General features: G+C 59.4%; 51 protein-coding genes and 1 tRNA gene (2 of these 52 cut by a window edge). 22 read left to right on the top strand and 30 right to left on the bottom strand.

The annotated features are described in order from the left end of the window. The 4 genes from FRF71_RS05530 to pdeM form a co-directional block, all read right to left on the bottom strand. Positions 1-1,280: the 5' portion of a cystathionine gamma-synthase family protein gene (locus tag FRF71_RS05530; protein WP_147089616.1), read on the bottom strand. It extends 7 nt beyond the left edge of the window; 1,280 of the gene's 1,287 nt are visible here — the first part of the coding sequence; its start codon is at positions 1,278-1,280; the stop codon falls past the left edge of the window. Between the two features lie 176 nt (positions 1,281-1,456). Then, a complete protein-coding gene (locus FRF71_RS05525) occupies positions 1,457-2,860 on the bottom strand; it encodes an SLC13 family permease (RefSeq protein WP_147089615.1) in 1,404 nt (467 codons plus the stop codon). Between the two features lie 34 nt (positions 2,861-2,894). Further along, positions 2,895-3,416, bottom strand: coding sequence for a translation initiation factor IF-3 (gene infC, locus FRF71_RS05520; RefSeq protein WP_147089614.1), 522 nt, complete (start codon positions 3,414-3,416; stop codon positions 2,895-2,897). Between the two features lie 94 nt (positions 3,417-3,510). After that, positions 3,511-4,179 carry a ligase-associated DNA damage response endonuclease PdeM gene (gene pdeM, locus FRF71_RS05515; RefSeq protein WP_147089613.1) on the bottom strand — a complete coding sequence of 223 codons (669 nt, stop codon included), beginning with the start codon at positions 4,177-4,179 and terminating at the stop codon, positions 3,511-3,513. A gap of 44 nt (positions 4,180-4,223) precedes the next feature. On the opposite strand from pdeM, the gene hemF reads away from it, so the two are divergent. Together hemF and FRF71_RS05505 are read left to right on the top strand one after the other, a co-directional pair. Beyond that, complete coding sequence (gene hemF, locus FRF71_RS05510; RefSeq protein WP_147089612.1) at positions 4,224-5,081, top strand: oxygen-dependent coproporphyrinogen oxidase; 858 nt, start codon at positions 4,224-4,226, stop codon at positions 5,079-5,081. A gap of 53 nt (positions 5,082-5,134) precedes the next feature. Next, positions 5,135-7,225 carry a RelA/SpoT family protein gene (locus tag FRF71_RS05505; protein ID WP_147089611.1) on the top strand — a complete coding sequence of 697 codons (2,091 nt, stop codon included), beginning with the start codon at positions 5,135-5,137 and terminating at the stop codon, positions 7,223-7,225. On the opposite strand, the gene FRF71_RS05500 is transcribed toward FRF71_RS05505, so the two are convergent. From FRF71_RS05500 to FRF71_RS05490, 3 genes are read right to left on the bottom strand one after another with little or no spacing between them, the layout of a single operon-like run. Then, positions 7,222-7,533 carry a DUF1905 domain-containing protein gene (locus FRF71_RS05500; protein ID WP_147089610.1) on the bottom strand — a complete coding sequence of 104 codons (312 nt, stop codon included), beginning with the start codon at positions 7,531-7,533 and terminating at the stop codon, positions 7,222-7,224. The two genes, FRF71_RS05505 and FRF71_RS05500, sit on opposite strands and share 4 nt — an antisense overlap. Then, complete coding sequence (locus tag FRF71_RS05495) at positions 7,530-8,579, bottom strand: peptidylprolyl isomerase (RefSeq protein WP_147089609.1); 1,050 nt, start codon at positions 8,577-8,579, stop codon at positions 7,530-7,532. The genes FRF71_RS05500 and FRF71_RS05495 overlap by 4 nt, the downstream gene beginning before the upstream one ends. Before the next feature lie 39 nt (positions 8,580-8,618). Continuing rightward, complete coding sequence (locus FRF71_RS05490; protein ID WP_147089608.1) at positions 8,619-9,023, bottom strand: metallopeptidase family protein; 405 nt, start codon at positions 9,021-9,023, stop codon at positions 8,619-8,621. 87 nt (positions 9,024-9,110) lie between these two features. Between FRF71_RS05490 and FRF71_RS05485 the strand changes: the two genes are divergently transcribed. The 3 genes from FRF71_RS05485 (at position 9,111) to FRF71_RS05475 (ending at position 11,809) form a co-directional block, all read left to right on the top strand. Beyond that, a tRNA-Ser gene (locus FRF71_RS05485) sits at positions 9,111-9,201 on the top strand. A gap of 510 nt (positions 9,202-9,711) precedes the next feature. Then, positions 9,712-11,040 carry a DNA modification methylase gene (locus FRF71_RS05480; protein WP_147089607.1) on the top strand — a complete coding sequence of 443 codons (1,329 nt, stop codon included), beginning with the start codon at positions 9,712-9,714 and terminating at the stop codon, positions 11,038-11,040. Beyond that, positions 11,033-11,809, top strand: coding sequence for a hypothetical protein (locus tag FRF71_RS05475; RefSeq protein ID WP_147089606.1), 777 nt, complete (start codon positions 11,033-11,035; stop codon positions 11,807-11,809). The genes FRF71_RS05480 and FRF71_RS05475 overlap by 8 nt, the downstream gene beginning before the upstream one ends. A gap of 29 nt (positions 11,810-11,838) precedes the next feature. On the opposite strand, the gene FRF71_RS05470 is transcribed toward FRF71_RS05475, so the two are convergent. After that, positions 11,839-12,318 carry a hypothetical protein gene (locus FRF71_RS05470; RefSeq protein WP_147089605.1) on the bottom strand — a complete coding sequence of 160 codons (480 nt, stop codon included), beginning with the start codon at positions 12,316-12,318 and terminating at the stop codon, positions 11,839-11,841. A 617-nt stretch (positions 12,319-12,935) separates the two neighbouring features. Beyond that, complete coding sequence (locus tag FRF71_RS05465) at positions 12,936-18,356, bottom strand: autotransporter-associated beta strand repeat-containing protein (RefSeq protein ID WP_147089604.1); 5,421 nt, start codon at positions 18,354-18,356, stop codon at positions 12,936-12,938. Positions 18,357-19,019: 663 nt separating this feature from the next. Between FRF71_RS05465 and FRF71_RS05460 the strand changes: the two genes are divergently transcribed. Continuing rightward, complete coding sequence (locus tag FRF71_RS05460; protein ID WP_147089603.1) at positions 19,020-19,373, top strand: PilZ domain-containing protein; 354 nt, start codon at positions 19,020-19,022, stop codon at positions 19,371-19,373. Between the two features lie 410 nt (positions 19,374-19,783). Here the strand turns inward: FRF71_RS05460 and FRF71_RS05455 are convergent, their stop codons facing one another. Both FRF71_RS05455 and FRF71_RS05450 read right to left on the bottom strand, forming a co-directional pair. Beyond that, positions 19,784-20,365 (bottom strand): group I truncated hemoglobin, encoded by a 582-nt coding sequence (locus FRF71_RS05455; protein WP_147089602.1) that lies wholly within the window; start codon positions 20,363-20,365, stop codon positions 19,784-19,786. 1 nt (position 20,366) lies between these two features. Continuing rightward, on the bottom strand, positions 20,367-21,215 hold the full coding sequence (locus FRF71_RS05450) for a DUF3034 family protein (protein ID WP_238339452.1): 849 nt from the start codon (positions 21,213-21,215) through the stop codon (positions 20,367-20,369). A 137-nt stretch (positions 21,216-21,352) separates the two neighbouring features. Between FRF71_RS05450 and FRF71_RS05445 the strand changes: the two genes are divergently transcribed. The 3 genes from FRF71_RS05445 (at position 21,353) to FRF71_RS05435 (ending at position 25,135) form a co-directional block, all read left to right on the top strand. After that, on the top strand, positions 21,353-21,973 hold the full coding sequence (locus FRF71_RS05445; protein ID WP_147089600.1) for a carboxypeptidase regulatory-like domain-containing protein: 621 nt from the start codon (positions 21,353-21,355) through the stop codon (positions 21,971-21,973). A 106-nt stretch (positions 21,974-22,079) separates the two neighbouring features. Further along, complete coding sequence (locus FRF71_RS05440) at positions 22,080-24,314, top strand: putative bifunctional diguanylate cyclase/phosphodiesterase (RefSeq protein WP_161597892.1); 2,235 nt, start codon at positions 22,080-22,082, stop codon at positions 24,312-24,314. A gap of 188 nt (positions 24,315-24,502) precedes the next feature. Beyond that, positions 24,503-25,135, top strand: coding sequence for a tyrosine-type recombinase/integrase (locus tag FRF71_RS05435; RefSeq protein WP_147089598.1), 633 nt, complete (start codon positions 24,503-24,505; stop codon positions 25,133-25,135). Positions 25,136-25,379: 244 nt separating this feature from the next. On the opposite strand, the gene FRF71_RS05430 is transcribed toward FRF71_RS05435, so the two are convergent. The 3 genes from FRF71_RS05430 to FRF71_RS05420 are packed head-to-tail and all read right to left on the bottom strand — an operon-like array spanning position 25,380 to position 27,238. Further along, a complete protein-coding gene (locus tag FRF71_RS05430; protein ID WP_147089597.1) occupies positions 25,380-26,306 on the bottom strand; it encodes an alpha/beta hydrolase family protein in 927 nt (308 codons plus the stop codon). Beyond that, a complete protein-coding gene (locus tag FRF71_RS05425) occupies positions 26,303-26,770 on the bottom strand; it encodes a hypothetical protein (protein WP_192900034.1) in 468 nt (155 codons plus the stop codon). Before FRF71_RS05425 ends, FRF71_RS05430 begins: the two co-directional genes overlap by 4 nt. Positions 26,771-26,788: 18 nt before the next feature. Continuing rightward, positions 26,789-27,238 carry a hypothetical protein gene (locus tag FRF71_RS05420; RefSeq protein ID WP_147089596.1) on the bottom strand — a complete coding sequence of 150 codons (450 nt, stop codon included), beginning with the start codon at positions 27,236-27,238 and terminating at the stop codon, positions 26,789-26,791. A 53-nt stretch (positions 27,239-27,291) separates the two neighbouring features. Here FRF71_RS05420 and FRF71_RS05415 point away from each other — a divergent pair, with 53 nt between their 5' ends. The 4 genes from FRF71_RS05415 (at position 27,292) to FRF71_RS05400 (ending at position 32,808) form a co-directional block, all read left to right on the top strand. After that, the gene (locus FRF71_RS05415) at positions 27,292-28,176 is read left to right on the top strand and encodes a helix-turn-helix transcriptional regulator (RefSeq protein WP_147089595.1); all 885 of its coding nucleotides are present in this window, start codon (positions 27,292-27,294) and stop codon (positions 28,174-28,176) included. 157 nt (positions 28,177-28,333) lie between these two features. After that, positions 28,334-30,121 carry a serine hydrolase gene (locus tag FRF71_RS05410; protein ID WP_161597890.1) on the top strand — a complete coding sequence of 596 codons (1,788 nt, stop codon included), beginning with the start codon at positions 28,334-28,336 and terminating at the stop codon, positions 30,119-30,121. A 750-nt stretch (positions 30,122-30,871) separates the two neighbouring features. Continuing rightward, on the top strand, positions 30,872-31,963 hold the full coding sequence (locus tag FRF71_RS05405) for a DUF5694 domain-containing protein (protein ID WP_147089593.1): 1,092 nt from the start codon (positions 30,872-30,874) through the stop codon (positions 31,961-31,963). A gap of 119 nt (positions 31,964-32,082) precedes the next feature. Beyond that, a complete protein-coding gene (locus FRF71_RS05400) occupies positions 32,083-32,808 on the top strand; it encodes a hypothetical protein (protein WP_147089592.1) in 726 nt (241 codons plus the stop codon). A gap of 266 nt (positions 32,809-33,074) precedes the next feature. Here FRF71_RS05400 and FRF71_RS05395 read toward each other — a convergent pair whose 3' ends face one another. Both FRF71_RS05395 and FRF71_RS05390 read right to left on the bottom strand, forming a co-directional pair. Beyond that, the gene (locus FRF71_RS05395; RefSeq protein WP_147089591.1) at positions 33,075-34,730 is read right to left on the bottom strand and encodes a recombinase family protein; all 1,656 of its coding nucleotides are present in this window, start codon (positions 34,728-34,730) and stop codon (positions 33,075-33,077) included. After that, positions 34,727-35,164: a DUF2924 domain-containing protein gene (locus tag FRF71_RS05390; RefSeq protein ID WP_238339450.1), complete on the bottom strand. Its 438-nt coding sequence runs from the start codon at positions 35,162-35,164 to the stop codon at positions 34,727-34,729. The genes FRF71_RS05395 and FRF71_RS05390 overlap by 4 nt, the downstream gene beginning before the upstream one ends. A 453-nt stretch (positions 35,165-35,617) precedes the next feature. Between FRF71_RS05390 and FRF71_RS05385 the strand changes: the two genes are divergently transcribed. The 3 genes from FRF71_RS05385 to FRF71_RS15600 all read left to right on the top strand — a co-directional run bounded on the left by FRF71_RS05385 (position 35,618) and on the right by FRF71_RS15600 (position 37,632). Next, on the top strand, positions 35,618-35,809 hold the full coding sequence (locus FRF71_RS05385; protein ID WP_147089590.1) for a Thivi_2564 family membrane protein: 192 nt from the start codon (positions 35,618-35,620) through the stop codon (positions 35,807-35,809). Between the two features lie 107 nt (positions 35,810-35,916). Then, positions 35,917-36,099 carry a CsbD family protein gene (locus FRF71_RS05380; protein ID WP_147089589.1) on the top strand — a complete coding sequence of 61 codons (183 nt, stop codon included), beginning with the start codon at positions 35,917-35,919 and terminating at the stop codon, positions 36,097-36,099. Between the two features lie 207 nt (positions 36,100-36,306). After that, positions 36,307-37,632 (top strand): glycine zipper 2TM domain-containing protein, encoded by a 1,326-nt coding sequence (locus tag FRF71_RS15600; protein WP_238339448.1) that lies wholly within the window; start codon positions 36,307-36,309, stop codon positions 37,630-37,632. A gap of 254 nt (positions 37,633-37,886) precedes the next feature. Here the strand turns inward: FRF71_RS15600 and FRF71_RS05370 are convergent, their stop codons facing one another. Further along, the gene (locus FRF71_RS05370) at positions 37,887-39,077 is read right to left on the bottom strand and encodes a glycosyltransferase family 87 protein (protein ID WP_147089588.1); all 1,191 of its coding nucleotides are present in this window, start codon (positions 39,075-39,077) and stop codon (positions 37,887-37,889) included. 354 nt (positions 39,078-39,431) lie between these two features. Here FRF71_RS05370 and FRF71_RS05365 point away from each other — a divergent pair, with 354 nt between their 5' ends. Continuing rightward, on the top strand, positions 39,432-40,022 hold the full coding sequence (locus FRF71_RS05365) for a methyltransferase family protein (protein WP_161597889.1): 591 nt from the start codon (positions 39,432-39,434) through the stop codon (positions 40,020-40,022). 1,641 nt (positions 40,023-41,663) lie between these two features. Here FRF71_RS05365 and FRF71_RS05355 read toward each other — a convergent pair. The 12 genes from FRF71_RS05355 to FRF71_RS05300 all read right to left on the bottom strand — a co-directional run bounded on the left by FRF71_RS05355 (position 41,664) and on the right by FRF71_RS05300 (position 52,826). Further along, the gene (locus FRF71_RS05355; protein ID WP_161597888.1) at positions 41,664-42,713 is read right to left on the bottom strand and encodes a glycosyltransferase family 87 protein; all 1,050 of its coding nucleotides are present in this window, start codon (positions 42,711-42,713) and stop codon (positions 41,664-41,666) included. A 230-nt stretch (positions 42,714-42,943) separates the two neighbouring features. Continuing rightward, a complete protein-coding gene (locus FRF71_RS05350; RefSeq protein WP_147089585.1) occupies positions 42,944-43,744 on the bottom strand; it encodes a hypothetical protein in 801 nt (266 codons plus the stop codon). 169 nt (positions 43,745-43,913) lie between these two features. Next, on the bottom strand, positions 43,914-44,489 hold the full coding sequence (locus tag FRF71_RS05345) for a J domain-containing protein (protein ID WP_161597887.1): 576 nt from the start codon (positions 44,487-44,489) through the stop codon (positions 43,914-43,916). A gap of 131 nt (positions 44,490-44,620) precedes the next feature. After that, complete coding sequence (locus FRF71_RS05340) at positions 44,621-45,385, bottom strand: tetratricopeptide repeat protein (RefSeq protein WP_147089583.1); 765 nt, start codon at positions 45,383-45,385, stop codon at positions 44,621-44,623. Between the two features lies 1 nt (position 45,386). Beyond that, a complete protein-coding gene (locus FRF71_RS05335) occupies positions 45,387-46,355 on the bottom strand; it encodes a type II secretion system F family protein (RefSeq protein ID WP_147089582.1) in 969 nt (322 codons plus the stop codon). A 1-nt stretch (position 46,356) separates the two neighbouring features. Further along, on the bottom strand, positions 46,357-47,358 hold the full coding sequence (locus tag FRF71_RS05330; RefSeq protein ID WP_147089581.1) for a type II secretion system F family protein: 1,002 nt from the start codon (positions 47,356-47,358) through the stop codon (positions 46,357-46,359). Next, complete coding sequence (locus FRF71_RS05325) at positions 47,358-48,737, bottom strand: TadA family conjugal transfer-associated ATPase (RefSeq protein WP_147089580.1); 1,380 nt, start codon at positions 48,735-48,737, stop codon at positions 47,358-47,360. The genes FRF71_RS05330 and FRF71_RS05325 overlap by 1 nt, the downstream gene beginning before the upstream one ends. Further along, positions 48,734-49,936 (bottom strand): CpaE/TadZ family protein, encoded by a 1,203-nt coding sequence (locus FRF71_RS05320; protein ID WP_147089579.1) that lies wholly within the window; start codon positions 49,934-49,936, stop codon positions 48,734-48,736. Before FRF71_RS05320 ends, FRF71_RS05325 begins: the two co-directional genes overlap by 4 nt. A gap of 9 nt (positions 49,937-49,945) precedes the next feature. Then, complete coding sequence (locus FRF71_RS05315; RefSeq protein ID WP_238339447.1) at positions 49,946-50,248, bottom strand: hypothetical protein; 303 nt, start codon at positions 50,246-50,248, stop codon at positions 49,946-49,948. After that, a complete protein-coding gene (locus FRF71_RS05310; protein WP_238339445.1) occupies positions 50,238-51,680 on the bottom strand; it encodes a type II and III secretion system protein family protein in 1,443 nt (480 codons plus the stop codon). The genes FRF71_RS05315 and FRF71_RS05310 overlap by 11 nt, the downstream gene beginning before the upstream one ends. After that, positions 51,670-52,572 carry a Flp pilus assembly protein CpaB gene (cpaB, locus tag FRF71_RS05305; RefSeq protein ID WP_147089578.1) on the bottom strand — a complete coding sequence of 301 codons (903 nt, stop codon included), beginning with the start codon at positions 52,570-52,572 and terminating at the stop codon, positions 51,670-51,672. The genes FRF71_RS05310 and cpaB overlap by 11 nt, the downstream gene beginning before the upstream one ends. A 65-nt stretch (positions 52,573-52,637) precedes the next feature. Beyond that, the gene (locus FRF71_RS05300; protein ID WP_147089577.1) at positions 52,638-52,826 is read right to left on the bottom strand and encodes a Flp family type IVb pilin; all 189 of its coding nucleotides are present in this window, start codon (positions 52,824-52,826) and stop codon (positions 52,638-52,640) included. 589 nt (positions 52,827-53,415) lie between these two features. On the opposite strand from FRF71_RS05300, the gene FRF71_RS05295 reads away from it, so the two are divergent. From FRF71_RS05295 to FRF71_RS05275, 5 genes are all read left to right on the top strand, one after another. Then, the gene (locus FRF71_RS05295) at positions 53,416-54,816 is read left to right on the top strand and encodes a TadE/TadG family type IV pilus assembly protein (RefSeq protein ID WP_147089576.1); all 1,401 of its coding nucleotides are present in this window, start codon (positions 53,416-53,418) and stop codon (positions 54,814-54,816) included. Beyond that, entirely contained in the window at positions 54,816-55,337 is a 522-nt protein-coding gene (locus FRF71_RS05290) for a TadE/TadG family type IV pilus assembly protein (protein WP_345335128.1), read from the top strand. Before FRF71_RS05295 ends, FRF71_RS05290 begins: the two co-directional genes overlap by 1 nt. Continuing rightward, on the top strand, positions 55,334-55,714 hold the full coding sequence (locus tag FRF71_RS05285) for a TadE/TadG family type IV pilus assembly protein (protein WP_161597885.1): 381 nt from the start codon (positions 55,334-55,336) through the stop codon (positions 55,712-55,714). Before FRF71_RS05290 ends, FRF71_RS05285 begins: the two co-directional genes overlap by 4 nt. Positions 55,715-56,002: 288 nt before the next feature. Then, positions 56,003-56,632 carry a DUF2569 domain-containing protein gene (locus FRF71_RS05280; protein ID WP_238339442.1) on the top strand — a complete coding sequence of 210 codons (630 nt, stop codon included), beginning with the start codon at positions 56,003-56,005 and terminating at the stop codon, positions 56,630-56,632. Between the two features lie 63 nt (positions 56,633-56,695). Beyond that, positions 56,696-57,181, top strand: a complete 486-nt coding sequence (locus FRF71_RS05275) for an A24 family peptidase (RefSeq protein ID WP_161597884.1) — start codon at positions 56,696-56,698, stop codon at positions 57,179-57,181. A gap of 25 nt (positions 57,182-57,206) precedes the next feature. Here FRF71_RS05275 and FRF71_RS05270 read toward each other — a convergent pair whose 3' ends face one another. Next, positions 57,207-57,330, bottom strand: the end of a protein-coding gene (locus FRF71_RS05270) for a peptidoglycan DD-metalloendopeptidase family protein (RefSeq protein WP_192900050.1). Its footprint extends 509 nt past the window's final position; 124 of the gene's 633 nt are visible here — the last part of the coding sequence; the start codon falls outside the window, past its right edge; the stop codon is at positions 57,207-57,209.

Raw genomic sequence — 57,330 nt, 5'->3', positions numbered from 1 at the left:
GCCGCCAGCGCCTGTTCGAAATCGGCGATCAGGTCATCGGCGGCCTCGATCCCGATCGAGATCCGCACCAGGTTGTCGGTGATGCCCAGCGCGGCCTTGCGCTCGTCCGGCACCGAGAGGTGCGTCATGCTGGCCGGGTGACTGGCCAGCGTCTCGGTCCCGCCCAGGCTGACCGCCAGCTTGGCGATCCTGAGGGCATCGAGGAAGCGGAAGCATTCCGCCTCGCCGCCCTTGAGCAGCAGGGAAAAGGTGCTGCCTGCACCGCTGCAGTGGCGGCCATAGATATCCTGCTGGCGCGGATCGTCGATCATGCCGAGATAGCCAAGGCCCTCGACTTTCGGATGGTCCTTGAGCCAGGCGCAGACCTTGGCGGCATTCTCACCAGCGCGGGCCATGCGCAGTTCGACCGTCTCTAGGCTGCGCAGCAGCATCCAGGCGGTGTTGGGATCGGCGATCCCGCCCATGGTGTTGCGCAGCATCCGGATCGGGGTGAGCCACTTCTTCGCGCCAGAGACCGATCCGGCGACAAGGTCGGAATGACCGCCGACGTACTTGGTTAGCGAGTAGACCACCAGGTCCGCGCCCTGGTCGATCGGGCGGGCCCAGAGCGGGCCGAGGAAGGTGTTGTCGATCGCGATCGGGCATTCGGCACCCAGCGCGGCGTTGCGGGCATCTCGCACCGCCTCGACATCGACCAGGGCATTGGTCGGGTTGGCCGGGCTTTCCAGATAGATCATCGCAACCTTGCCGCCCTGCTTGGCGGCCAGGGCCTTGGCGTCTTCAATCACGGCCTCGATCTCGGCGCGGGTCGCCCCGGCCGGGAAGTCGCGGTAGGTCACGCCGAACCGGCTCATGTGCTTGGCGACGAAGCCTTCGCTGGCCGCATAAAGCGGGCCGGAGTGGACGATCACGTCCCCGGCATTGCACAGCGCCAGCATCAGCACGGTGATCGCGGTCATCCCGCTGGAAAAGCATAGCGCCTCTTCAGCGCCGTCCCACAGCGCGAGGCGGCCTTCGAGGATCTGCTGGTTGGGGCCATTGAAGCGCGAATAGACCAGGCCATCGGTGCCGCCGGGAACCTTACCGGTAATCCCTTCGAAGAAGCGCTTGCCATCGGCGGCGCTGGGGAAGGCAAAGGTGCTGGTCAGGAAGATCGGGGCCTTCAGGCTGCCTTCGGACAGCACTGGATCATAGCCGTGGCTCATCATCAGCGTGGCGGGCGAGAGTTCGTGATTGCCGATATGGGTGATCGCGGCTTTGGGTTTACGCGTGTCGGCCATGGCTGGCGTCCTTCCTGCTGCGCCTTTGGAATGGGCGCGGACGCTCCCAGGAAGGCGGGAGCTGAAGCGGTGCCGGGGGCCCTGGCGCGCCTAACCTCCGCAGGTGCGCATCTCCGCCCGGTCCGGGATGACACCAGACTAACGGGCCGCAAAACTGATTTCAACTGCAACCGGAATCAGGTTAGCGCAGCAACCGCCCAGACGACCCCGACCATCAGCGGCACACCCGCGAGATCAAGCATTAAGCCAGCCTTGAGCACGCGCGGCAGGGCGATATGGCCGGTTGCCCAGGCCAGCGCATTGGGCCCGGTCCCGGCCGGCAGCATGAAGCCCCACGAGGCCGCGAGCGCGGCGGGCAGGGCGAGCAGGATCGGGTCTGCCCCAAGCGCTACCACCAGTGCGCCGACCACCGGCATGATCCCGCTGGCCGCAGCGATGTTGCTGGCGAACTCGGTGACAAGCACGACGAAGCCGACCAGCACCAGCGCCACGATCGGCAGTGGCACAGCCTTCAGCGGCAGCAGCATCTGGCCCATCCAGTCGGCAAGGCCACTTTCGGTCATGCCCATGGCGAGCGCGAGGCCGCCGCCAAACATCAGGATCACGCCCCAGGGCGCGCGGTTGGCCTCGTCCCACTTCAGCAGGGGACGGCCCGTGCCGTCGGGGATGAAGAACAGCGTCAGCCCGGCTAGCGCGGCGATGGTCCCGTCATCGAGCCCGCCCGGCGGGAACAGCGGCTTCAGCAGCGGCATGGTCACCCAGGCCAGCACGGTCACGGCAAAGATCGGGGCCAGGCGCTTTTCCGGTGTGGTCCAAGCCGGCGGCAAGTGGATCGCGGCGCGAGCGGCGGCGGGATCAAAGCTGCTCTCGCCGATCCGCTGGACCTTGGCGATGATCAGTGCGGCCAGCGGGACCGATAGGGCAACCAGCGGCAGCCCGTACATCGACCATTCGACAAAGCTGATCTCCACCCCCAGGCTTTTCTGGAGCAGGGCGACGGCAATCGCGTTGGTCGGCGTGCCGACGATCGTGCCATAGCCGCCCAGCGTCGCGGCAAAGGCCACGCCCATCGGCAGGGCGCCGGCCATGCCCAGCGTCTCACCCTCGCGCACGCCGCCAGAAGCGAGCATGGCCAGTGCCATCGGCATCATGATCAGTGCGGTCGAGGTGTTCGAAATGAACATGCTGATCAGCGCCGTGGCGCACATCACCGCCAGCAGCAGCCGCAGCGGCGAATGGCCGGCGCGGGACAGGATCGCCAGCGCCAGCCGCCGATGCAGCCCGGTCCGCTCAATCGCGAGGGCCAGGAAGGCCCCGCCGAGGAACAGGAACATGACCGGCGAATAATAGGTCGAGGCGGTCTTGTTGGCATCAGCCACGCCGACCAGCGGCAAGACGATGAACGGCAGCAGCGCGGTGACCGACAGCGGCAGCGCTTCAGTCATCCACCAGGCCGCCATCCACCAGACCAGCCCGGCAGTAGGCCAGGCAGGGTCCGGCATGCCCGCCGGGGCCTGGGTCAGCAGGGTCAGGAGGAAGCCGAGCGGGCCCAGCCAGAAGGCGATGCGCCTGGCGGTCATGCTTCCTCCCCCTGTGTTCCGACCGGAGCCGGGCTTACTTCGGTGACAGCACCATCAGCATCTGGCGGCCTTCCATGCGGGGATAGGCCTCGATCTTGGCGTCTTCGGCGGTGTCTTCCTGCACCCGCTTGAGGAGGTTCATCCCCAGCTGCTGGTGCGAGAGCTCACGACCGCGGAAACGCAGGGTGACCTTCACCTTATCGCCCTCGCCGATGAACTTGTGGATCGCGCGCATCTTCACGTCATAGTCGTGATCGTCGATGTTCGGACGCATCTTGATCTCCTTGATCTCCTGCGTCTTCTGATTCTTGCGCGCGGCATTGGCCTTTTTCTGGGCCTCATACCGGAACTTGCCGACATCAAGGAACTTCGCCACCGGCGGATCGGCGTTGGGAGAGATCTCCACAAGGTCCAGCCCTACTTCGGCTGCCTGCTCGATCGCTTCGCGGGTATACATGACGCCAAGGTTCTCACCGTTTTCGTCAATGACGCGGACCTTGTCCGAGGTGATCATCTGGTTGTAGCGCGGCCCGCTCTTCACGGGGGGGGCCAGCATGCGCCGGGGTGGGGGTGCTATAGTTCCTGCTCCTTAGGCAATGTCTCAGTGGCGCGTCCTTAATCCGAATCCTCGCGCGGTGGAAGCCGCGAATTTACGCCGCTTCGCGCCACACTGGAACCTGGACCAGTTTGCCGCGTACCGGCAGCACCGCGTGGACCATGCGGGCGGGCTGCATCGCGGCGATGATCGCCGGGTCGGCCACGTCCATCCCGCCGGTCAGCGCGCCGAAGGCCGGCAGAATCAGCTTGCGCTCGCTGGCCGCCCAACACGGCCGCGCGACCGAGCGTCCGCGCGCCGCAATCCGCAGCTTGGGATGAAAATGGCCCGACAGTTCGGCGCGTAGTTCCCCGGCGCGCGCTTCATGCCGCAGCACCAGCGGGCCCACGGCAAGTTCCTCCAGCATGGTTCCGGGCGCCGCGCCAGCATCATGATTCCCGCCGATCCAGACCCAGTCGACCACCCGGGTCAGCGCGGCCAGCATCCCGGCGGCGTGCGGCTCAAGCCGGTTGGCCCCATCGCCATCGTGGAAATTGTCGCCTAGGGTGAAGACCCGCCTCGCGCCGCTAAGGCGGATCGCGCGGGCGACCCGCTCCAGCGTTTCGCGGCTGTCATAGGGCGGCAGCATCTGTCCGAACCGCGCAAAGAAGCTGGCCTTTTCCAGGTGCAGGTCCGCCACCAGCAGCGCCTGCTCCCGCGCCCAGTAAAGCGCGCCGCCTTCCAGCAGCGCCATATCCTCACCTGCGAACGAAAAGGGAACCATGGCTTTTCCTTGCCGTAAGGCCAATCGCTTGGCAAGTGTCAGGAATGACTGACTGGACCCCCCATACCGCCCGCGCCAAGACCTGGTTTGAAAGCCTGCGCGACCGGATCTGCGCCGAATTTGAAGCGATCGAAGCTGAAGCCGGCAGCGCCGCCCGGTTCGATTACAAGTCATGGAGCCGTGAGGAGGAAGGAAATCCTGACCCCGGCGGCGGCACCCAGGGGTTGATGAAGGGTAAGGTGTTCGAAAAGGTCGGCGTCAATGTCTCGACCGTCCACGGCACCTTTGCGCCGCAATTCGCACCATCGGTCAACGGGGCGAGTGCCGATCAGCCCGGGTTTACCGCCACAGGCATCAGCCTGGTGGCGCACATGGCCAACCCGCATGTGCCGGCCGTGCACATGAACACCCGCTTCCTGACGACAACCAAGGCCTGGTTCGGCGGGGGCGGCGATCTCAACCCGCCGATCCCGTACGAAGAGGATACGGCGGACTTTCATGCCGCTTACCAGGCGGCCTGCGATGCCCACGATCCGGAATACTATCCCAAGTTCAAGGCCTGGGCCGACGAGTACTTCTACATCCCTCACCGCGGCGTCCATCGCGGCGTGGGTGGGATCTTCTACGATCACCTTGAATGCGCCGACGATGCCGGGTTTGAGGCCAATTTCGCCTTCACCCGCGATGTCGGGGAAGCCTTCCTGGCATCCTTCCCGATGCTGGTACGCCGCCGGATGGGCATGCCCTTCACCCCGGCCGACAAGGCCCAGCAGCTCGAATGGCGCGGCCGCTATGCCGAATTCAACCTGGTCTATGACCGCGGCACGCTGTTCGGCCTCAAGACCGGCGGCAACATCGATGCCATCCTGATGAGCCTGCCGCCAGAGGCGACCTGGTCCTGACCGACGGCAAAACCGCTTGCGGGTTTGGGGGCTGTTCCCCCACATAGGCGTTAATGCTGCGCCAGTATGAACTTGTCGAGCGGGTGCTCGCCTATGACCCGGACGCCGATGAGGCGATGCTGAACCGGGCCTATGTCTATACCGTGCAGAAACACGGCACGCAGAAGCGCGCCAGCGGCGATCCCTATTTCAGCCACCCGGTCGAGGTGGCCGGCCTGATGACCGAGCTGAAGCTCGACCAGGACACGATCATCACCGCTCTGCTCCACGATACGGTCGAGGATACCCTGGCGACCACGGCCGAGATCGAGCGCCTGTTCGGCGGCGATGTCGCGCGGCTGGTCGATGGCGTCACCAAGCTCTCCAAGATCGAGGTGATGAGCGAGAACGAGCGCGCGGCCGAAAACCTGCGCAAGTTCCTGCTGGCGATGAGCGAGGATATCCGCGTCCTGCTGGTCAAGCTGGCCGACCGGCTCCACAACATGCGCACGCTTCACTTCATCAAGAGCGCCGACAAGCGCCGCCGGATCGCGCGCGAGACGATGGATATCTATGCCCCGCTGGCCGAGCGGGTCGGCATGTACGAATACATGCGCGAGATGCAGTTGCTCGCCTTTGAGCAGCTGGAGCCTGAAGGCTATGCCACCATCACCGGGCGACTGGCCCAGATCCGCGAGACCGATGGGGGCCAGGTTGATGCCATTGCTCTTGCGATCAAGCAGGCGCTGGCTGAGACCGGGCTGAAGGTGGAGGTCTCCGGACGCGAAAAGCACCCCTATTCGATCTGGAAGAAGATGGCCGAACGGCATGTTTCGTTCGAGCAGATCACCGATATCATGGCCTTCCGCGTGCTGACCGACAGCACCGAGGACTGCTACCGCGCGCTGGGCGTGCTCCACACCACCTGGCAGATGATCCCGGGCCGGTTCAAGGACTACCTCTCAACCCCCAAGTCGAACGGCTACCGCTCGCTCCACACCAGCCTGATCTTCGAAAACTCGATGCGGATGGAGGTGCAGATCCGCACCCATGACATGCACCGGACCAACGAGTTCGGGCTGGCCGCGCACTGGGCCTACAAACAGGGTGACCGGCCCGACGGCCAGGTCGGCTGGCTGCGCGATCTGATCGAGATCGTCGATGCCAGCCACGATGCCGAGGAACTGCTCGAACACACGCGCCTGGCGATCTACCAGGACCGGATCTTTGCCTTCACCCCCAAGGGCGCGCTGCACCAGCTGCCCAAGGGCTCAACCCCGGTCGACTTCGCCTATGCGGTCCACTCCGACCTTGGCAACTTCGCGGTCGGAGCCAAGATCAATGGCCGCCACATGCCGCTGCGCACGCCGCTGAACAATGGCGACGTGGTGGAGATCATCAAGAACCGCACCGCCTCCCCGCAGCTGTCCTGGCTGGGCTTTGTCGTTACCGGCAAGGCCCGCGCCGCGATCCGCCGCGCGGTGCGCGCGAAAGAGCGCGAGGAAGTCGCCGCGATCGGGCGGAAGCTGCTTGAGGGGATTGCCGATCGCCTTCCCAGCAAGATCGGCAAGAAGGCCGTGCGCGAAGCGGTCAAGCGTCTGGGCCTCGGCACCGAGGAAGATCTGCTGGTCGCAATCGGCACGGCCAAGCTGGCTGACCGGCAGGTGATGGAAGCCCTGGTCCCCGGCAGCACCAGCGGGATGGATGATCCCGACCACTGGCCCAAGCAGGAACGCGCGATCTCGATCCGCGGCCTCACCGCCGGTGTCGCCTTCCACCTTGCCGAATGCTGCCATCCGGTGCCGGGTGACCGGATCGTTGGCGTGCGCGTGCCGGGCAAGGGGGTGGAAGTCCACGCGATCGACTGCTTGACGCTCGCCAGCGGGGTTGATGCCGACTGGCTTGACCTCTCCTGGGGTGAGCGGACCACCGGCGCGGTCGCCCGCATTCGGATGGTGCTGCATAACCGCCCCGGCACCCTGGCCGAAGCGGCCGGCATTTTCGCCAGCAACCGCGCCAACATCGCCGCGCTGGAAAACTCGAGCCGCGATGAGCTGTTCAGTACTTACGACGTCGATCTCGACGTGACGGACCTGGCGCACCTCACCCGCATCGTCTCGGCCCTGCGCGCCAGCGATGCCGTGGCCGAGGCAGAGCGGCTCTAGACCTCCAGCAAGACTTCAACTGCATCCCCTTCATCGATCCCTTCGGCCTTGCGCACGCTGGCCTTGACCGGCAGCAGCCAGCCCAGTTCCTTGCTGGGAAATAGCGAGGTTCGGAATTGGCTGTCGCCAATGGTGGCAGTGACTTTCAGCGAGCCAAAGCCGCCCAGGGTCTTTTCCATCCGCCGCATCAGCGCCGTGCCGGACAAAGCCTCGCCGGCCTCGCCATCAATCGTCAGGAAATGCCACGAGCCGCCGGAGTTTCCGTTCCAGCGCCAGAGCGTGCCGGTGTGCGCAATCCGCTCGATCACTTCACCCGCCGCACCGGCACCGGAATGTTGCAGATGTCGGCCCCGCCGGCGGGCCGGATGAAAAAGGTGTCGCGGCGGTTGGCGCGGGCATCGGCATAGCGGGCAAAGCTGTCGCTCTCGGTGGAGAGGTATTCATAGGCCGGCAGCCCGCTCACCTCGCTGCCGATCCGGACCGAGACGATCCCGGTGCGTTCTTCCGGCGTTTCATAGAACCCCAGCGCCCCGGTCCCGCGCGGCAGGCTAGACAGGTGCTCGATCCCTTCGATCACCCGGCCGACCAGCGCGATATTGCGATCGAGATGGCGCGGGGCATGGCCGATCACGGTATAGAGCTCGGCCCCGGTGCCCGTGTTGGGCGGCATATCGCGACCGACGCCGACCATGCCGTAGCAGTGGACGGGCCAGCCACTAAGCTCGATCCTCTTGCCCTTTGCCGCCGGCGAGCGCGCAACTGCGATTGGCCAACCGGCCAAGATGGCAGTGCCTTCAGCATATGCATCCTTGGTCGCACGGATCGGATACCAGCGGATTCTTGAACCGGTACCGTCAGTTATGAAGTCCTGAACCCGCAGTGTCGCGGAGTTCGGGCTATAGACAATTTCTTGTTGGCCCAGCCTGGTCGAATAGTCAGTTTGCGGCACCACCGCCAATTCCCCCGGCAGCGACTTCGCCTTGGCCTTGTCCTCCGCATTTCCATCGCCCCACTGCACGACATAGTTGTCCTGCACCCGATTGATGCTTGTGCCGTCCCAGAACCGCGCCGCCGCCAGCTTGCGGATATTGCCGACCCAGCCCTGGCTGAACGGGGCGGGCATCAGTTGGATCACAACGCGGCGCGGCTTGCCCTTGCCGTCGGAGGCCAGGTCCATCACCAAGAGGTCGGACGGTGCGATCGCCGCCCAATCGGCCTTGGGGGCGGCATTGACGATCTCGGCCGGGGCGAGCGGCGAGGGCTGCGCGCGGCCGGCGGCCACATTGGCCGAGGCCTGGGGCATGGCCGGCGTAGTGGCAAGCAGGGCGGCGAACGGGATCAGGTGTTTGCGCATGGCGCAGACTTTGCCAGCAAATCACAGCGCTGCAAGCGGTCAGTCCGCCGCGTCCTCCAGTGCCTCGATATCCGCATCACTCAGCCCGAAGTGATGACCGACCTCGTGGATCACTACGTGCGCCACCAGATGCTCCAGCGTCTCGTTCCCGCGGGCGATCCATTCGTCGAGGATGGCTGCGCGGAACAGGCGGATCCGGTCGGGCAGGGTGCCGCTCGGCGCGGAATGCTTGTCGCCTACCGGCACGCCTTCGTAGAGCCCGGTCAGTTCGAACGGGTCTTCGATCCCCAGCAGCGCCAGGGTCTCCGCATCGGCAAATTCTTCGACCTGCAGCACCACGCCCTCAAGGTGCGCGGCAAAGGGTTCGGGCAGACGGGCCAGGGCTGCATCGGCCAGCGCCTCAATCTCGGCGGCGTCGGGCGCCAGGCCAAAGGTTCGTTCCATGGGCTGAGAGATAGGAACGCACCGCCCTGCCGCCAATGCTTGCGCCGCCCGCCTGCCGCCGCTAGGGCGCAAGCTTCCAGTGCATGCGGAGCGGTGGCCGAGTGGTCGAAGGCGCTCGCCTGGAAAGTGAGTATACGTCAAAAGCGTATCGAGGGTTCGAATCCCTCCCGCTCCGCCAAGCAGTCTTCTCTCTTCCCTGTACCCACCTAGCCCAGCCACTCAATCCCGCAATTATGCGGGCTTTCGGTGTTGTCAGGTAGCGGAGAGAACCGTGACAGCGTCAAGATGCGGCAGGTTTGCGCTGGCTTTCTCTGCGCCTTTGCTCGGCAGTACGGTTTGGCCGATTTTCCCTGTTTTCGCTGCTAATGGGCCGCCCCAATGGACTGAACCACATCCATCGTATCGCAGGAAATTAGCTGAGATTCAGTGTTATACGGTCCCATCGCGACCTGATTTGCACTCCGCCAATTGCCGAGAAACAGCCGATTGGTCGCGATAACACGCGATAATTCGGGGTCGCAGAACGACAATAGCAAGCAAAACGCAGGAAATTGGCCGACAACTCGCGTTAACCCGCAAAGATCGCTTTAGCGCTCGCGGAGAGCGCAATTCCAATTGCCATTGTTTCGGCTTTGTTCTATAGGGGGCAAATCCCACCACGGATGTCACCTTGCAGGAGGAAGACGCCATGGTTGTGATAAATTCCCATTCGATCGAATTCAGAGATCCCGCTGCGCTCAAGCTGCGCAAGCGCGGCTGGCGCAAGTATCCCGCGTGCCAGATTGAAGAAGCCAAGCGCCAGCTTGAACGCACCGGCATGGTGGTCGAGCCGGTCCTGGTTGATAGCGAGGACCACGTGGTGTGCGGCGGCGCGATCGTCCAGGCCGCGCGCCAACTTGGCTGGACGCAGGTCCCGGTGCTGCTGATCGCCAACATGACGCCGGACGAGCTGCGGCTCTACGCGGTCAATGCCCACAAGTTGAACGACCTCGGTGCCTACGACGACGTGCTTCTCGCAGAGGAACTGCGCGAGCTCGACCGATTGCTCAGGGAGGACATTTTCAAGTGCCTCGCGATTGAGGAGGGCGAGCTGACCCGGCTACTGAGCCTCGGAGCGAAGGAGCCAGGATCAGAATTAGCCTGCAACACCAACGCCACGCAGACAGTCGTCAACAGGCCTGGTGACCTCTGGCAGGTCGGACGGCACCGGCTGCTTTGTGCAAGCTCGCTGGAGCACGGCAGCTTCGCCGCCCTGATGCAGGGAGAGCTGGCCCAGTTCGGACTGACCGACAGTCCCTACAACATCCCCATGGCGACAATCTCGAGCGATCCCACCAGGGAGGAGTTCGCCTATGGCCACGGCGAGATGTCGCCCAACGAGTTCACCCGCTTCCTCACCACGGTCATGCGGCTGATGAAGAGCGCCAGCGAGCCCGGTGCCTGGCAGGCTTTCTTCATGAGCTACCACTTCCTGCTGGAGCTGCTGCGCGCGGGCACCGTGGTATTTGGAAGGCCCAAGGCGATGTGCACCTGGATCAAGAGCCAGCCCGGGCAGGGAACGCCGTTTCGATCGCAGACCGAGCAGGTCGTCTACTTCCGCAACGGCGACGCCCCGCCGCGCGACAATGTCCAGCTCGGCAAGCACGGTCGCAACCGCTCGACTGCCTGGCACTACGACGGGATGACGACGGCGAGCAGCGAGCGCGCCGAGCTCCTGAAAAGTCGCGCGACGCCTAAGGCGGTCGACATGTTGCAGGATGCCATCCTTGACGTGACCTCGCACGATGGGATCGTCCTCGATCCCTTTGGCGGGATCGGCAGCACCATGGTCGCGGCCCAAGCCGCCGAGCGGCGGGGATACCTGATCGAGATCGAACCGCGCTTCGTGGATGTCGCGATCCGGCGCATGCAGGCGGCTTATGGCCTGACGGCAATCCGTCAGTCTGACGGGCGCTCCTTTGCCGACCTGGAAGCCGAGGCCGAAGCTGCCGCTACGCGAGACGAAGTCGATGGCTAACGATCCAGATGACATCGATCCCGAGCTGGTCGGTCAACCGGCCGGCTACGGCAAGCCCCCGTACGAACACCGCTGGCCCAAGGGCTACTGTCCCAACCCCACTGGCCGGCCCAGAAAGAAGCAGACCATGGCACATTCCGCTCCGCTCAATGAATTTCAGCAGCGCATGCTCAAGGAAGCCCGAAAGGTCATCACGGAGATTGACGGAACTCCCTTCACCAATCTCGACAAGCTACTTTTGGAACTGCGGACGAGCAATCGACCGGAAGACAGAAAGCTGCTGCTCAAATTCTGCGAGGAGGCATTAAAGGCTGACCACGAGTGGCGCTCGAATGCGGTCAAGGACCTGATTGCGTACAAGGAGTATTGGGGGCCAATCTTCATGCGGCGTCGCATGCTGGGTCAGAAGCTCCCCGAGGTTTACCCCGATCCGAACGACATCAAGATCATCTCGGCAACAGAGTTTCGTTTCATCGGTCCGGTGACTGCCGAAGAGGCCGCCCTCTGGAACTATATCGACAAGCAGCGCAGCGCTTTCTTCATGGTCGCAGATGAGCTGATCGAAGCGGCCGGGCTCTACAACCCGCTTGAGAGGGATTTTCAACGCTACCTGAAGGTGCGGCGCCAGTTTTATCGTTTCAACCGGCGCTTGCCCGCTGACTTCAAGAAGAAGCATCCCGCCAAGTTCCCGGCCTTCAAGCCGCCGGCCGAGCCGCCCGAATGGTACAGAGGCGACGACGAGTGGGCCGATCCCGAATCCGGCGAGTAAGCCAGCAGCCCTGCGATCCCTCGTGCGCGCTAGAACCGGATGTGCCAGGCCGGGTACATTCCGCGCGCCCGGCCGAACACTTCATTGAGGCTCATCTCGCAGTGTTCGCCGGTAACGGTGCTCACGAACACGAAGCGATAGCGCGCTCCGACGCTCTGGGCGGTGAGGTGTTCGGCAGCTGTTATGTTGAACATATAACCTTTGAGCTCAGGTCCGATGTTGGCCCGGTTGGTCGACTTGATCTCGCACACGGTGATCGCGTCAATCGACCGGGCAATGGCTTCGGCATCAGTCAGGGCGATGGGGTGATTAAGGCGAAGGACGTCAAAGGCGGCACCGTAAAGGGTCATGCCGCGCATGGCATAACCAACCAGTAGCGCCTTACGCTCGATCCCGGTTGGGCAGTGATATCTCGCATCCTTTGCCAGCAGGACCTGCACAGCCTTGCGCGCCGTCTGCTGGCCAGCCTCACGTGGCGGCAATCCCGCGACGGGCACGTCTTCGATCATGGCAGCCTCACGCGTCGCTCCTATGTCCTCTCGGGGCGACGGCCGAAGCCGGATGTTGGAAACCTGGCATACACACAGGCGCATGCGCCTTTACCGTTGCCGGCTGGACATGCGCGCATGCCACCCGGCCTTCAGCATCGCTGTTGACCGAGTTTGTATGCAGGGGTTTCCAAGCCCCGCTTCCTGGCTTTCACAGGAAGCAAGGGCAGATTGCTTGGTTCAGGCCGTAACGCAAGATGAAAGCGTTGAGAATAGAATGACACTTCCTGATCAAAGCTGCCTGCTCGGCGGGCCTCTCAAAAATTGTGATTGAAGCACCGTCTGCAAATTGAAGGATTTGCCTCGGTTGTCCGCTTTGTGGGAAGGTACGGAACGTCTGCATTCGAAATCCCAATGGAAATAGCGGACATCTGCAATGGTGAAGCGTTGAAAACGTTCCAATCCACCAACTGAGCAGACAATAAGACCAATGGCGTCGCAGATCAGTAGGCGGGTCCAAAAAGACTAGGCGTTGACAAATCGGGCCCTCAAATCCCAGGCGATCCCATGCGGCAGCTCCTACTACGGTTTGCGCAACGCCAGGACAGGATTGCTCCTGCCCTGGTGATAATCACCTCCTAGAAGGCGAACCGGAAGGTAACGTAGCCGCCATCACCCACTTCCTGGAGCACTGAACTCCGGCGATACTCGGTCGCCAGCGACATCCGACCTAGACTTAGTTCGAGACCTGCATCGACGTTTACGCTTTTCGCTGCGAGGGGCGCTGCCACAATATCGAACCGGGTGCCATTCCCCTTGAACTGGCTCTGCTGCCAGGTGCCAAGGTCTCCGCCTGCCCATTGCCAGCTCGCTGCAAGCTTGGGTGCGATGCGCAATCCTCTGCCCAAGTCGTACGTCCCAGCAATTCGGAGCCCTGCGTTAGCGAGATTGAGGGTGCGGTTGGCACTGATGATCGACAGCGCAGCATCCCCGCCGATCTCTTCGATGCGGTTTCCGCTAATGGACATCCGCGTCGCACTTGCGAACGGTGTGACCGAAAGTCCCGCAGCGTGGAATGAATAGGACGCCTCGGCAAACAGCTGGCGGGTAGAAGTGCTGTAGCGGGACTGCGAACCATCCGCGAAGTCGCTAAATGCAATGTGCCGGCTCGCCTGGACTTCATGCCGGGCAAAGCCAGCACCGACGCCCAGACTCCAACCATCGGCATTGTAACCGAAGGTTCCGCCGGCATAGTGCGTCGCGACCGAAGCGTTGCCTTCGCCGCCGGCGGCAAGGCGCTCATAGGGCACATACCCGGTCATAACCGCTACGCTGAACCCGTTACGGGCTAGGCTGAGCCCCGACCTATAGCGCGGCGAAAAACTCGTGCGGGTGCCAGTCTCGACCATGTTCCACACCGCCGGTCCTTGCGCAGCCGTCAGCGCGTCTGCCGCCAACTGATCCTTGATGCCCAGTGCGCTGCCCACGATCCGGTTAGAAATCGTGCCAAAGAAATCACCCGAGAACGAGTCAAAGGCTGCCCGAGCTCCGGCAAGGTTCTGAGTCAGCACGCTGTCATACAGAGAATTGTAGAGCCCCATGGATTCGATTGCTGTTGCAACCGCCGCCTGCTTCGGATCGGCTGCGATGGATGCGAAGGTGTTGCTCTTCCGCTTCAGCGTCAGTTCCACATATTTGCTCGTCTGGTTGAGCTTAGGTTCCAGGAACGCAAGGTCAGTACTGACCGAAGCAAAGGTCCCTGTTATCTTGTTGGTCGCCGTGAGGATCATGTAGGACGTCGATGGCTTGTAATTGCCATTGGCAGCCAGGACCTGCACTGAAACGCCGGAACCAATGACCGCGTCGCCAGTCACATTGATACGGTCTGCAGCGCCAGCTGCACTGGCTTCAACCAGATACCTTGACCCAGATTGGAACCGAAGCGTCCCCTTGACGTTGATGGTGCCGATCGAATTGCCAGGTGCGAAGATCCCGCCCGTTTCGATGGTCACGGTTCCTGTGGTTCCGGTCCCGCCAAGCGTGGCACCTGATTTCACCGTAACCGGCGAGGTGATCGAACCGTTTACAGCCAAGGTCCCACCTGCAACCGTGGTTGTGCCGGTGTAGGTGTTTGTGCCGGTCAGGTTGAGCCGGCCATCGCCTTGCTTCAGCAGGGAGCCAGAACCCGAAATCGACCCAGCATAAACCGTATTATTTGTCTGATTGACAGTCAGATTGGCTGTGCCACCTAGAAGCAGGCTGCTGCTGCTCGTGCCGGAAAGCCCAGCAATCGTGGTTGTGGTGCTGCCTGACAGGTCTAGTGTACCGCTCTGCAGATCGAAAACCGTCGATGGGTTGATCGCACCGGCAATTCGGATGCTTCCCCCCAGCAACTGCGTCGTCCCGCCAAAGTTGTAGCCACCGAGGAATGATACGGTGCCGGCGCCTTGCTTGGTGAACAGACCTGTGCCGGAAAAGCTGCCGGTCACATCAAAGTTGCTGCCGATGTCGATGAGCAGTCGGCCATCATTGACGATGTTGCCCGTAAATCCGCCGACGGTCCCTCCTGAACCTAATCGGAAAGTTCCGCCGCCGCTTGTCGTCACGTTTCCAGCAATCGCGCCGGTCACGCCAAGCTCGCCGCCGCTGATGTTGATCGTTCCGAACGAGCCGGAATTGCTAGAAACATTCCACGTGCCAGCCAGCACCTCAAGGGTCTCGAAATTATCAAACCGCCCCAGCGATTGGATCACACCCGTCCCAGAATTGAGCCTCAATGTGTCGATGCCACTGCCGCCATCGGATGTGCCTACGATCTGAGAGCCTGTGCCAAGCGTGAGGGTGTCGTTAGCCGCGCCGAAACGAATGGCGGTACCGAGCGCGTTGCTGATCGTTCCAGTGTTCAGCAGCATGGCTTGACCCAATGCTTCGATAGCCGCACCAGTCGCGCTGTCGAGGCTGATGCTACCGCTGTTAGTAACGTCCGCAACGACGTCATTGTTCAGGAAGATGCCGTTCTCGATAGACCCCCGGTTTATCACTGTGCCTGCGTAGCTGCCCGGGACTGTCGCCCCTTGGATCAATATGCCGCCGCTGTTTCCGCGGATTAGCCCGTCGTTCTCGACTGTGCCGCCGCCGGATAGGATTACGCCAAACCGGTTACCTCGAATGGTGCCACCGCTTTGGTTAGTAACCCTACCGATCTGGCTTACGCCAGTGAGGTCCTGATCTTCGAAGGCAAACATCGAAACGCCATCTGCACCCCCACCGACCAGACCTTCTATCAGCCCGCTGTTGGTCACGGTACCGCCGCCCATCAGCCTTACGCCGTCATTGGTGTCACCGCGGATTGTGCCGCTGTTGGTGACTGCTGTGCCGCGAGCAAGGCCGAGGAAATCAACAGTTGCCGCGTCGACCAGGTATGAAGTTGTAATGCCAAATACCCGGCCAGAAATCGTCCCAGTATTGGTGACGGAGGAGCCCGGCTGAACGACAATCACGCCCGCATCAGTGCGATTGAAACTGCCGTTGGTGCCGTTGCCGCGGATCGTTCCAGCATTGTTGACCGACAACGGCGAAAACTCTCCGTAAATGCCAGAACGCGCGCCTGAGATATTGCCGCCCGCAAGGTTATTGACCGTGATCCGGGCAGATGAGTTGCCGGCGATCGCATCGCCAACCGTTCCCGTAATGGTGCCACTGTTGCTTAGCGAGGCAGCCGCCATGGTTCCCCCGAAGCTGACACCGTTGCCGCCGCTAATTGATCCCGCGTTGTTTACGGAGGCTAACTTGTCAGGAAAGCCGTTTTGGCCCTGGATCAATATGCCGCCACCCAGTCCGTTCAAGTTAGCAGAGTTCGTATCTCCGCCAATGATGTTGCCGGCATTCTCAATCGATCCTCCGCCTGAGAGAATAATACCAAACCGGCTGCCACGGATTGTGCCGCCGGCCTGATTGGTCACTGAACCGATGCCAGTTATCGCGCTGATGTCCTGGGTATCGAAGGCGAAAATGGAGATGCCATCCGCCAACGGATCGACTAGACCTTCGATCAACCCGCTGTTGGTAACGCTGCCACCACCGACCAGCCGCACGCCATCATTTGTATCGCCGCGGATTGTGCCGCTGTTGACCACGCTGGTGTCGCGAGCGAGGCCGCTGAAAACGCCTGATTCAACTAGATAAGTGGTCGTAATCCCGAACTTTGCCCCAGAAATCGTACCGCTGTTGCTGACCGTCGATCCCGGTTGAATCATGACCACGCCAGCATCGGTGCGGTTGAAGTTGGCATTGCTGCCATTCCCGCGAATGGTGCCAGCATTGGTCAGGTGCAGTTGGCTGTATTCGCTGAACACGCCCGAACGGGCACCGGTAATCGTCCCGGTCGCTTCGTTAGTAATGTTGACCACAGTGTTGCTGTTGGAGCTCACCGCATCGCCGACACGGCCAATTACACTGCCGCTATTGACGAGGTTAGCGGCTGTCATGGCTCCGGAAAAACTTACCCCGACACCCCCGGTAATCGTACCGCCGTTGATCACTGTGGCGATTTTAACACCACCGCCGTTCACGTCTTGGATCGCAACCCCACCGCCGAGGCCGTTGAGGTTCCCGCTGCTGTAGTCGGCACCCCAGATAGTCCCTGCATTGTTCACGGTCCCGCCGTTGGACAGGATGATGCCGTAACGGTTGCCGCGGATTTCGCCGCCCGCAAGATTGTTGACCGTCGCAATTGCAGTGGTCGCGGTCAAATCCTGGCCAGTATGACCAAATGCCGAAATTCCGTCTGCCAAAGAGCCATTTAAGCCTTCGATCAGCCCACTGTTGGTCACGGTGCCGCCACCGATGAGACGGATACCATCGTTATTCAAACCGCGAATGGTACCAGTGTTGGTAACAGCAGTGCCGATCGCCCGTCCCTCCGACTGACCGGTTGCTGCATTGAAATAAGCGTTGGCAGTGATGCCGAACATATTTCCCTGAATGAGGCCGCTGTTCTGAATGCTGGAGCCGGCCTGTTCGATCACGACTGCTCCGGTGCTGCCCCCGCTTCCTTGTCCGAAAATTTCGCCCGAGTTGTTGAGCGTAATGGCGCCTTCACGTGCGAGGACGCCGCGCACTCCTGTAATGGTGCCAAAATTATTGACGGTGACAACACCGGAGCTGCTGTTGTCGACCCCAGCAAGGCGCGTGCCGGTTATTGTCCCGTAATTCTCCACGATGCCACTGGAAAGCGCGCCGCCAAAACTGACCCCGCTTCCTCCGGTAATCGAGCCGTTGTTAATAATCGTCCCAATCTTGCCTGGCTCGCTCACTTGGGCTTGGATGAGAACGCCGCCGCCAAAGCCAGTCAGGGTTCCACTGCTGAAGTCAGGTCCAATAATCGACCCGTAATTATAGACCGTGCCGCCACCGGAAAGGATGACGCCGAACCGGTTGCCGCGTATTGTGGCACCAAAGTCATTGCTTACGGTCCCAATGCCAGTCTGGCCGCTGGTATTCTGACCGGCAAAGCTGAACATCGAAACACCGTCGGCATTGGTGCCTGTACGACCTTCGATCAAACCATTGTTGGCGACAGTGCCGCCGCCAATCAGCCGCACACCATCGTCAGTATCGCCAATGATTTGGCCAAGATTGAAGACGTTTGTGCCGATGGCGCGGCCTTCAAGCTGGGAAGTTTCGGGGTTGAAATAATACGCAGTGGTAATGCCGAACCGCGCACCGGAGATCAGGCCGCTGCTGTAGTTAAATACATATGAGCCCGCCTGGGCGATGGTGATCCCACCGTCCGGCGGTGCGTCGGGGCCATCGTAGGTTCCGTCGCCGCGGATGGTTCCGCGGTTATCAACGCTTACTCCACCACCCCGAGCGTAAACGCCGCTCTTGTTTCCTTGGAGTGTGGTCCCGTTCGGGTTCGAGACACCCAGCGAGACGGGGCCATCTGAGATGATTCCGTAATCCTGGGCCTCCGCGCGTCCGGCCATCAACCCGGCAACGGTAGCCAACACGCTGGCATGCAGCAGCACACGAACCTTGCTTGCGGTGAAGTGGTGCATCCTGATTTCCCCCTTCAGTGCCTGTTGCCCCTAGTTCTGAAACAGGCAGCAGTGACGAACTCACGACGTTGGCGTCATCGCCATGCGTCGGGCTCCAGTCAGGCGCGACCCCCAACGGTTTTGATTAGCCGTTAACCAGTCTGGGGCTCACCGAAGCTATCACTGCCGTACGGGAAAGTAAGGGTTTTTGAATTGATCGGAGAATGCCCGAAGGTCGCTGAAGCGACTCGAGCCAGATCAACCCGTTAATCGTTTCATTCCAAACAAAAAGCGGAGCCTTGCTCCGCCTGGTGAGACGCGAAGCGAGGCAAGAGTGTCCCGCTTCGAAACATCGCCCACCGAAGGAACAGCCGCGACTCGAACCCGCGAACAGTTGCAGGCAAACCATCAGCCGCATTGAATCTCGCCTTTGCGAAGGCTTTCAAGTTGAAGACTAATGGACTGAAACGGATCATTCGATGGCATGTCGCTTGCGGAACGCACCGCAGCTCAGTCGGACTAGTCCAGTACGGCAGGTTGCGGGGCGCCACTTTCAGATAACTGCCGCTAGGTACCAGAAAGGGCCGCCCATATCTGGGGGCGATCCGCCTTTTGAAAAAGAACCTACTTAACAGTAAGTTTACCTCGGTGTGTCAATTCTCATCTGCCAATAGTGAGAATGTTATGGACGAACGAAACTACGACCGCTTCGTTGTCGATAAAGAGATCGAATGCTTTTTTGGCGAGAGGCGGGACTTTGTTCTGCTTTACGATCTTTCTGTTTGGGGCTGCATGATCGAGGCCCCTATGTCCGGGATCAAAGGCGGAGCCTCCATTCATCTCAAGCTGAATGACTTTATCGAAGTATATGGCCGTGTTGTTTGGGAGAAGGACGGCTGTGCCGGCGTAAGCTTTGGCCATGCCCTTCACGAAGCAGCGGTCAAGTTCCTTGGCTTCTCACCGACCACGACAGCCTTTGAACAAATGGAACCACGCGATCGGTTTGGGCGTCCGCTTCCGGCGCTGCCGCGGTATTGACGGACCCATGATATGCATCCGTGACAAGAGCCCGGGCAAGGATCAGAACTGAACCGGTGTCCAATCCCGTTGAGTCTCATTGTCCGATTAGGGCGATGATGATGAAGACACATTGCTCGCTGCCAATGACGCGAGAAACATGCGCGGAGCCAAACGCGCCAAATCAAGCTGGTTCCCCATTAGCTTGCCGCCACTAGCCTCATTCATGAACAAGCGCCAGCTATCAACGGGTGCTGATGTCCGTCTAATCGTCCGAAATGTTCGCGACTACAGACGATTAACGGGAAGCCTGCCCCAACGGCACCTCAGCTGGACGATCCGAAACGTCTCCTTAGAAACGCAAGGTGCGCCAAGCCGTCGTTCCAGCCAAGCATAACGGTTGCTAGAGTCCTGTCTGAATCGCGAAAATGTCAGCGGACCACGACTTCCCGTTCCATCGGGGCCAGCTTGGCGAGGAGCCGATTTTGTGCTGAGAATGGAACTTTGGCCTCGTGCATCGACTGTTGGAGATTTTCGACTAGCGCATTCATGTCGGCGCGTTGCAGGCCCAGGTCCTTGTGCGCGGCCTGCATGGTGCGGCCGGTATAGTCGCAGCCCGCGCCCATGATGTAGCAGAACTGCTCGAACAAGGTTCGTTTCAGTCGGACCGTGTCTTTTGCCTTGAATACGTCACTGATGCGCGGGTCTGCCTCGCTCAGCTCGACCAATCGATTGGCGATCCGTTGTATGCCAGTCCGACCGCCGAATGCCGCCAGCAGCTTGGCGTCAGAGAAAGGCGTTGCTTGAGCATTGGCATTGGACTGTTCGTATGGAGCGATGGGAACCTCGCCTGTCACCGGATCTCGGTCAACGCGTTCCACTCCAAATTCCTTGTCCCAATCGACAGAGCCAGCTGGCTGCTCAGATGAAACCTGCTCAGACGGAGCTAGCGGCGTAGTTTGGGGATCGGACGAACCAGCCAGTAAGGCAGCCAGGTAAGCAAGCGTGAACATGTCAGAAAGCCGCCTGAAGCGAGAGAAGGGCACCGCGTTGACTATTGACCGTGGCGATCGAACCAAGATCGACATAGGCAGCGGTAATGGTGAAATTACGGTTCAATGCATAGGCGGCGAACAAGTCCGCAGCATCATCTTCGCGGGCAATTGCCAGCCGGTCCGGTTTGGTGCGGTATTCCCCGCCAACGATCAGCCGGCGGCTCAGCTGCCAGGCGATCGAACCTTCGAACTGAGCCGACTTCCCAGTTCGGCCCACCGTCCCGAAGCCTAGCAGGCCAAGCTGGTTTGCGCTGGTCAAACGAAGCGTCGCATTGGCCAGAATGCTTTTGTCGAGAAACAACTTTGTCGCGCTCAACGTATAATCGGTCCCCGTGACTGAAGCTGCTCCAACTGCCATGACCACAGCGCCGTCGCGACTTCGTTTGTGCTGCACACCGATGCTGACTTGCGGCAGGGCTGCCGGCCCATAAACCAGATCGCCGAACAGTCGCACCTTTGCTCCATAGATGTCCTGGTTAAAAGTGAAGTCCCGCCCCAATCCAAGCGCGGCACCAACCTGACCGGTGTTCAAGTTCTGACGGGCATAGCTCAACTCGAACCGGTCCTTGATCCCGATGGCAATGCCCCGGGTGTCCAGCCGGTAATCCGGCAGCACTACCACTGTCGCATGCGCCGAGAGACCAATGGCACGATCGGTCTCGTTGCCGGCAATGACCGCCCAGCTAGCGAGACCGCCTCCGCTGCTGCCTTCTACAGTGGTGACGCCGTTAGTCAGCAACAGCTTGCCGCCATCCAGGAGACTGGACGCTTGAGCGCCGGACGCCGTCAGCGAAACAGCCGTGAGCAAGCTGGCGAAGAGACATGTGTGGGCAGATTTCTTGTTAGCGCGACCGTGCATCAGCCCGATATGCCTAACTGTGGTTTAAAACGCGTTATCGAGCGGTTAGTCATTCTTTTAAGGGTTTTGCTCTAGCCCGGCTCGGCATGGGAAGCGCATCGCGTCATTCGCGCCATTTGAAGGCGGTTTTGGCGCTTTGCTCACTCGCCGCCGTTTCTGCGTCTCCGCCAGCCGAACTGGCAGTGCGGGTGATCGATCAGAATGGCGCTCCGGTCTACCAGGCCGTCGTTGAGGTTGCGCGGCCGCAGGGCAGCACCCTACCTGCCGCTTTTCCGTGGCGGAGTGCCATGGCGCAGCGCGATCTAGCCTTCGTACCGGGCACCCTGATCGTTCCGGTTGGCGCAAATGTCGCCTTCCCCAACCTGGATACGGTTCGGCACTCGGTCTACAGCTTTTCGCGCACTGGGCGCTTCCAGATCGATCTTTATGGCCGCGAGCAGAACCGCATACAGCGGTTCGCCGTGGCCGGGACAGCAGTGCTAGGCTGCAACATCCACGATCAGATGCGCGGCTATATCCGGGTTACCAACACGCCGTTTGCCAACGTGACCGACGCGGGCGGCCGAACCGCCATTCGATCGCTTGGACCTGGCAGCTACAGCATCACTGTCTGGCATCCGCGGCTGCGCGGTACTGATAACGTCTTGGTCCAGACCGTGACTGCCAAAGCCGGGCAGGCTGTGGTCATCTCCGTACCAGTTCGCTAATATGAAACGCGCGGCACGCCTTCGTTTGGTTCGCTGTAAGCTCCCGAAGCTGAAATCCTTCCGTGAGAGGATAACGCTTACCTTTCTTGGCGTTCTGGCAGTTCTGATGTCGCTCTCGCTGCTCGTATCCAGTCAGGGCATCAACCATTTTGCCCAGCTTGCCGCGCAGCGCGACATGGCCGCCAATTCGCGCGTGTTCGACAATATAATCGAGAACCGGGCGGCGGTCATGCAGGCTTCGGCCAATGTCGTTGCTCGCGACTTTGGGTTCCGTTCGGCGTATGCGGTCGGCGACCGGGCCACACTCGCTTCCGCTTTGGATTCGCTCGCTGCCCGCACCGGCAGCCGGGTCGCAATGGTGATCGGGCTTGATGGCAGCATCGTCACCTCCAGCAATGCGCCAGCTATCGATGGCTCCGCAGTATTCGCTACACTCGAAGATCAGCAATCTCGCGGCGTGATCGACCTTGGCGGTCAGCTTGGCCTGGCTGTCGCCGCGCCGATCGAAATGCCCGATCTGGCTGGCTGGCTACTGGTTGCGCAGCCGATGTCCCGAGCTGACATGACCAAGCTGAGCAAGTTGTCCGCCGTTGCAATCGAAGCCAGTGTCACCACTGCTAATCGCTTGCCTGCTGCGCTGTCAGGTATCCCGAGCGGCACAATTGTCGAAGTGGACTTGGCTGGCGAGACAGTGCTTGCGCGCATTTCGCCGCTGCCCAGCATGCAAACGGCCGTAGCACCCCGCCTCATACTGACTCATTCGTTGGCTGATGCAATGGCCGGCTATGCGTGGCTCAAATTGCTCCTGCTGTTTATTGCCTTGGTGGGCTTGGCGGTTGCAGGATGGCTGGCCGTTAAGCTCTCTGCACGGGTAACCCGTCCGCTAAGCGCTTTGACCGATGCCGTGCGCCGTTTCGGCAGTGGAGAGGTGATCCGCGTCGCTGTCGCTGGCGACGATGAAATTGCCGCACTTGCGTCCAACTTCAATTCGATGGTCGATGCGATTGATGAGCGTGAGCGGCAAATCACACATGTTGCTTTGCATGACAGCCTGACCGGCCTGCCAAACCGGCGGTTCTTTATCGAAAAGCTCGACCGGGCGATCGACACGCAATCTGACGAGCGGCGCAATCTCATTGCCTTCATCGACCTCGACGATTTCAAGTTGATCAACGATACGCTCGGCCACCCCACCGGTGACGAACTGCTCCGCATAGTCAGTCAGCGGCTCCAGGCTGCAATGCCGGAAGCTGAGCTCGCGCGCTTTGGCGGTGATGAATTTGGCATTCTGTTGCAAGGGTTGAACGCCGAAGCAAACCTCGCGCGGATTGCGCAATTGCTCAGCAAGACCCTAACCGGCGAGATCCTGATTGGTGAACAGGCTGTGGCGCTCTCCGCTAGCTTTGGCATCGCGGTTGGGCCCGCCGATGGAGCCGACCGCGAAACGCTCCTAAAGAATGCCGACCTGGCGCTTTATCAGGCTAAAAACGATGGGAAAGGTGCGTATCACTTCTTCGAGGCAGCACTCGATGAAGAAGCTCGCCGCCGCCGAAAGCTCGAGGTGGACCTGCGTTCGGCAATTCGAGAGGGCCAGTTTGAGGTCTATTTCCAGCCGCTCTACAGTGTCGCGGAACAGCAGATTAAAGGTTTCGAGGCGCTGCTGCGGTGGAACCATCCCGTCCAAGGCATGGTCAGCCCAGCTGACTTCATTCCGCTTGCTGAAGATTCAGGTCTGATCGTGCCGATCGGGGAGTGGGTTCTGCGCGAAACCTGCCGCATTGCTGCGACCTGGCCGAATTCGATGATGGTTGCCGTAAACGTTTCGCCTAAGCAGTTTGCTTCGCCCGGACTAAAGCAAACCGTCATTCAGGCGTTGTCTGCCAGCGGCCTTCCAGCTGAGCGGCTTGAGTTAGAAATCACCGAAAGCATCTTCATTGGCAACGTCAAGCGCACCCTCGAAACACTGCATTCGTTGCGCGCGCTTGGAATCAGGATTGCCCTCGACGACTTTGGCACCGGATACTCATCACTAAGCTATCTGCGGTCGTTCCCATTCGATAAGCTCAAGATCGATCAGAGCTTCGTTCGCGGACTGGAAACCGAAGCTTCCGGCTTTGCGATCATTCGCGCAATCATTACGTTAGCGCATGCCTTGGGGATCGAAGCGTTGGCTGAGGGCGTCGAAGAACTGACCCAGCTGGATGTCCTGCAACGCGAAGGCTGCGATCTGGTGCAGGGCTATCTCGTCAATCGCCCGGTTCCTGCGGCAGCGGTACACGAGCTCATCCAGCGGTTCGGCGTCGAGATTCAAGGCCAGCGCTTTGCCGGTTCTGTCGCCTGAATGCTGGCGATTAATTCCAGGTGCTACTGCGGGCACTGATAGTGCCGATGGCCAGCATTTGGGACATAATCAGCGGTCCGCTTTTGAAGCGAGCTAGTCTGCACATAGATGGCCGCTTTGTCAGCGGAAGCGGATGAGCTGAGTGCGGCGTTCTCCGATCGGCCAATTCGGCCACCCGGAGAACTGCTATGGGACATTCTGATTTCGACCCCGCCATCCAAAGCCGGCGCCCTTGGAATATTGGCCAGACAGTAGGAGCAAAGCGACCGTTGCGGCCCCGCGATATCTGGGCAATCCGCTTCTATCTTGATGAGCACCAGAGGCTTCGTGACCGCGCATTGTTCGATCTGGCAATCGACAGCAAATTGCGGGGCTGTGATCTCGTCAAACTCAAAATCGGCGATCTGATATCGGCTGGAGAGTTTCGTAATCGCGCGACGATCATCCAGCAGAAGACCAGACGACCGGTGCAGTTCGAGATCATGACTGAAGCGCGGCGAAGTGTCGCGGTCTGGCTGGGGCATCGCGGTGGTTCTCTGCGAGATTTCGTGTTTCCGAGCCGCATTGATTACTTGGGTCACCTCAGCACCAGGCAGTACGCTCGCCTAGTCGACGAATGGGTTACAATCATCGGCCTGGATAAGCGGGAATTTGGAACCCACTCGCTGCGAAGGACCAAGGCTTCGCTGATCTACAAGGCGACCGGCAATCTGCGGGCGGTACAGATCCTGCTCGGTCACACCAACATTGAGAACACCGTGCGGTATCTCGGCGTCGACGTTGATGATGCACTGACTTTGTCAGAGCGGACGGACATCTGATTGTATACCGGCCGTTGGCACGCCAATGGCCGGTAACGCACGATTTTCCTCAAAAGAGGACTGACCGGACCCGACAACATTGCGGACATTCGCGCAGAGTCCTTGCTGACGAAGCGGACCGTTTAAGCGCAAAGTTGGAGCTCGAATCCCGACGTCCATTCATCGCCGCCCAGAAGGTGGCTGGCCGCCTTGTCCAAAGCCAGACTAAGAACTGATATTCCTCAATACGAACGGCAGTTCCCTGTCATCGCTTGAGCTGCTTCTGAAAGAACGCCGTCACTGATTGATTGAAGCTGGCATGGAACTGTGCCCGATCAAACCCGGGGCGATCCTGGCACAGGAATGCTGGCGTCTGCGCGGTGCAGGGTGCCAGGAATGAGAGGTGGACTGCGCCATCCACGTTGTGGAACTCGGGCGCCTGCGGCAGCAGGTTTCTGACAATCGCCGTATTTGAAGCATAAGGCACGGTCTCGTCGGCGGAGCCCGCCCAGAGCTGGACCGGCACGCGCACGTGCTTGAGGCCGTTCGGCGGGAATGCAAAGCCAATGCCCGGTGCGGTAACTACCGCTGCGGCAATGCGCTTGTCATGGGTCCACTGGGGGGCTTGTTTTGGAACATTGGGGCGCATGATCTGGCAGACAAATTCGGGGGCACTGGCGCAGTGGGGCGTAACGCGCCCAAGATCCGGCGCACCGCCGACCGATATGAGGGCAGTCGTTCCGCCAGCCGAGAAGCCGAAAATCCCGATCCGACGCGGCGCAATACGCGCATGCCCCTCCCAATCGGTCAGCATGTAGTCGATCACCCTGGCCACATGCCGTGAGCGATCAGCAAACCAGTTCGACTTCCCCACACTGGCATCGTCTTGGAAATTGTCGCCAGGGTGCATTGGCGCGACGACAACAAAGCCCGCCTCAGCCAAGGCCTGTGCGGTATCGATATGCGCGGTGGGGCCAGCGCCAGTTCCGTGCGAAATTACGATCAGGCCCAAGCGCGATCCCGCCTTCGGGGCCCAGATCACGATGGGTATGGGGCGATTACCAGGATCTTCTGCTGCGCTCTGCTGGAGCGAATAGGAGACGCCTGCTGCCGGCACACCCTGGGATACGGCTTGAACCGGCGCAAAGGCGGCGAGGCAACCCAAAGCGAATGCACTTGTCAATTTTCTCATCGACCTGCTCCCCCGACATGGCCAGGAATGATCTGAAGTTCGGTCATTTTCGTGGCTGGGATACTGGTTCCCGTAAGCCGGTTCTCGGCATGAAGGCGCCAGGCGACATAGGCAGCAGCGCTACCATCAAAGGCGAGGCAAAAGGCTGGCCACCAGGCAGGCACGCCGGTATTCGCGATCAGGTGCCCGTGCACTGCATCAAACAGCCCGTGACCTGCCAGACCCGCAACGAGCAGCCACGGCCAACGCGTGAAACCAAGCCAAGCTGCCGACACGAACAGGCCGATCATGACCAGCTCTTGCAAGAGCACGGAATTGCGACCTGATATGACGGCGAATAGGGCATAGTACGAAGCGATAACAATCAACATCAACGGGTAGAGTGCGCGATCACGATCCATCCCTGTGCTCTTGGTGAAGGCCAGCGTCGCAGCGGCAAGCAAAACTCCGATCAGATAAGCCATGCCAAGTCTCCTCGTTGGTCAGGCAGTGACAGTCAGCGTACGGAGGTAACCTGCCGCAAGGACAGCCGAACCTCCGATCTCAACCGTGGCGAGCAGAACCATGAAGCCCTTGACCATCGCCGGGTGAACGGCGTGTCGCCCTAGCCGGTGAGGCTGCGCCAACTGATTGTCGGTGTCAGCCAGTAACGCGTGCACGGCATAGCTTGCCAGGGCGAGCGCAAAGAACAGGATCGGCCCGCCAACCGCCCATAGATTCACTGCCGCGGGCCAAGCGCTCAAACTGGCCAGTTCGGCCAAGACCAGGCACGCGAAGGCATACATCAACGCCGCGCGGTGGCAGATGTCGACGTAGACCGGGGCTGTGGCCGTCGGGCTGGCGGCAATGCATCGGTATTTCCACCAACCTGTGATCAGGCCGGCCAGAAAAAATGCGCTACAACTAACGCGCGCAAGATCTGCCGCGGTCACGAGATCTGCTCCGTCTTGTTGCCGTTCGAAAGCCTGAATGCGCGTGACAATGCTTGAGCCTCCATGAAGCGCTGAAGATTGGATGCATGTCCGCCCTTTTGCCGAAAGCTACCGCAAGCGGCTTGAATGGTTCGGCTGGCGTGTGTGCGATTGGCAAAATGGTGTATTGGGATTGCATGACCCTTTTGGCGCAAACCCGGATCGCCATGTGGCAAGGCGGAAGCCTCTGGGTAGTCGACGTGGTCAAGCCCGGGTCACGGACCGAGACCCATGCGCATCACGCCGTACAGATCAGCATTTCACTGGGTGGGTGGATGCGATTTGAGGCCGAAGACACCGCGCTTGACAGTCCGGCAGTCATTATTGCGCCGAACGCCCCACATGTGTTCGAGTCCAGCGGCGTCATTGCGCATCTGTTCATTGACCCCGATAGCCGGTCTGGGAGAACGGTAGCCCGTTCACTTTTGCAGCAGGCCAAGCTGGCGCCGGTGCCGTTCGATAAACTTCGGCCACTTTCTGATGCTGTGCTCAGTGCATTTCGCGCGGATGAGGGCGGCATTAACAAGCTCGAATTGCTTGGGCGCCAGTTGGTCGAGCAGCTCACCGGGGGTGTGGTCGGCGATGCTCCGGACCTGCGCGTGCGCAAATTGATGGCGGCAGCCGGCGAGAATCTCGATCGCGCGATCAGTTTGCGCGACTTCGAGGGTCTGAGCGGGCTTTCCGCTAGCCGCTTGCGCCATCTATTTGTGGAAGAGACTGGACTACCGTTCAGGACCTACTTGCTGTGGTTACGGCTTTCACGGGCGACAGCGTTGATGGCCGAGGGCCACCCCATGACGGTGGTTGCACACGAGGCCGGCTTTGCCGACTCCGCGCATTTCAGCCGCACTTTCAAACGCATGTTCGGGATCTCGCCGACATCTCTGCGGATTCTCTAGAAGTCCACGGCATGGCGGGGACAGGTGATTGGGAGCCGTTCAAAGAATAGCCCTTGCGTTCAAGTGACGATGATCGACCGGATCTAGGTGCAGAGCCTTCAAATGATCCGAGGAAATCATGGTGAGAATGCACCCCGCCCCAACCATTGGCCGAGTTTTGTCCGCGCTGCTGGCTCTCACGCTTTCTGCTGCGGGATGGGCCCAAGGACCAGTCGCAAATTGCCATCCGCTGCCCTCCGAACTGGGAGGCAAGTCGAATGTGCGCACGAAGGCACTTGAGACGAACCTGCGTCCGGCGATTGTCCAGGATAAGGCACAACGATTCACGCTGGCCGAACGCATGGCCGCCTATCAGGTGCCGGGTGTCAGCATCGCGGTAATCCACAATGGCAAGATCGATTGGGCGAGGGGCTGGGGCGTGCGAGACTTGGCAAGCTGCCGGCCAGTCACCGCTGATACCGCATTCCAGGCCGCATCTATCAGCAAGCTAGCGACAGCCATCATGGCACTCCGGGCCGTCGAACAGGGCAAGCTCTTGCTCGATGACGATATCAATCGCGTCCTGCGACAATGGCAGTTGCCGAACGACCCCAAGCTGGCTCCATCAGGAGTCACCTTGCGGCAGTTATTGAGCCACACCGGCGGACTTGGGGTCCACGGATTCGCCGGATACGGAAAAGATCAACGCCTGCCCTCGTTCAACCAAATCATGGATGGCGAACCGCCTGCCAATAATCCGGCAATTCGCAGTGTGCTGCCGGCCGGCTCGCAATGGCAGTATTCTGGCGGCGGCTACATGGTCGTGCAAGCGGCGCTTGAAAACTCGACCCGCATGGACTTTTCGCGGCTTGCCCAGCGCGAACTCTTGAAGCCGCTTGGGATGACGCGCAGCGCATATGCCCAGCCACCCTCGAGCGACATTCTGGCAAATGCTGCGCTGGGTCACGTCGACGGCAAGGTCCTCGGCGGAGGTTTTCACATTTATCCCGAGCTTGCCCCGGCCGGCCTGTGGACCACGGCGAGTGACCTTGCTCGATTGCTGCTGGATATCCAGGCTTCGGCGAGAGGCAAGCCGGGCCACCGTCTGTCACCCGCCATGACTAAAGCAATGTTCACCACCGGCGGGAAAGACTGGGGTCTGGGGCCAGCGATTGCCGGTACCGGAGAAAATCTTCGGTTCGGCCATGATGGCGCGAATGAAGGGTTCCAGTCTGCGATGATTGCCTATGCTGAGCGAGGCGAAGGGATCGTAGTCTTGACGAATGGTAACCAAGGCCGCCGTCTTGCCGACGAAATCGTTCGCGCAGCGGCGGCCCTGTATGGCTGGACCGAACTTGACGTGCCGTCTGATGTGGAGCTTCCGCGCTCTGCGGCAGAGCTGGCACAGGCATCCGGCCTGTTCGAAGGCGGCGGACTTTCGGTCTATCTCGATGCCCGGGAGGATGGCCTGTTTGCGCAGACTGGGGGGCCGCGCCCCGAACGCCTCGTCCCGCTAAGTCCGGTCCGCTTTCGAACCAACGTCAGCGGATTAGTGATAGAGTTCGCGCCAGATTATCAAAGTTTCCAGCTCGTGGCGGGTGGACCGCCGATGACCTTGCTGCGCACAAAGCCTCAGGCAGTCAAAGCGGATGTGCCAATCTACCTGCGAGGCTCCATGAACGGCTGGTCAATCGGCGCACCGTTGATCAAGGAAGGTCCCAGGCAATACGCGGTCCGGATCATGATGCAGCCTGGCGAGCACCAGTTAAAGCTTGCGTCAGAGGACTGGAAGCAAGTCGATTTCGGGGTCAGCGCAGGTGCGACGCTTGTCCCGGATCGTGGGAGCATCGCCCTGGTCCAGCATGGCGGCAATATCCGGCTATTGATCGGAGAGACTGCTGCTTACAGATTCACTTTGAAGTTGGGAGACGACGGCAAGACGACATTATCGGTTTCGTCGGATTGACCAGTTATCGCCGCGCCCCCCTTGCGTTGATCGTGCCGAGGTCGCGCTACGATTGCCTGATTTTAGCCATTTCGTTCAAGCCGGCAATCGTCGCCAAGCATAAACAGAAATCCTCGCAAACTCACAAAGGAGAAATGAAATGACCACTCAGCAAGAACATGATGCGCGCTGCAAGCCCACTTGCACCTGCGTTGATTGCAAGTGCGGTCCTAACTGCCGCTGCGGCAAGTAAGGGCGCACGGTGAGGTGCTGGCTCAGCTCATGACGCGATGCGGGCAGTCCGCGGGTCAATCCAGACGACCACGTGGTGCCTGCCAGCATGGCGGATGCAAGAATTCTTGGATATTGAGCGGCTATAGCCCCCCGACGTGGATGTAGCGATTGCATTCCCTTTCCGGCCGCTCCTGTACGCCATATTCTTGCGAATCTATAAGGCCAGCACCTCACTTCAACTTCCACGGAAGCTCTTATCGCGCGAGCAGCTCCATAACTTTTAAAAAACGGTCGTTGCGAACCTTCAACCAATGTCTGCTACTTGATTGACTGCCGCTAGAGGCTGCGATTCAAGATCGTCCAACTCTTCGCTTTTAGATCTGCGCGCACCTAAGTCTCTTTCCCCCAACAAAGCGGACGCCCGCGTTCATGCGAGACGATGCGCTTGAGATTGACCGATCGAGTGGAGCTGTTATGGTTACGTAATACAGTAAGGCGCCGCGCTTATCGGATGAGGCAATAATGCAGGGATTTCGAATGTTGCCTCTAGCCATTTCGCTGGCATGCCTGATCGCGGCTCCACCGGTTGGCGCGAAGGACCCTGCGGTCACTTTCGATCCGCGCACATACCACCAGGTTCATATCGGTGAACCAACGCAGATCATGGTATTGGGCACACCCCACCTCAGCGGTACGCCTGAGAACTGGGACCCGTCAGTGCTGGAGCCGCTGCTTGATCGGCTCGCCGGGTTCAAACCTGATGCCATTGCCATCGAGGCCCTAACTGGGCCCGGCATCGACACGATGTGGGCCTATCGGGCAACCCACCCTGACGTGGCAGCAACCTACGGCGGCCGGGCTATGGCGCTTGCCGGAATGTCACGCGTTACGCTGGCGATGGATATGCCGCAGGCCGAAGCCGAGGTGCGCCGCACTTTGGCCGCTTGGCCGAAGGCACCCACGCCCGAACAGCGGCGGCGGCTGGCAGCGCTGTTTGTTGCCGCCGGCGATCCGAATTCCGCGTTGGTGCAATGGTGGCGACTGGAACCGGCAGAACGTAAAGCAGATGCCAGCATATCGAAGCTTCTGGCCCGCGAGCTTGATGCCTTTGCCGCCCGCCCCAATGAAAATCACCTGATTGCAGCGCGTTTGGCCGTGCGCCTGGGGCTGGAACGAGTACAGCCCACCGACGATCAGAGCGACGATTGGGATCCGGCAATGGACCAGCCAATAAAAGACTTCATGGCGGAGCCCTGGCTTGCCGAATTGCTCGCCGATCCAAAATTCAAGGCCTTGGCCGAAGCCTCCCGCAATCTTGGCACATCCGACCAGACCCTGGCGACATACCGCATGCTCAACAGCGCGGCCGCTGGCCGTTTGGACGCCGATGGGCAATGGCTCAACATGCTGAACCGCCCAAGCCCCAATCAGGTTGGCCGCCGCCGCGTGGCACTGTGGGAGACGCGCAATCTCCGCATGGTCGCCAATATCCGGGAAGTTGCCGCTCGGTTCCCCGGCAGGCGCGTGCTTGTGATTGTAGGCTCGGCGCACAAGCCTTGGTTTGACGCCTATCTTGGCATGATGGTCGACGTCCAAGTGGTGGACACGGCTGGCGTGCTGGCGCGATAGCGTCGATCTGGAAGGCCGCCATTCGACTTTCCCCAATATTGCTGGCAAATCAGCCAGCCGAGGCCGATTACATTGCAGAGGCCAGAAACCTGCGGCAAGTTGCCTCGGGGAACTGAAGAATGGCGAATCCATGGCTGCGTGATCGAGCCACGCTCTTCTACACTGGGTTTGGACTAGCCGGCATTGTCGTAGTCGGCTTTGGCTTCGGTGTGACTTATGCCGCTCCAATGGTTCGCGGAACCTTCTCGGCGCCCTGGTATATCCATCTCCACGGCGCGTCTGCGTTCGCTTGGGTACTTTCATTCATTGCGCAGGCGCTTCTTGTCAGAAAGCAACGGACATCGATCCATCGGCAAATTGGGCAAGCAGCGCTGCCGCTTTCCTTGGTCGTATGGACTAGCGGCATAGCCACGGCAGTCTGGGCTGCCAAAAGAGATATAGTCGAGATTGGCACTGCCGCGACCTCGGCTTTGTCAGGGACTGCGACGGGCCTTGGCCTCTTTGTTCTGCTCGTTGCCGCAGCGATCGCCGCCCGACGGCAGGCTGACTGGCACAAACGTCTCGTGATGCTGGCAACTATTCAGTTGCTGTGGCCGGCTTTCTTTCGTCTGCGCCACTGGTTCCCAGCTGTGCCAAACCCCGATATCTGGTTCGCCCTCGTACTGGCTTACTCGCCCATCTTGGTCGCCGCTGGGCGTGACAAGTTGAGATATGGCGCAGTCCATCCAGTGTGGCTTATCGTCGCACCCGCACTGGTCTTTGAACAGGTACTTGAAGTCATGTTCTTTGATCGTGGTATTCAACGCGCGTTCGGTCAGTGGCTCTTCACGATCCTAGTCCGGTAAACTCCTCACTGTGTGTCCGCTTACCCCACAAAGCTGCCGAACAGCCCTGCGGTTGGCGGCCCTGAAACCTGTCGTCCCAAAATGGCGGAAACCTGCAAAACGAATGGCTTGTTTGGGGGATAAAGTTTGGCGCAAAGAACGTCTGCCATGTCAGACTTCAGACATGCTACGCCGAGATCCCTGAAAAGTAGACGAGGTGACAGTAAAGTGTGACGCCTTCTGGCGTCCGTACTTTGTCTTGCAGTTGCAAGAATGTCGGGATGCCTTCAGGTGAATGCGAGCAATCTCGTTTCCTGTTCCGCCCAAGAAGCCGATACCGCATCTTTTTGGACTAGCATCGTGCCGTTGATCTCAGCCCTGAGGGTCCCCTCAAGCGCCGCTTCAACTACGCTTGGGGAAAGAAAAGCCAAGCGAACGACCCTGATCATCCATGAGGGGCTCACCCCTTCCTCTGCTGCCAGCGACTGGACATTAAGTTCGCCGTCGGCGAGGCGTCCCCACCAGCGCCTCGCTTTGGCGAGAAGTGCAACGAGTGCAAGATCGGGAGCGCGCGCTGCCGCGACAATTCCTGTTCGATCGACCAGACGGACCACCCGACCAGTCCTTGTCAAATGAACTGGAACCATGACACTGAAACAAGCAGCTTTCTGGCTAGCGCCAGTGAGGTCGAGCAACCGCAGCAATTCGGGCAAACTGAGATCGATCCTGATGCGGCCTGACTCGATCTGGACACAATCCAGCACAGATCTAACTTCGCTGCGCCGGGTCCCCTTCAAGGTTACGCTTAGCTCAGCACATGTGCTCATCACCGATGCAATGTTGCTTGAGTCCAGCTGCGCGCCCAGCTTATCGAGCAAACCCACTGCATCGCCGAACAGACCGGCGACTAAATCGACCACGACGCCTTCGATCTCGCCAGCAGGAATGCGCATACCTTCGGGAGACGCATCGAAATGCTTCGTTCGGCTTACATAATAGCGGTAACGGACCGTGCCCTTGTTCGTATACGTGGCGACAAGCGGTTTGCCGGCTTCAAAGAGCTTACCGACTAGAAGCCCTTCCTGTGGGCGTCTCCCCTGACGTTGGCCGCGAACGTTCTCCGCAAGTTTCTTCTGAACCGCATCCCACTGCACAGGCGCGATGATACCAGGATGGCGGCCTTCGAAGGTACGGCCCTTGTGTGCGATCCGGCCCAGATAGACCGGGTTCTTGAGGATCGCGTAAAGCTGCCCGCGTGTGAACGGCCGCCCTCCGAATGGGCTTCCCTTGCCGCTATGGCGCACCGGAGCGCCTATCCGATCAGCCTGAAGCTGCTCAGCAAGATGTCTTACATTACCGATCGTAAGATATCGCGCGTAGACCTCTCGAACGATTGCCGCGTGTTCGTGGACTATTGCTAGGCTGCGGCCATCAGGACGGTAGCCCAGCGGGGGCGTCCCGCCCATCCACATGCCCTTGGCTTTTGAGGCGGCGATCTTGTCACGGATCCGCTCCGTGGTTACCTCGCGCTCGAATTGGGCGAAGGAAAGCAGCATATTGAGCGTCAGTCGCCCCATGCTGGTCGTCGTGTTAAACGCCTGTGTTACTGAAACGAAGCTTGTACCAGCTTTGTCGAAGGCTTCGACCAGCTTGGCAAAATCGAGCAGCGAGCGAGTCAGTCGATCAACCTTGTAGACGACGATGATGTCGATCTCGCGGGTGGCGATATCGGATAGCAGACGCTGGAGAGCTGGTCGTTCCAGGGTGCCGCCAGACAGACCGCCGTCGTCATAACGTTCGGGCAAGAGCAACCAGCCTTCACTCGCCTGACTGGCAATGTAAGCCGAGCAGGCTTCACGCTGGGCGTGGAGCGAATTGAAGTCTTGGTCGAGGCCTTCTTCGCTCGACTTTCGCGTGTAAATTATGCAGCGGATTTCCTTCACGCGGCGCGCCGCTTCTGCTTCAGGCCGAAGAAGGCAGGCCCCGACCAGCGCGTGCCGGTAATCGCACGCGCTACTTCGCTGAGCGAGGACCACTCGCGATCGTTCCAGCGAATTCCATGGTCCTTATCGACTGTGACGATGTGCAGCGTGCCCCTCCACTCGCGCTCCAACCGCACGCCAAGCTGGGTACCATGAGCGAGGGTCTTGGCCCGCGCGAGCTGTTCGAGCCGCTGGCACGTTGCGACCGAGAGACCGTCATGAGCCTTGGCTTGGATTTCCCAAGCAACTGCCAAGCGCAGCACGCTGGGACTGACTTTGGGCACTATGCGCCGGGTCAGTTGAACCCATTCCTCGCGTAGCGCCGCGGCGGGCAGATCAGCGATCGCCGCCAGGTGTTTTGCGAGTTGATCAGACGGGTTGGTGTCAGGTGTCAATAGCAAGGGCGGTCTCCTATTGAGGCACGGTTTATGTGCCCCCACCACCCAAAGCCTCGCTTATCGCGAGGCGGAGCCTTTAGCCGAATCTTGGCCTTGGAGCCGGCATTGCTCCGAAACCACTGAAACGCCAAGCGTTTAATCTGCTAACATTGAGCTGCGTACCGAAGTTGTCGACAACCGGATCTCGGCTTACACTGCCGATGTCCACATTTGTGAACTTGTGCCTAAAGAGTGAACTGCCCGGTTGCGACGACATTGCGGACAATAGCGCTAAGTCCACCTTCACAGCGCTCCGATCGGGAGCTCGCTTTGCAATGCATGGCTGTACACTGCGCCGGAAGACCCAGCGAAGTTTGAACTGATCCGCTGATGGAACAATCTGCCGGATCGTCGGTTCTTTCCGTGAAGTGGGCATCCGCTCTGACTTCTCGAAGCTAGCGGGGACCAAACATGCCTCTTATCAACGTCATAATCGTGCTGATCGTCGTCGGCGTGGTCCTGTGGCTCATCAACAACTACCTGCCAATGGACGGCAAGATCAAGAACATCCTCAATTGGGTGGTCGTGATAGCCGTGATCCTGTGGCTGCTCCGAGCCTTCGGCGTGCTGGGTTCGCTAGGTGGCATAAACGTCGGCGGCTGATGCGGCGGGCTTACCGCTTTCCACATACCAGATCGAAATGACGTCGGCCGAACTGGCTGGCGCCGGTACTCCGTGCGGATTTCTGCGCGGACCTCAGGAGAACTGACATGGGTGAATTTATCGACAAGGCCAAAGGGTCCGCTAACGATGCGATCGGAAAGGCCAAGATCGCGGTCGGCGAAAAGACTGACAAGCCAGCCATGATTGCAAAGGGTGCAGCACAGCGCGCCAAGGGCCAGGCCCAGAAAATCGCCGGGGCCGCCAAGGGGGCGTTTGGCGACAAGCTCTGAAGCAGGCCCGCGGAGCTACTGCAAAGTCATAGCCCAATCATCAGCACCCCCTTTTATATGAAGGGGGTGCTGATTCTATTGAAAAGTTCTAAGGTAATAGTCTGATTTACTTTATTTTCATGGAACAATTAAGCCGGAGCAGTGTTTGGGTTTCGTGTGGTGAGCAACCGTTCATCCAGGAGACACAACATGCGAAGGCATATTCTGATGGCAGGCATTGCCGCCATTTCATTGGTTCCGGCTGTGGCGAGCGCCCAGTCACGCGACCAGCAACAGACCGAATCCAGCTGTGACCGTCAGCGCAACACCCGGGTAGCCGCTACTGTAGCCGGCGCAGGCGTGGGCGGCGTGCTGGGCAACGTGGTAGCCGGTAACGGCAACCGCGTAATTGGCACTGTCATCGGCGCGGCCGGTGGAGCCTTGCTTGGCAATCAGCTGTCCAAGCCGTCAAACGATTGTCATCACGCCTATGGCTATTACGACGACAACGGGCGCTGGCATGCCACCAATGCCAGTTCGGCCGATGCCCAGGGTTATTATGACCGCGAAGGCAGCTGGATCGACGGGGCGCCTAACGGGCACTACGATTCCAACAACCGCTGGGTCGCCAATACCGGCCCGACCCGGGTCGACGTGCGCTATAGCGACCAGGCTGGCTGGATCCCGGCTTCGGCCAACGGCTATTATGACCGCAACGATCGCTGGGTCGCCGGATCGCAAGACGGCCGCTACGATGGCAACGGCCACTGGATCGCCAGTTCAGACGGCCAAAATGCGCGTCGCGGCGATGCCTATGGCTACTACGATACCCGCGGCTTGTGGCATGCCACCTCGGTCGAGCAAGGCCGCGCGACCGGATACTATGATCGCGATAACACCTGGGTCGCAGGTAAGCCAAACGGCCACTATGACGCCCGCAACAATTGGGTGCCGCATCGCGATGATGGCACTGCCAGCGGCAGCTTTGACGGCCAGAACCGCTGGATCCCGGCCTCTTCAAGCGGATACTATGACAGCGACGACCGCTGGATCGCAGGCACCGCCAGCGGATATTACGACCAGCGGGGCCGCTGGGTCGCCGGCTTGGCCATCGGTCATTATGACCAGCGCGGACGCTGGGTCGAGGGCGCGGCTAGCGGCCACCGAGATGCCAGCGGGGTTTGGATCCAAGATCCCCATCCAGGCTACTATAGCAACGGACGCTGGGTGCCGGGCGCAACCTATGGCTACTACGACAGCCGCGGCCGCTGGATCGCAACCTCAGGCTATGGCTCGGGTGACGGCCAGAATGGGCCCAGTCGGGGCATCCAGAGCCAGGTCAACTGGCTTGAGCAATACATCCGCTCTGCCAATGCCCAGCGCCAGCTGACCCGAGGCGAACTGACGAGCGTCCGGCGCGAGCTTAACTCGATCCGTTATCGCGAACGAAACATGCCACATGACCGCGCGGGCAACTTGTCGGCGCGCAATCAAGCTCAGCTTCAAGATCGGATCGACCGGCTGAACCGGCGGCTCCGGATAAGCGGGCAGTAGTACTCAAGACTGGGTGCCTGTTCTGACCCTCCCCCCCCCGCGTCTCAGTTACTCAACCGGTCCGCCGTTCCGAACAATCGGAATGGCGGACCCACTATATGTTACGACAGAGTGGGCGGCGAATTGCCGCGCAAGGAGCTGGGCGAATTGTTGGGGTGAGCCTGGGTGCTGAAAGACAGCGCTTCGCCAACCAAGGGTACGTCGCACCTAGACGGATAGCTCCCCCAGCCTCTCCGGCAAGTCCGCTTAAGTCTTCACGATAAGACTCGCCGGTGGATAGATGTATCATGCAATATCTTCCGCCCATCTTTTAGCCTATACTGACGAAATAGCGCGTAGAGGAGTGCTGAATTAGCTAGAAATGAGGGGTTAAAACTGAATGCGACTGCAATCGAACGGTCAAAGAGAGGCATCCAGAACGCGATGACCATTATTGGCTTGACCCAAGACACAAAACCTTTGCCCATTCCATCTTGGGCGAGCCAAGCTAGTGGGATCAATAGGACGATCAAATCGTATGAATAAACGAATGGCGTAGCGAGGACGGCGCCGGTCGCCAGCACAGCCATAGCAAACTGTGCATCAGTCTTAAGCCATGCATATGCGACGGAACAAGCTGCGGCTGCTGCCCAAATTCCTTGGATGGAATAGGCCAACCATAGCGGGCCTCCGGACGCACGTATTGCACCAAATGCACTTACAAGCTTCGGTAGCAAAAGAGCATTGTCTTCCAGCTGTGATATCGCCTCTCCGCCCTTCGAAAGGAATTCGATCCATGCTTGGGGGCCGAGAATCAACACTGACGCTGTGGCAAGGATCGCTGCACCGGATATCCCTCCAATGATAACCCACCACCGCCTTCCGCATAGAAAGGCGACAGGGAAAAGCAGGCCGAAGTGCGGTTTGATGATGAGGCATCCCAGAAGGAGCCCGGAAAAAAATGGCCTCGTATCGATAGTGAGGGTCGCCCCAATAAATAGAGCGGCCACCAATGCTCCGTTTTGGCCATGACCCGCGTTAATTATCAGCGCCGGCATTGCGAGGATAGGCCATACAGACGAGGGTGAAATTCTTTTCGCTAACAAGGTAAAAATTATGCCCCCAATGGCAATCCAGAAAAGTAGTGAAATAGTATAAGGTAAGCCTCCGAATGGGAGAACTACAACCAAGAAAGGGGGAGGATAGAGAAAAGAGTAGATACTACCTGATTGCGCAGCGTAAAACGTTTCGAGATCGTATGGGCTTTTCCCCTCAAGGGTCAGCTTCGCTGCAGTCCAAAAACTAACGAAGTCCGTACCCGTCGTCCCTGCTCGGATCGGCAGAAAGTCCAGTGAAACCAAGAGAAAAAAAATCAAGCCCGGAATATATAGAAGCACGATTGGCCGTGAATAATCTTCGATTCTTGCAGAATCGAGCCAATTACAATCTCTAATCCAGCCAAGCATGGGGAAAGATTGAAATTTTTCTGACCCAAAGGCAATAAGGAATATTCTCGCCAATTGCCACCTAACGTTTCGGAGGTTGAGATATCTGATCGATTGCGAACTACGCTAGGTTGATGCGGAGATCCGGCGCATGCCCGCGTTTGACATTACTGAAGCTCGCCTGCGTGATGCATGCTCATTTCCCGAACTGGTAGCTGAGGTTAATGCTAGCGCTTTGCGAGACGAGGCCTTTGGCTGAAGACACAGGAACGGGCCGGCCAACTGGTCAGCTAAGGCTTGACCATAAGATCGCCAATATGCCCAATCAGAGTTAACGCAGTTGCAGTTAGTGCGAAAATCAGTTCATATTTCATGATGTCCAAAGTCATTGACTATAGCGAGCGGTTTTTCCTGGCCCTCCTGATAACGCCCTTCTTTATGGCATTCGCGCAGATCGCCACTGTGCAGCCGTATGTTGTTTTGCTGGCCATTTCCGAGACACTCGCGGTTATTCTGATCCTCATCCGCCGTCCTGGTGAAATGCCGGCTTCCGCATATGCGACAGCAATCGCATTCATAGGCACTGGCGCCCCCCTCTTGGTTAGACCGGATGGGGTCGCTTACGCTCCTGCGATCCTGACATCTGCGATGATGCTGGCTGGTTTGGTAGTAAACATCTCCGCCAAGCTAGCGCTTAACCGCTCCTTTGGCTTAGTGGCAGCTAATCGAGGCATTAAGCTGGGGGGGCCTTACCGTTTTGTCAGGCACCCGATGTACCTGGGCTATATCATCACCCAAGCTGGCTTCCTTTTAGCCGAGTTCACAATGATGAACGCCGCGATATATGCAGTTGCGTGGTCCTGCCAGGTGCTCAGAATCAGGCAAGAAGAGGCCCTTCTCCGCAATGACCCAGCTTATCGGGAATTGATGGAACGAGTTCCGCGCAAGCTGATACCTGGTTTCTAACCACTTGCTGCTGCAAGGGGCATGCAGTGATTAAGATGGTTAGCAAGCGGCCAGTGAGGTTGCTGACTGCAAGGCACAGCCAAATTACTCAATAGCCCGTCGCATGGATACGCACTTACGTAAGCGGCAGACGCCCAGCTGTCCTTAATGGTATCACGACTCTGGTCGGCGTCGAAGGCGCAATTGAGTAATGGATCACGCAAGACAACCAAAGGTATTCTGTGTTTCTAAGCATGGGCAAGACTTCTACGGATAGCATAGTGTGACCATATGGGTACTCATGTAAAACATCCATCGGTTCGCCGGATCTTTGCCACCGACCCGCCACCTAACAAACAGACCACCTCGCTATTTCAAGGGTTTGGCTAGCTTCCGCGCGATCAAGTGTTCCCCAGCGTTTACGCCATCGACTTTGACGATGGCTAAGGATTGGCCGGATCTGTCTTCCCCGCTTCGAATAATTTCGACTTTGCCAGAGTCCAGAAATGCTTCGAGCGCCTCTTTTGACCGATATGCCAATTCGGGGTCGCACCAGGACCTTGAAGCTCGGTATCCTGCGCAGTCTGGAGAGCCTGGGAGTTCTGGGGCTTTAATGCCCGCCAGACGAACCCGCTCAAATCCACACCGGATCGTGTTGCCATCATGGACAGTCACAAGCATGCAGGACGTGCTTCGATCGGATAAGGTCTCCAACAAGCCGGGCAAATTGCGGCCATTTGTGACCAAAAGTCCGACCGCGAAAACCACGAAGGAGATGGCGCCAAGCAAGGGAAGGCCAAGTCGGCTGTTCTTGGGCATTACAGAATCGATCTCTTGGCGCTCATATTCTTCTCACTCACAAAAGCATGGCGGAAATACATGGGCTTGTTTGTCGCGCTGTCTCAATCAGACCATCGCCCCGATGGGTTCAGGTTTGGATACCCGAGGTTTATGATCCTTAAGGTCCGACTTGAATTGTTAATTAACGACGCAAGAGAAAGAAGGCCGTGATCTTTATCACGCAATTTGGTGACTGAGCAGTGCAACTGCGGGCAAATCAATAGCTGAAAACGATTGCAGAGCGGTTCGAGGTACCGAAGCCAAGTTATTTACTACCGACTTGCTATTTACGTTAGGCTCATTTGGATGCTGCCCGTCCGCCGTTTTGGTTCGTGATCGCGCTGGCCGCGGCGCCGGCGCCTTGGGCGAGGGACAGGTCAACCGTAACAAACACAGGACTGGCGTTCTGGCGTTCCATAAACTGCTTGCGCGCCATATCCTCGACATCAGGGTCTGAGAGCTACTTGCGGATTGCCACAGCTGTCGCCCCCAAAATGCCTACTAACGCTGGCTCTGAACCGGCCGCTGAGGCGGCCAGGCTCCGATCGCGGCGATCTGTCCCAGCCATGATGCTGCAACCAGGGCCACGCTCAAGGCCAACGCCGCAGTGCTGCGGCTTGCGTGACAACGGCGACAAACAACGGGCTGTGACCTTCGATACTGCGTGTGACGGCATCCATGAAACGGCCCGCGCGCCAGAAGATCGACACAGCAGCCCTGGAAATGCCACTTGCCACAAGAGCCTGTGCTTCGGCGTTGGCATGGGCCTGCTCGCAGTAGGCGATCGTAATGCGAGCAGGCCAAGTCTACTACTCGGTCAATTTATCCCGATGTTCTGCTTTCTTTGAGAACATTATATATGCAAACGGCCATACCGATACAAAACAACGACGTAGGATTGACTCCAACGGGCAGCGCAATGGCCCGACAGGCTAATGGCGCGAAATACATGGCTACCAGAATCGGCTTTGACCATTGGTGCTGGAACTGCTGTATCAGCCAGGCAACGGGGATGACTAGGAACGGAAGATCGTAACTAAATAAGTATGGTGTCGCCAATGGCGTTAACGCGAATAACAACGCGACCTTGCCATCTGTTGGCCCATCGCAGGCCCATACCTTCCAAATTACGAATATCGAGGTCAGGGTAACGAAGCTCTGGGCAATTACGGCAATCTCAGGCCAGCCCCAAGCTCGAAACATAGCGTAGATTGTTACCTGTCGCAGGAAAAACGCGTCGCTGCCGGTTTCGAGCAGATACTGACTTACCGCCCAAGACGAAGGGTAGGTCAACCAGGACGACTCTCCAAACAGGACCAACGAAGCCATTGCAGTTACGGCTATCGAAAGCACCGCTCCGCCGATAGCAGCCCAAGATCGCGAAGCTAGAAGAGCAAAAGGAATAAGAACTGCAAGATGCGGTTTGATAACTAGCAATCCTACACACAACCCGGCTCGGAACGGGCCACGACGGAACTGCCATGCGATAACTGCTTGAATCGCACTAGTTAGAAAACCTGTCTGTGCGTGCCAAAGTGCAACCAACGCTCCTGGGAAAGCAGCAATGGGCCAACCGAGCGTTGGAAAGAGCCGCCGGGTTGTAATTAGCCAGAGAGCATAGGTTGCAGCGGTCCACGACAACCAGGCGGCTGCATAGTTAAGAAAACCGAGCGGCCAGATCACAAGCAGAAATTGGGGCGGATGGACGAATGGGACTATGTCCGCGTAGGCGACACGAAGCTGGATTTCGCCAAGCGCATTAGGGTTATAGATTTTGGCGGCTTGACCTTCAAGCACCATCCGCGAAGCTGACCAGAAAGCTATGAAGTCCGATCCACCAGGCCTCATTGCATCGGCGAACATCCAAGGCATGCTGGCAAGCGAGCAAACCCCCAAAATTATGGCATAGGCTCGGACCCTTGCGTGTCCCAACCATTGAAGTCTGAAGAATTCTTTCCGCCCCATATTTAGAAAATGTGCATGCCATACGAGGAATGACAAGGACCAAGTTTAGACCATCTCAGGCAGTCAAGCGAAACACGTCAGCGAAAGTAGAAAGGTTTGGACCGATTAGAGTGAGGCCAAAGGCATATAAAGGCAGATCACACGCGTTTGCCGACGGCTCGTCCGCCGTGCTGCTTCATGATCTTGGTCGCGGTCATATGAGCATCTTGGGCTAGCGACAAGTCTACCGTAACAAAGACAGGACTGGAGTTCTGGCGTTCCATGAACTGTTTGCGCGCTACATCCTCGACATCAGGGTCAGAGAGCATCTTGCGGATTGCCGCAGCGGTCGCCCCAAAAATGCCGACCAATGCTGGCGCTGCGCTAGTCGCTGATGCAGCCAGGCCTCCGATCGCAGCGATTTGTCCCACGCCTGGCACAGCAATCAGGGCCACGCCTAAAGCCAGGCCCGCAATGCTGCCGCTTGCCGTCGCGCCTGCGACGGACAACAGGCTGTGACCTTCAATCCAGCGTGTGTCGGCATCCATGAAACGGCCTGCGCGCCAGAGGATCGACACCGCAGTCTTGGAAATCCCAATTTCCACGAGCGCCTCTGCAGCGGCGCTGGCCTGCGTCTGCTCGCTGAAGATCATCGTGATGCGATCGGTCCAGTTCTGCTGTTCGATCAACTTGGCCGCCGCAAGATCGCGTGCGAACCTGTGCCGTTCGTTTTCCGAGCGGAATTCGACCCTCAGGCCAGACGTTCGGTGGAGCTTGACCACACTCTCGGACAAGACGTCTGAGAACAAGGTCCGTAACAGCAAGTCGATTGATTGCTTGCGCAGTGGCCGGTCAGTGCCACGATTGATCCATTGCACAGCAATCGGGCGCGGATGGTCGCTAGCCAGATAGTCCAGCGCGGATAGCTCTTCTGGCTTGATGACGTGACTGAAAGACATTTCGAATAAGCACGGCCTGTTAGAGCGTCCTCCAACCCCTCAGCAAAGGCTTAAGGGTCGACCATTCAGGGCGTCTTGTAAAAACACGACGGTTATCGTCGTCTAGGCCCTAAGCAGATTCCTGTATAGACCGTCGCTGTCAGCTCTGACGACGGCTGATGCCTCATCACTACGTCCCGCCATCCGCACTATCGGTACGCGTGATACGCAGCGGGTCCCGCGCCGCAGTGCGGGCCGTCGTAATGACGTGATCCACGCCGTCTATGGTAATGGCCAATGTCCCTTGCTCGGTCGTTTCGATGTACCCCTTGGCTTTCAGGTACCAAAGATGAAACTCGAAACTTTCATCTGAGCAACCAAGCATCTCTTGGACAAAATACCGACCAACCCCGGCATCCTGGGCGTTCTCCCGCCGACTACGATACAGGAAATTTAGGATCCTAGCGTGGGCTTCCGCATCGGAAAGGGTAGACGAATGGAAGGGAACATCGTTCTGTGAAACTGAGAATTCGTAACCGGTGTGTCTTGAGTAGATGACATTGTACGCTTCGCGCTTTGTCTGGTCCCTGATTGCACGGTAAGCTTCGACTACTTCGCTGAATTTCTCGACATCCGCGGTATCGGTGTGATCGGGATGGAACATTTTGGCGAGATTGCGATAGGCAGCCTCCAGCGCCCGATCATCACAGTCCGGATCGACTTGCAGGATCTTGTAGTAATCGATGAAGTCGTCTTCTGCGTTCATCATGCTAAGCCCGTAAACCAAGCACAATCCATAACCGCAGCCAACAGTGCGTCAGGCCGTCCGATGGGGGTGCTTGGCTGGGCCTTTGAGGACCCAGGATTTGACTCCGAATGCAACTTCGGCGGCCTGGCCTACTTCGTCCGGCCCACCTTAAGTGGCTGCGGATTTGCGGATGCCATGCGAACGGTCGGAGCTGGCTTCCGCGCCGGTGGACTACCGACTTGCGTGATCCGGGACCTTGTTGGCGTTACCTCTACCACTCGGGATTTGCGCTCGGTGTTGGTGTGGTCCGCGAACTCGATGCGGGCGAGCGACTGCCCAACGGCCATGCGTGTCGGCCTGGCTGACACATTTGATTGTGCAGGCGCCGTAACGATCTTGATCTCGGCGCGAGGCGAGCGTGTCACCACGTACACCGGGCGAGAAGTAGCGGGCCGGCCCACTGGGCCGCCAGCAATTGGTGCCGCTTCCGCCTGCGCCGCCAGGGCGGTTGCAAAACTGGTGGGGGCCGAAACCCGCTCAAGGTTCATAGCGTAGCGGGTCTCACCCGGGTCAAATACCATCGCCTGCTTGAAGTACCATACTGCCAGATCCTGCCGGCCGATGCGGGCATAGGCTACACCCAGTCCATTCAGGGCCGGACCAGGCGCTTCACCTTTCGCCAGAGCCTTGCGGAATGTGTCGATCGCATAGCCGGGCTGCCCAGCGTCCAGCAGCGCCCGCCCCGCATCTGTAACCTCGGACATTTTGGCCCGGGCTTGGCTCGCTTTGGCGAGCTGCTCTTGATCGATCACGTGCACTGACTGTGCCATGTGCTTGGGGGCGAAGATCGAACATCCACCGAGCAGGACACAGCCGAGAGTCGCAAAGAGCGCTTTCGATGCAGTCAGTCTCATGTTATCCTCCATTCATGGCAGGAAGCATCTGCCGAACGACACGCACGGCAGCAGGAAGCATTAGAACGCCGATCATGACTGGCAGCATGCAGGTTACTACCGGGATGGAAATCAGCACCGGAATGCGGTGAGCTTTTTCCTCAGCCCGCATGCGCCGCCGTTCCCGCATTTCGTCTGCGTACACGCGCAAAGTGGCTGCAATACTAGTGCCAAGCCTATCCGACTGAATAAGCAGAGTTGCGAATGATGCGATTTCATCCACCCCTGCAGTGTCGGCCATCTTACGCAAGGCAGTTTCACGTGAAGCCCCGGCCCGCAGTAACAGGGTGCTGGTGGTAAGCATTCGGCCCACCAGAGGATGCGACACAGACATTTCGCGTCCCACCCGGTCCAAGGCTGCCTCGAGACCGAGACCTGCCTCAACGCAAACCAGCATGAGGTCGAGACTATCCGGAAAGCCGCGGATTATCGCTTCTCGTCTGCGGTCCGCTCTGGCCCTGACGTACAAGGTTGGGACATAGAGCCCAATGATCGCGGACAGTGAGCCAAGCAGGTAGAGCTTGACGAAGGTGAGTTCCTGTCCCGCGAGCAAGGTAAGAATGACAAGCAATGCAGGAAAGAGGGTAACAAGCAACAACCGCACCAAGGTGTATATGCGCGGGGCGGCCGGAGAATCGAAACCCGCGGCAAGCATCTTTGCGCGCAAGACATCGGATTTGGTGTCGGTCAGGCTGAGGCCGGCCTTCTCGATCCGGTCAACGAGCCGACTCCATTGATCATCTCGTCGGTCGCTGAGGCTTGCGACCGTCGCAGAATGCCCAGTGCGGGCGATCGAGCGGAGTTCGTCCTTGATTTCCTGCCGACGCGCGGCGGCGAGCGCCACCCATGCGGCAACCCCCGCAATCCCTGCGAAGACTAGTACCAATACGACGGTCCGCGCCCAGGCGTTCGTGGCGAGATACTCGATCATGTCAAACCTTCAAATCGACTATGCGGCGGATGATAAGGACGCCCAATGCGTACAGCACCAACAGTGCCGGGAAGCCGATTACAAAGATCGGGTCTGTAGCAACATCGAGATAAAACCCTGGGTTGATTGCGAACAGGCCAACCAGTGTAAGTATCGGCAGCGCCGTCAGCATCACGGCACTCATCCGGCCCTCCGAACTCAGTGCCCGCACCTTCATATAAAGCGAGGCACGGGCACGGATGACGTTGGAGAGATTCTGGAGAATCTCAGCAAGGTTGCCGCCCGTTTCGCTTTGGACCGAGACCGAGACAACGAACATACGCATGTCGTCGAGATCCCAGCGTTCGGCCATGCCGAGTAGCGCGTCCGTTAGTTCGGCCCCATAGGCTACCTCGTCAGCAACGAGACCGAATTCACTGCCAATCGGATCGCTCATCTCATCGGTTACCAGCGAGATTGCCGAAGCGATTGGATGACCGGCGCGCAGCGATCGGGTGAAGATATCGAGGGCAAGCGGGAACTGCTCTTCCATGCGCTGCCGATGCTTCTGCGCTTTACGACTGACATAGAGCAGCGGCAATCCCACCGAGATCGCCAGTGAGACCGAAGCAACAAGCATCACAACGCCGGCCGTAATGGGAAACTTCAGGATCCACGCAATAAAGGTTATCAGCAACAGCAGAGCGCAGAAGCTGACCCCCATCCCGAAGGCCAAACTGCGGCTTTGCGCCTGGATGCCCGACATCATCACGGTACGAACAAAACCGACCCATGCCTGCTCGAAATAGGTGGCTTCGGGTCCGAGCGTGGGGGGGGCGTTCTTGAGCAGGGCGCCGGTGACAGCTTCCTGGTCAAGTCCCGACTGCATCAAAGCGAGACGGCGGTTGATCGTTGCCCGCTCTGCTCGACGGTTGACGTAGGATCCGACCAGCAGTTGCGAGATAAGGAATACCGACCCGAAGATCGCGATAAGCACCAGCAACCTGATCAGAAGGGCGGTCATTACCGGGCGTTCCGTCCTGCCGGCCGGAACAGGGCCGGGTCAAGCGTGATGCCATAGGCTTCCAGCTCCTGGGCGAAGCGGGGCCTGATCCCGGTTGCCTCGAAGTAGCCGGTGACATTCCCCACTTCATCGCGACCGGTCATTCGATAGCGGAATATTTCCTGCATGGTGATGGTTTCACCTTCCATCCCCGTGATTTCGCTGAGCGACAGAACCTTGCGCTTGCCATCGCTCAAGCGGCCAATCTGCAGGACAACGTTGATCGCGGCGGCGATCTGCGCCCGGGCAGACCGCGCCGAGATATCGAGGCCACTCATCCCGACCATCTGCTCGATACGAGCAAGAGCATCGCGCGGATTGTTGGCGTGGATCGTCGTCATTGATCCATCGTGACCGGTGTTCATCGCCTGCAGCATGTCGAATGCTTCGCCAGCGCGGCATTCGCCCAGGATGATGCGGTCGGGGCGCATGCGCAGCGCGTTCTTGACCAGATCCCGCTGGTTGACTTCGCCTTTGCCTTCGATGTTTGGGGGGCGGGTTTCGAGCCTCGCCACGTGCTCTTGCTGGAGCTGGAGCTCGGCAGAATCTTCAATAGTTACAATACGTTCACGCTCATCGATGAAAGTCGACAAGGCGTTGAGCATCGTGGTCTTGCCCGAACCGGTTCCGCCCGAAATGATCACATTTCGGCGCCCGCGCACGATGGCACCAAGCACTTCGGCCATTTCCGGCGGCAGTGAGCCATACTCGATCATCCGCTGCATGGAGATCGGCTTCTTCGAGAACTTGCGGATCGAAAGCAGCGATCCGTCGATTGCCAGCGGCGAGACAATGGCATTGACACGCGAACCGTCGGGTAAGCGGGCATCCACGAATGGCGAGGATTCATCAACCCGGCGTCCAACAGCGCTAACGATCTTCTGGATGATACGCAGCAAGTGCTTCTCATCCTGGAACCGGGTCGAAACCTTTTCGAGCACCCCCGACCGCTCCACGAATACCGTCTGGAAACCGTTGACGAGGATGTCGTTGATGGAATCGTCCTTGAGCAGTGGCTCAAGTGGCCCCAGACCCAGCAATTCATCCAACACGTCATTGCTGAGGATTGTCCGCTCCGCGCGGTTCAGCACTTCTCCCCGCTCGTCCAGCAGCGCGACGATAATGTCGGAGATCTCCTTCGCGATCTGGTCGCGGGGCATGTTGTCCAGCGCTGAGAGATTGACCTTCTCAAGCAGTTGGTGGTGAATCAATACCTTCAGTGCCAGAAGCTTGTCCGAAACTTGGAAGGATTCCGGTACGCGCTGCACTTCCTGGCCTACGCCTTTCGGTGTCGCTGCAGCGTCCTCCTGCGGTGGGCGCTTCAGGTGCCAGGTGCTCATCCCTGGCTCCCGCTGGCAAGTTCCTGCAATTGGGTTGTTAGTTGTGCCACGTCGGCCAGATAACGGCTCTTTCGCTGGACACTGCCGACCAGGACGCCCTGGTTCTGGGCCGTGCTGACCAAGGGCGCGTCAAGCGCCAAGCTGCCGAGCACCGGATGTCCGAGCGTCGTTGCGACATCCTCGAGGTTGATCGACCGGAACAGGCGGCGTTCCGCCCGGTTCACGACGATCTTGATCCGCGACCGGTCAATTCCGACAGTGTCGAACAGCTCCAGCCGGCGCTTGGCTTGGCGCAGGCTCGCCACCGACAATTCCACAACCAGCAGTACCGTATCGGCGGCAAGCGCGGCGGAAAGCGCCCAGTTGGTCCAGTTGGCCGGCAGATCGAGCACGACATGGGCATACTGACGGCGTAGGAAGGTCAGCAGGCGCAGCAGCACATCGGTGTCAATCGATTCAAGGGGGACGATCGATCGCGGAGCACCGATCACCCACAAGCCGCCGCCAGCGTCGGTGGCGACCGAGCGGACCAGTTCCTCGTCAAGCCGGTGCTCACCGGTCAGCAGGTCGGAGATGGTATTGCGCGGGGTCACGCCCAGATAGTCGGCAACGGCGCCAAGCTGGATGTCCAGATCGACAATCAGTGTGCCGCGGCCGGTTTCATCGCGGGCGGCCAGTTCGGCGGCCAGATGCGTGGCCAACGAAGTGGCGCCACAGCCGCCGATCGATCGCGCCACCACGGTCACTGGAGCCAGGGTCGTTTCGGCGGCGATCTCCTCACCGCGGCGGGCCGAGACGTCGAGGATGACCTGCACTATCTCGCTGGGATCGAAGGGCAGCGCGACCACGTCGCTTATGCCTTCGCGCAATAGGGTGCGGACCAGCGAGACGCTGGCGTCATTGATCGCAGCAACCAGATCCAGCTCGGGGTTCTGTTCGCGCACCGCGCTGATGCGATCGAGCGAGCGGCGATCCTGCGGGTCGACCTCGATGATCGCGAGGACCGCATTGCGGAACAGGGCTGACGGCAGCGGCTCGTGGGCCGCGTGCGCCGCAAGGGTCAGTCCAGTCAGCTCATCCGCCGAAGCGGATTCGCTGAGCACTGCAAGGTTGGCGGGCGATGCCACGACGATCATTCGCGTACCATTGCCCAAATTCGTTACTCGCGCGTAATGTGACTGGAGATCTTCGCTGCCCATGGCCCTTACTCAGTTCGGTTCCCGGCTGGTTTCGGGAAGCGCCGCCCTATTGGTCTTCACCCGATCGGGCACCTTGACCTTGTCGGTACGATACCGCTCGACGGCCTGGCCGGCATGCTCGGCATGGGTTTCAGGCACATCGTCTTCGTAGACCGCGTCCGGATCGATGATCATCGCGGCCATGGTCTGTTTGTTGGCCTCGCCGAAGCTATCGGGCCCGCCCATGTAAGGCGTGTTAAGGGTGCCGGCGGTGGTACAGCCGGTCAGGAGCACGGTAGCAGCCCCGGCCAGGGTCAGCAGCTTAGTACGCAAGGCCGTCCTCCTTCTTCTTTTCGGCGCTCTTGGTAGCTGGCGCGTTTGACGTGGCGGGTTCGACCGGTGCCGGGCGATAAGGCTGCCCCAGCAGGAACGTGTCGGTTTCGCGCGGGTCGAGCACGCGGTCGGTCGGCAGGCGGACCTGCTCCGGCTTGATCGGCTTAACCAAGTGCGGGGTGACGACGATCAGCAGCTCGGTCTCACCCTTCTTGAAGCTGCTCGAACGGAACAGCGCTCCGAGGATTGGGATCGAACCCAGCAGCGGCACCTGTTCTACCGTGGTCTGAAAGTCCTTGGACAGCAGGCCGGCGATGGCAAAGCTCTCGCCATCCCGCAACTCCAGCGTGGTGTTGGCACGGCGGGTGCGCAGGCCCGGAATTATGATGTCGTTCAGTCTCAGCGAAGCTTGCGGATCGATCGCGCTGACTTCGGGCTCGACGATCATGCTGATAGTCTTGTCGCCCAGCACGGTCGGCGTGAAGGACAGGCTGATCCCGAAGGGTTTGAATTCAACAGTTAGGCCGCCATTCTGGTCCTGCCTGACCGGGACCGGAAATTCCCCACCGGCGAGGAACGAGGCCTTCTCGCCCGATAGTGCAATCAGGGTCGGCTGGGCCAGTGTTTTGGCCAGGTCCCGCGATTCCAGCGCATTGAGCACGGCATTGATGTTCAGGCTGCCTAGCCCGATCTGCTGGCGAAACACGCCAAAGCTATTGGAGATCGGCACGCTAGTAAGATACGGAAGAATTCCCCCCGCCCCCCCTGCTGCGGGCACTCCAGGAAAATAGCCCGAACCTACGCCAGTAACGCCTTCGAAACTGCCATTGCGGGATTGGGCAGAGAGCTTCACGCCGATGTCCTTGCCAACATCCCTGCGGACTTCGGCAAAGCGCACCTCGACCATCACCTGCTGGCTCGATCCCATCGCGATCAGGTTGATGATGCTGCCACCTTCCTTTTCGTCGATGTAGGCCTTGGCCAACTGGTTGGCGCGATCGGCCGCGCTTGCGCTGTTGACCAGGCCGGTCAGCACGATCGAACGGTTAGAGATGCGCGCATTGATCGTCTCGTTCGGCACGACCTGGCGGAGCTGCTCTTCCAGCGCGATCACGTCCGGACCGACTGAGATGTCGAGGATCGAGAGCACCCGGCCGCCGCCATCATAGAGCGTCAGGCTGGTGGTGCCCATCTTCTTGCCGAGGACGTAGATCGAACGATCTGTCAGGGGCACGACATCGGCGATTTCGGAATTGCCGACCAGCGCCTTGGCGATCGGGCGATCGGCGCTGACCACCTGACTCTTGTTGAGTGGGATCTCGACCGAGGTGGCGGACATCTGGTCCTGGGCCTGGACGGCGGCTGGCGCAAGGGCTGTGGCCCCCAGAAGCAGGGCGGCGATCAGCGCCGGCGTGATTTGCTTAGCGGCCACGTTTCACCTCATATTCAGACGGCTGGCTGCCGCGGTAGACTGTCATGGTCGGTCCGGCAGGGCGGAGCATGGCAGGCTTGCCAGCTGCCGCCAGTGTGGGCGATCGGAAAGCCGGCGGCGGTGCGGCGCTGGCATTTGGTCTTTCCGGGATGAAATAATTGCTGGCGGAAAGGTTGCGGGGGATCACGGTCGAGCGCACGCCGGTAGCTTGATCTGCAACATTTCGCAGCGCAAGGCTGAGAGTGCCGAGTTGGATGCCCAACGCGAGTTTCTGTGCGCCAAAGCTGTCCACTTCTAGCGTGGCAGTCTTGGCAACGGCCGCAGCAGTCGCTTGCTCATTGAGCGTCTGGTCCACCGCTAGCACCGGGACCCCTTCGAGGATAACATCGGCCATCTTGTCGGTCGCCGCTTCGGCGCCTTTGCCGGGGATCTGGCGGGTAAGGATCACATCGACTCGGTCTCCAGGACGGACAAAGCCGGCAACGCCGGCTACTTCGGTTACTGGGATCGAATAGGCTAGTTTGCCGGTCGGTAAGTTGGCCGAAAGCGTGGCGCGGCCATCGGCACCCGAAATCTTCGACCGCAATACGGGTTCGCCCGGAACGATCGAGCGCAGCGCAACTGCCCCGCTTCTTGAAGCTTCTTCAACCGATGTGAAAGCACCAGCCGGAATCGAACTTGCCGGCCAATTGGCCAGCTTCAAATTTTGAGGGCCAATCGGTGTACCGAAACTTAGCTCTTGGCTTGCAACGACGACCTTCGCCAGTTGTTGTTGCTCAGCCTCCCGCTCTTGGCGCTTCTCCATGCCGGAGAAATAGGCATTGACCACGAACACGGCTAGCAACCCGAGAAGGATTGCCACACCCGCTATGATCACGTTTCGCTGCTGCATCCACGCCCCCTGTCTAGAATTGGGGCGGCAAATTCAAATTCTTGCCGCCCCAACCAGTAATGTGATTACGCAGCAGCAGCCGGATTCACATCGTCGATCGCATCACCAGTACGGGTGATAGCATTCGAAATCGAAGTGCCCAGCAAGCCAGCTGCCGTTGCAATCCCAGCGCCGACAATGGCGAGGATCAGAGCATATTCAGCGGCAGCAGCGCCGTTTTCGTCACGCAGGAACGAAGTGATGAACTTGGTCATATCAATTACCCCATTTGAACCCGGCGCACCCGCTTCGTTGGGTAACGTCGGCAGTTTTCTAAACCAGGGCTCCGGCCTCTATTTCCGGTTGGCCCGTCCGCTCAGGGTTGAACACCGAAATACAACCTCGCTTCCAGAACAATAACTTGTCCCGAGTTACTTGATGCACTTCGATTGCGACCCCTGTTCGGATAGGTGGATTTTCATACCAAGCGGGCCGCACCGTCAACTGACAGCGTGTAGCAAATTTTTAACTTACCTTTACAACAAGTTAAATGCGATTTGGATTAAGGACTTCGGTTAATGCGATGCCCGACGGACACACCTTGCACCTGACCGACTCGATGATCAAGCAAATTGATTCGCACAAATCGCGCAACTCCTTTGTCGTAAAACTACAAGTTTGCGAATGGCATGGTTAATAATCTTGCGAATCGCCGAACTTCACGCTTATGTTCAAGGAATGCAGCGCGAAGAGCTTGTAAGCTAACAGGTGCCGGTAGAGTGCAGTGCGACAAGTATAGTTTTAGCAGGCAGAGCTTCACCTTTTCAGTTGCGCTGGAAGTCTGCAGGATCGAACGAGGTCACCATGCAAACCGAAGCCGGCAATTCAGTTGATGCGGATCGCCTGGCCGAGGGGCGGTTGATGCGTTTCCTGCGCAGGTTCCTGCACCAGCAGCTCGCAGCCGTCGCGCCGATGATGGCGCTGATGCTTATCCCGATTGTCGGCGGCGTTGCCTATGCGGTTGAACTGGGGAGCTGGCAATACATACAGCGCTCTGCCCAGAACGCGGCAGACAGCGCCGCGCTGGCCGCGGCTATTGTCAACAGCAACACCGGCACCACCTCGCAAATCGAGGCGCGCGCTGCAGCCAGCAAGCTGGGCTTCGTGAATGGGGCCGGCGCAGAAACCGTCACTGCCGCATCGGTAGCCTGCCCAGTAGGTGTCCGTGCCGGATCGACCTGCTTCGAAGCCGTAGTCGGCACCAGTGTCCCGTTTTCCCTTTCCGGCGTCCTTGGCTTCTCCGGTAATCAGACGATAAGGGCTCGGGCAGTCGCCGTGGCGGCCGGAGGCGGATCAGGCGCGCTAACCAACGAGGTTTGCGTCTGGACGTTTAACAATCTGCAGACCAATGGGACGCCCGATGCGGATCTTTCGGGCTGCGCCGCGCTCTCAAACGGCAACATGACTTGCACCGGTAACGGCCTTGACGCAGACTTCGCCGTGGCAGCAGGAACCGTCTCTGGCACCTGTGCAAGCCAGACTGCCAACAACATTTCGGGTCAGACTGATTTGCCTTCAGACCCCTACGCTGGGATGGTAAATAGCATTCCGGCCAACACTTGCAGCACCTATCCGCAGGCCCCTTCAGGTCCCCGTGATCCTGCGCTGCCAGGCACCAACCGCATTTCGGGCTCGCGCACAGGCGTGGTCAAGTTGTGCGGCGATGTGCAGTTGACTGGCAATTTAACTCTCACCGGAACCGCCACCCAGCTTGTGATTTATAATGGCAAGCTTGATCTTAATCGATTCACCGTGTCAACGGCGACGGGGGCCTCGGCGACTGTGATTTTCTCCGGTACCAACGGTGGGGTTTACAAGCATTATCCAGTCGACAACGGCACTGGCTCTGGCTCTGGCGTGCTCAACATCCAAGCCCCAACTAATGCCGGGGCCGCCTTCAAAGGCGTTGCGATCTACCAGGACCCGCGGATCACCACTGGGGTTGATTTCACCTATGCTGGGAACAAGCCGGCTTGGAAAATCACTGGGGCGATTTATCTACCCAAGTCTTCAGTTACTTTCAGCGGTATTGTCGACAAGGCTGACAATGGCGCTTACTGTCAAATCCTGGTGGCCTATAACGTTACGATCAACGGCACCGGCAAAATCATCGGTGATGTCGGAGGCTGCACTACCGCCGGGATAGACACGCCTGATGTGATCGTCCGTCCGGCGATCGCCGATCGTCCAAAGCTGGTGCAGTGATGCGGATGCGCTCTCTCCTTGCTGATACCAGGGCGGTTGCGGCGGCAGAGATGGCGCTGGTTTTGCCGATCGTTTCCGTGCTGTTTTTGAACGTTGCGGATGCCACGACCTATATCTACTCCAGGATGCAGGTTGATCTGGCTGCTCAGGAAGCCGCCGGACTCGCCCGGGCGCGCTGCGACACGGCGGCGAAACTGCCCTCAACCGTCAACTGCACTGGGCTGCAGGCGGCGATGCAAACGGCGGCCCAGGCCACTTCGCTGGGCACGAGCGTTACTATCAACACAGCTACGGCTGCCTGGTACTGCTCGAACGCGTCCAGCGAACTGATCGAGGTCGCTGCGATCAGCTCAACACCTCCCGCCAACTGCTCGGCCACCCTGACCGGCAGCACGGCCGAGCCGGGCGAGTACCTCTCAGTGACCGCTAGCTACACCTTCGCGCCGCTCTTTGCAGGTTTATCGGTGGCCTCGAGCCTGCCAAGCCCTATCCAGCGCACTGCATGGATCCGTATGCAATGAACATCATCACAGCCCTTTTGCGCGACCAGCGCGGCGGCGGTGCGGCGGAGTTTGCGCTGGTCCTGCCGCTGTTTGTCTTGCTGGTATTCGGAACAATCAACGGGTCGATCATGTACTCGGCGCAGAACCAGATGCATTACGCAGCCCAGCGCGCTGCGCGGTGCAAGGCGGTAGACGTCACCAGCGCCTGCCCTGACGCAGATGCCTATGCCAAGACGATGTACAACGGACCAAGCCTTGCTGGTCTGACCTTCACAGCCACTGATGACGCCACCTGTGGCTGGCGGATCACCGGCAGTGGCCAGTATGAGCTGATGAGTGGGTTCACATCCACCACGATCAACATTAGGGCCGATTCCTGCTATCCTAAAATATAGGCGATCTGTCGCCCTGGCGGTCAGTCGCACCGCCTTAAGTATTTACTAACCAGACCATGCGACTGAAAAGGCATGAATGGTTATGCCCATCGTGCCACCTGGCCCAGCCAGCTACCCCCGCCGATGAGGGAAGCCGCTGCGGCATTCTCGCGCTCGTTGCTTCAGCGCAGCCGCAGCCTGGTTTCGTTCTTTCATGTCCGCATGCAAACTCTGATCACCGCGTGGGTCTGCGCTATTGTGGTGCTGGGCGCGGCAAAGGTCGCGCTGGCACCGCATGGCCCGCGCACCTTGCTGGAGGCGGCCGAGATGTTGCTGCCGTTCCTGCTGGTCGCGTTGTCGCCGATCGCGGGATATCGCATTGCTGCAGGCAGCTTTCCCCGCGGGCTGCTGGCCGCCCAGCCGGCGGTCCGTCTGGCGCGCATCGGCAAGTGGCACCCGATCGATACCTTGGCCGCCCGCGAAAATGCGGCGTTCGGACCATTTGGATTCATGGCCTCGCTGCTCGTCGGCCTCCTGCTCAACGTGCCGGTTCGCACGGCTGAATACCTGATGGCTGTTCCAGCTTTGCGCGATGACGCGCCGGAATGGGCCAACCGCTTGCTTGTAATTGCGACGGTCGACGTGGTCGTGATGAATTTCTTCTACATGGTCTGCTTCGTCATGGCCCTGCGCGCCATTCCGTTGTTCCCACGTATGCTCCTGTTCGCCTGGACGGTGGACATCGCGCTGCAGTTTGCCATTGCCCGCCATGCTGCTGGCAGCGACCTGCCGGTTCCGGTCATAGGAGCGCTGCAATCGTTGATTGAAGGCAATATCCAGAAGGTCCTGATCAGCGCCTTCGTTTGGCTGCCATATCTGATTCTGTCGGACCGGGTAAATGTCACTTTCCGCCAGCGGATGCGCCTCACTGCCAGCTGAATGGCATTGAGCCGGAAGCGATAATCTGGTTACCTTCCTCAAACAGGGCGTGGGATCTCGCAATTGACCGCAATTCTTCCCGAGGATTTGTCGATCCCGGTGTTGGCCCAGACCGCGCCTTTGATCGTGTTGGGGCTCACCGCTTGCTGGCTCGACTGGCGCGACCGCCGCATCCCCAATTGGCTATGCGGAATCCTTGCCGTGCTCGGCTTAGCGGTGGCGGCATGGCTTGGCGGCGGTGAGGCTATCGCCAAGCACGCAATCCATGCCTTTGCTGCCCTGATCGTTGGCATGGTACTGTTCAGGTTTGGAGTTTTTGGGGGCGGCGACGCCAAGTTTTACGCAGCCGTTGCCGCATGGTTTCCAATCGCGCTTTGGGCCAAACTGCTCATCCATGTATCGCTTGCTGGGCTGGGCCTGGTTACGGTCTGGTTTGTTGCCCGCCGCCTCATGGGCAAGAAGATCCGCCCGAAGAACCCGACCAAATACGATGCCTTGCCCTATGGCATCGCGATTGCCTTGGGCGCATTCTGGGCGATGTTTGCCTAGCGTCGGGCAGACCGACTTCTAAACATCACCGTGAAGTGATCGGATCGACGGCGCGGCCGCCTTCGCGAACTTCGTAGTGAAGATGCGGCCCAGTCGAACGGCCGGTTGATCCGACATAGCCGATGACGTCGCCCTTCTTGACCACTTGC

This window comes from Novosphingobium ginsenosidimutans (assembly GCF_007954425.1).
Taxonomy (GTDB): domain Bacteria; phylum Pseudomonadota; class Alphaproteobacteria; order Sphingomonadales; family Sphingomonadaceae; genus Novosphingobium; species Novosphingobium ginsenosidimutans.
Note: the sequence above shows the minus strand (reverse complement) of the source record. Positions and strands in the feature narration are given on the sequence as shown.

Excerpts from the sequence above, each read along its gene's own strand:
- FRF71_RS05525 (WP_147089615.1), bottom strand. The coding sequence starts at position 2,860 with ATGACCGCCAGGCGCATCGCCTTCTGGCTGGGCCCGCTCGGCTTCCTC.
- infC (WP_147089614.1), bottom strand. The coding sequence starts at position 3,416 with ATGCTGGCCCCCCCCGTGAAGAGCGGGCCGCGCTACAACCAGATGATC.
- pdeM (WP_147089613.1), bottom strand. The coding sequence starts at position 4,179 with ATGGTTCCCTTTTCGTTCGCAGGTGAGGATATGGCGCTGCTGGAAGGC.
- hemF (WP_147089612.1), top strand. The coding sequence starts at position 4,224 with ATGACTGACTGGACCCCCCATACCGCCCGCGCCAAGACCTGGTTTGAA.
- FRF71_RS05505 (WP_147089611.1), top strand. The coding sequence starts at position 5,135 with ATGCTGCGCCAGTATGAACTTGTCGAGCGGGTGCTCGCCTATGACCCG.
- FRF71_RS05495 (WP_147089609.1), bottom strand. The coding sequence starts at position 8,579 with ATGCGCAAACACCTGATCCCGTTCGCCGCCCTGCTTGCCACTACGCCG.
- FRF71_RS05490 (WP_147089608.1), bottom strand. The coding sequence starts at position 9,023 with ATGGAACGAACCTTTGGCCTGGCGCCCGACGCCGCCGAGATTGAGGCG.
- FRF71_RS05480 (WP_147089607.1), top strand. The coding sequence starts at position 9,712 with ATGGTTGTGATAAATTCCCATTCGATCGAATTCAGAGATCCCGCTGCG.
- FRF71_RS05475 (WP_147089606.1), top strand. The coding sequence starts at position 11,033 with ATGGCTAACGATCCAGATGACATCGATCCCGAGCTGGTCGGTCAACCG.
- FRF71_RS05470 (WP_147089605.1), bottom strand. The coding sequence starts at position 12,318 with ATGATCGAAGACGTGCCCGTCGCGGGATTGCCGCCACGTGAGGCTGGC.
- FRF71_RS05465 (WP_147089604.1), bottom strand. The coding sequence starts at position 18,356 with ATGCACCACTTCACCGCAAGCAAGGTTCGTGTGCTGCTGCATGCCAGC.
- FRF71_RS05460 (WP_147089603.1), top strand. The coding sequence starts at position 19,020 with ATGGACGAACGAAACTACGACCGCTTCGTTGTCGATAAAGAGATCGAA.
- FRF71_RS05455 (WP_147089602.1), bottom strand. The coding sequence starts at position 20,365 with ATGTTCACGCTTGCTTACCTGGCTGCCTTACTGGCTGGTTCGTCCGAT.
- FRF71_RS05445 (WP_147089600.1), top strand. The coding sequence starts at position 21,353 with ATGGGAAGCGCATCGCGTCATTCGCGCCATTTGAAGGCGGTTTTGGCG.
- FRF71_RS05440 (WP_161597892.1), top strand. The coding sequence starts at position 22,080 with ATGTCGCTCTCGCTGCTCGTATCCAGTCAGGGCATCAACCATTTTGCC.
- FRF71_RS05435 (WP_147089598.1), top strand. The coding sequence starts at position 24,503 with ATGGGACATTCTGATTTCGACCCCGCCATCCAAAGCCGGCGCCCTTGG.
- FRF71_RS05430 (WP_147089597.1), bottom strand. The coding sequence starts at position 26,306 with ATGAGAAAATTGACAAGTGCATTCGCTTTGGGTTGCCTCGCCGCCTTT.
- FRF71_RS05425 (WP_192900034.1), bottom strand. The coding sequence starts at position 26,770 with ATGGCTTATCTGATCGGAGTTTTGCTTGCCGCTGCGACGCTGGCCTTC.
- FRF71_RS05405 (WP_147089593.1), top strand. The coding sequence starts at position 30,872 with ATGTTGCCTCTAGCCATTTCGCTGGCATGCCTGATCGCGGCTCCACCG.
- FRF71_RS05400 (WP_147089592.1), top strand. The coding sequence starts at position 32,083 with ATGGCGAATCCATGGCTGCGTGATCGAGCCACGCTCTTCTACACTGGG.
- FRF71_RS05385 (WP_147089590.1), top strand. The coding sequence starts at position 35,618 with ATGCCTCTTATCAACGTCATAATCGTGCTGATCGTCGTCGGCGTGGTC.
- FRF71_RS05380 (WP_147089589.1), top strand. The coding sequence starts at position 35,917 with ATGGGTGAATTTATCGACAAGGCCAAAGGGTCCGCTAACGATGCGATC.
- FRF71_RS15600 (WP_238339448.1), top strand. The coding sequence starts at position 36,307 with ATGGCAGGCATTGCCGCCATTTCATTGGTTCCGGCTGTGGCGAGCGCC.
- FRF71_RS05370 (WP_147089588.1), bottom strand. The coding sequence starts at position 39,077 with ATGCTTGGCTGGATTAGAGATTGTAATTGGCTCGATTCTGCAAGAATC.
- FRF71_RS05365 (WP_161597889.1), top strand. The coding sequence starts at position 39,432 with ATGTCCAAAGTCATTGACTATAGCGAGCGGTTTTTCCTGGCCCTCCTG.
- FRF71_RS05355 (WP_161597888.1), bottom strand. The coding sequence starts at position 42,713 with ATGCCTTGGATGTTCGCCGATGCAATGAGGCCTGGTGGATCGGACTTC.
- FRF71_RS05350 (WP_147089585.1), bottom strand. The coding sequence starts at position 43,744 with ATGTCTTTCAGTCACGTCATCAAGCCAGAAGAGCTATCCGCGCTGGAC.
- FRF71_RS05345 (WP_161597887.1), bottom strand. The coding sequence starts at position 44,489 with ATGAACGCAGAAGACGACTTCATCGATTACTACAAGATCCTGCAAGTC.
- FRF71_RS05340 (WP_147089583.1), bottom strand. The coding sequence starts at position 45,385 with ATGAGACTGACTGCATCGAAAGCGCTCTTTGCGACTCTCGGCTGTGTC.
- FRF71_RS05335 (WP_147089582.1), bottom strand. The coding sequence starts at position 46,355 with ATGATCGAGTATCTCGCCACGAACGCCTGGGCGCGGACCGTCGTATTG.
- FRF71_RS05330 (WP_147089581.1), bottom strand. The coding sequence starts at position 47,358 with ATGACCGCCCTTCTGATCAGGTTGCTGGTGCTTATCGCGATCTTCGGG.
- FRF71_RS05325 (WP_147089580.1), bottom strand. The coding sequence starts at position 48,737 with ATGAGCACCTGGCACCTGAAGCGCCCACCGCAGGAGGACGCTGCAGCG.
- FRF71_RS05320 (WP_147089579.1), bottom strand. The coding sequence starts at position 49,936 with ATGGGCAGCGAAGATCTCCAGTCACATTACGCGCGAGTAACGAATTTG.
- cpaB (WP_147089578.1), bottom strand. The coding sequence starts at position 52,572 with ATGCAGCAGCGAAACGTGATCATAGCGGGTGTGGCAATCCTTCTCGGG.
- FRF71_RS05300 (WP_147089577.1), bottom strand. The coding sequence starts at position 52,826 with ATGACCAAGTTCATCACTTCGTTCCTGCGTGACGAAAACGGCGCTGCT.
- FRF71_RS05295 (WP_147089576.1), top strand. The coding sequence starts at position 53,416 with ATGCAAACCGAAGCCGGCAATTCAGTTGATGCGGATCGCCTGGCCGAG.
- FRF71_RS05290 (WP_345335128.1), top strand. The coding sequence starts at position 54,816 with ATGCGGATGCGCTCTCTCCTTGCTGATACCAGGGCGGTTGCGGCGGCA.
- FRF71_RS05285 (WP_161597885.1), top strand. The coding sequence starts at position 55,334 with ATGAACATCATCACAGCCCTTTTGCGCGACCAGCGCGGCGGCGGTGCG.